Below are 56,114 nucleotides of genomic sequence, written 5' to 3' on the forward strand. Positions count from 1 at the left end.
AACCGATCTCCGGGAACACCAGATAGGTGAACGTCGAGTGATCGACGAGATAGTATTCCGGATCGCCGTCTTCCTGCTTCTTGTAGTATGTTTTGTAGGCCATGGAGGCCGCTTTCACCTGTTCCGGCGAGCCGGTGAGGCCGATCATATTGTCATGAAACAGCGAGGTGAATTCATTGACCACCTCGGGCGTATCGCGCTCCGGGTCAATAGAGATGAAAGCTGTCTGCGCATCGTAGCCGCGCTCATCAAGAATGCGCAGAGCATCCGCGTTGCGCATGTTGTCGAGAGGGCAGACATCGGGACAGAAGGTATAGCCGAAATAGAGGATCGTCGGCTTGGTGAAGACATCCTGATCCGTGACAGTTACGCCATCTTCGCGCACAAGCTCGAAAGGACCGCCAATCGCACCAGCGCCGCCACTGACTGCGGAAGCCCGGCATTGGGCAAAAGCATCGTCTCCGGCAGGGCGGTTGGCATACCAGGCCATGCCACCCAGGGCCCCCGCAAGTACGACTGTCGCCACAAGGGCAATGGATTTCGTCGACATGTTCATCCTCCTGTGCGCAGTGCCTTGATCGCCTTGACGCAACGTGATGTGCATCAGCGAATAGCCTTTTGCATTTGCTCCGTCCCTCAGATCAATTGCAAAAGGCTTGCACAAGGGTCTTAATGCCGCAGAAGGTCAATTACACGCATGTTTGAAACCAAAGACGATCTGATACCTGTCGAAAGACGATCCGACTGGGTGCGCCTTCGCACCCTGGTGGCCGTGCGCTGGATCGCTATTTTTGGTCAGATCGCCAGCATCCTTGTCGCGATCTTTCTGTTTAACCTTCACTTGGAGATCGGCTTTTTCGCCATCGTCATCGGCGCCTCCGTGATCCTCAATATCGTCGCGAGTTTCGTTTACCCGGAAAACACGCGGCTGAGCGAACGCGGCGCGACCTTGATGTTGCTCTTCGACATCACTCAACTGTCCGCCCTGTTGTATTTCTCCGGCGGCCTGACAAACCCGTTTTCTGTGCTGATCCTCGCCCCCGTGTCGATCTCCGCCTCTGCGCTGAGGCCAAAATCCTCGATTTTCAACGGCGCTGTTGCCATCACCTTTGTGACACTTCTGGCCCTCTTTCATGTGCCCCTGCATATGGCCGATGGGGCTGAGCTGATCATTCCCGACATTTTCCTCTTTGGGAATTGGGCCGCCATCGTCATCGGCGTGCTGTTCCTCGGTGTATTTTCCTGGCGCGTGACTTCAGAAATTCACACCATGTCGCAGGCGCTTCTGGCCACTCAGATGGCATTGACCCGCGAACAGAAACTCACCGACATCGGCGGTGTTGTGGCAGCTGCCGCGCATGAATTGGGCACACCGCTCGCGACCATTAAACTTGTGTCCAGCGAGCTGGTCGACGATCTCAAGGACCATGACCTTCTGCGCGAAGATGCTCAGTTGATCAACGAACAGGCGGATCGCTGTCGTGACATCCTTCATTCGATGGGGCAGGCGGGGAAAGACGATTTGCATATGCGTTTTGCGCCCCTGCAAGCCGTGATCGAAGAGGCGGCACAGCCCCACACCAGCCGCGGTAAAACCGTCAATCTCGAAGTGTTGGGATCGGAAGACGGCTCAGAGCAGCCCTATGTCTATCGCCGTCCGGAAATCATTCACGGGATGCGCAACTTGATCCAGAACGCTGTGGATTTTTGCGAAACCACGGTCTGGGTCGACATCCTTTGGAGCAAACGGCGTATCACACTTCGGATCATCGACGATGGGGCTGGCTTTCCGCCCTCAGTGATCGGCCGCATTGGCGATCCCTTCATGCGACACAGGCGTTCGGAGAAAGAGGTCGAAAAGCGGCCCGGCTACAAAGGTATGGGGCTTGGGCTTTTTATCGCAAAAACGCTTTTGGAGCGTACCGGCGCAGAGATGAGTTTTGCGAATGGCTCAGATCGGCACGATATGCATCTGCACGCCGGGCGTCGTTCCGGGGCGATTGTTGAGTTGAGCTGGCGGCGGGACCTCATCGGCGTTCCCGAGGGAGAACAAAACAAGGCCTTGGGAGAAAACACGCCACTCAAAGCGTAAATAGACCGGCTTCTTTAGGGTTTGGACACCTGTTTTAACGGAGCGTTAACTAAAATTTCCCACACTCCGCCCATCGCAAACGCATCGCTTTTTGATGGGAATCACATGTCAGTCGACCTCCTGATCACCTTGGCCATCCTGCTCGCCGGTAGTCTCGGCGTCGCTTTTCTTGTGCTCTACAGCCTCGCCTGGCTGGCCAGTCGCAAGGAAGAGGAAAAGGCGATCGCGCTCGACACGCAGGACAACGGCATCGTCTTTCTCTTCGATGACGAAAACCTCGTGAATGCCACGCCTTCCGCACATAGCGTCATGGCCGCTGCCGTCGATGTAGGATCCGATTGGTCACGGCTTTTGTCCGTCATGATCACCAAATTCCCGACGCTTCAGCATGAGATCGCCGAACTGGCGGAACGCGGCAAAATCATTCTCGAGTCCCGCGACGGGAGTGCCGTGCTTCAGTGTGAATGGCGCAACGGATTGGCGCGGATCACCCTGATCGATCACGAAACGGGGCACAGCCATATCGACATGGATCGTCATTCTCTCATGGCGATGGAACAAGAGCTGGAAACGCTGCGGGCGACCACGGAACACGTGCCCTTCCTCGTCTGGCGCGAGCTTGAAGATGGCACGATCAGCTGGGCCAACAGTGCCTATATTTCTCTCGCAGACAGTCTTTCGGACGACAATGATGTCCCGAGCTGGCCCCCCGCATCGCTTTTCGAGACACATTTGCTGGCCAATGCCGGTGCGAGTGAATCCCGTCGCCTTAACCTGAAAGATAAGGCCGGCGATGCGCATTGGTATGACATTTACCGATTCAAAATCGGTGAGGATTATCTCTATACCGGTAGCAGCGCGGATCGCACCGTGAAAGCCGAGGAAACTCTGCGCGAGTTCACGCAAACGCTGACGAAAACCTTCTCGCATCTGACCATTGGTTTGGCCGTCTTTGACCGCAATCGTCGGCTTGCGCTGTTCAATCCGGCCCTGACGGATCTAACCTCTTTGCCTGCTGAATTCCTGATCACGCGTCCGGCTTTGACCTCCTTTTTGGATCGCCTGCGCGACAGCCAGATGATGCCGGAACCCAAGGATTACAAATCCTGGCGTCAGCAGATGGCCGCCCTGGAAAACGCCGCCGAAGATGGCACCTATGAAGAGGTTTGGACCCTTCCGGGCGGCATGACCTATCGGATTTCCGGACGCCCGCACCCCGATGGTGCCATTGCGTTCCTGTTCGAGGACATCTCCGCAGAAATGTCTCTAACCCGTCGTTTCCGTTCCGAAATCGAAACCGGACAGGCCGTTCTGGACAGTCTCTCAGAAGCCATTGCGGTCTTTTCAAGCGAGGGCATGCTGATCATGGCGAATTCCGCCTACACAAGCCTCTGGCGCCTCGAGCAAATGGAAGGCATTCGCGAAACCAGCATCACCGATGCGACCCGCGTCTGGCATGCGAAATGCGCACCGACTCCGATGTGGGGCGAGCTTCGCGATTTCGTGAGCCGCGCCGGAGAGCGTAGCGAATGGATCAGCCAAACCCGGCTGTGGGACGGTCGTCGTCTGAATTGCCGCTTCGTTCCCCTGCCGTCCGGACAAACCCTCATTGGCTTTTCCCCGGAAGAACGGCCAAGTGCGCTGCGTCCAACCCTTCGTCCGCAGGCGCATGACACGCAGTTTATCGAGTTGTGACGCGGGCGCGTGACGTCTAGCCCTTGTGTCCACTGTAAGGGGGCCTAAAGTCAGACACCACACGTCTGATACAAAGGCCAAACTCCGTGACCACCACACTCGATGCGCGCGACACAAAGATGGATCGCGCTCAACTTCTCAAAACTTTTGTGGCGAATAGCCCTTGGGCCGCATCACAGTCCGTTGCGCTGGCCGGTGATGCCTCCCGCCGTCGCTACCATCGATTGACAGATGCCTCATCCGGTCGCACGGCCATCCTGATGGATGCGCCGCCCGAGGCCGGTGAAGATGTGCGGCCTTTCGTGAAAGTTGACGCGTATTTATCCGGCATCGGCCTGTCCGCACCCGAAATTTATGCCGCTGACGAACAACTGGGTTTTTTGATCCTCGAGGATTTCGGCACGGATTTGTACGATCAAGTTTGTGCGCGGAACCCTGAGCTCGAGGCCAGCCTGTATGATGCCGCAGTAGATGCGCTTGTCACCCTGTGTTCCGCAGAACCGATGCAGGGGCTGGAAGATTATGTTCCCCGCATGACCGATTTGGCGCTGTCTTGTTATCGCTGGTACGCCGAACCCATCCTTGGCCGCGATATGGCGGATGAGAAAGCTCTGGCGCACGACGCACTTCAGCCTTTGGTCGACAGTCTCGGCACAGAGCGTGTTACAATCCTCCGCGACTATCATGCCCAAAATCTTTTGTGGCTCCCCGAAAGGGAAGGGGCCGCTCGCGTCGGTCAGCTTGATTTTCAGGACGCCATGCTGGGCCCAATCGCCTATGATTTGATTTCACTGACCACAGACGCCCGGAGAGATGTTTCCGAGGAAATACGCAATCGCTGCATGGCGCGTTTTTGTGATCAATTGGGCTTGAATCGGGTCGATTTCATGCGTCAGGCGGCGATTTGTTCCGTTCAGCGCAATCTGCGCATTCTGATGGTCTTCGCGCGTATGTCGCTGCACTTTGGTCGTATCAGTTATGTTGACCTGATCCCGCGCGTTTGGGGGCATCTCCAACGTGATTTGGACCACCCCGATCTTCAGGAGCTTGCAACCTTGCTGCGCGCGCATCTCCCGGAACCTGACCTCGCAGCCCTACAAACGCTCAAGGACAAATGCGGTACAATCCCAACTCTGCAATGATCTTTTGTGCCGGTCGCGGCACACGGATGAAGGCTCTGACAGAAACCCGCCCGAAACCCATGATCGAGGTGGGTGGGCGGCCCTTGGTCGATCATGCTCTGGACCAACTCGGTGACATTCCGCACCGTGTCGCCAATCTTCACTATCTTCCCGATCTGCTCGAAAAACATCTCCATTCCGCTGGATTAGAGACTGTTTTCGAGGAAGATCTTTTGGAAACCGGTGGTGGTCTCAAAAACGCGCTCCCGCATTTCGATAGTGATGCGGTGTTCACCATGAACACCGATGCCGTTTGGAAAGGTCCTCTAGCTGCTGAGATTTTGTCCGACGCCTGGCAGCCGGACAAAATGGACGCGCTTTTGTTGATTATCCCAAAATCGCGCACGCATGCGCATCTTGGCACCGGTGATTTCGACCTTGCACCTGACGGCCAGATCCGTCGCGGGCAAAGCTACATCTACACAGGCATGCAAATTTTAAAAACAGCCCCCGTTGCCGCAGTTGAAGACAGGCATTTTTCGCTCAACCGTGTTTGGGAGGATATGTTCGCCCAAGGTCGCATTTTTGGTGTCGAATATAATGGTCATTGGTGCGATGTCGGTCACCCGGAAGGCATTGAGATTGCCGAAACCATGTTGAAGGGCCTCTAATGTTCACATCAGACGAAAGCCCGGCCCTATTTGGTGTCCCATGCGGCGCACATTATCCATCTGCTGTCAAAAACGGCCTACTCACGCGTCTTGAGGGCATGCCGCCCGACATGTTGGCGCGGACCGAAATATTCGTAAACACCTCGCGGATGAAAAAGGAAATTCAAGAGGTTTTCGAAGATGGATCGACCCGATTCCTGCCAAAATTGCGTCTTTTGTCTCATCTTGGGATGGATCACGATTTCATGGATCTCCCTGTCCCGATCAGCGGGTTGAGACGTCGTCTTGAGCTGGCACAGCTCGTGTCACATTTTCTAAAGCAAGAACCCCAATTCGCCACGCGGTCCTCCGTATTCGACCTGTCTGACAGCCTCGCGCTTCTCTTTGCTGAGATGCAGGACGAAGGCGTGAAGCCGGAAGATATTCAAAACCTGAAAGTTCCGGATGCTTCCGGCCATTGGCAGAAATCGCTTCAATTTCTGTCGATCCTTTTCGGGCTTTTCGCAGATGACAGCTCTGTCGAATTGAGCGGCGAGGATCGTCTGCGCCTTGTCATTGAACGCCTTGAGACGACGTGGAAAACATCTCCGCCCGATCATCCAATTCTCGTCGTTGGCTCAACCGGTTCACGCGGTATGACAGCGCGATTTATGTCTCTGGTGGCCAAACTCCCGAAGGGTGCCGTCATCCTTCCTGGCGTCGATTTTGATATGTCTGCCGAGGTTTGGAACCAAATTTACTCGGAAGAGCGCATGGCCGTCGAACATCCACAGGAACGGATGGCGCGGATGGCACATCGATTAGGTGTGAGACCTGATCGCATCCAGAGGTGGGATGGCGACACGCAAGAAAATCAGAGCCAAAATCGGCTTGTTTCGCTGGCTTTGCGTCCGGCGCCGATCACCGATCAATGGATGCAAGAGGGTCCCGCGTTTCAAAATGTCGAAGGCGCCACGCAAGCGCTTACCCTGATCGAAGCCCCGGATATGCGGCTTGAGTCGAATGCAATCGCACTCGTCCTGCGTCGAGCGGTACACGATGGCAAAACCGCCGCGCTCGTCACGCCGGATCGCGATTTGGCCCGACGTGTGACAGCCCTTTTGGCGCGCTGGAATATTGTACCGGACGACAGCGCAGGTATTCCGCTAAACCAAACCCCACCCGGACGGCTTTTGCGTCATGTTGTGGGGCTGATCGGGCGTGTTCTATCCTCAGAAGATTTGCTGGTCCTCTTGAAGCACCCGCTCTGTGCCCGCGGCACCCGAGACGATGCCCCACAAGAGGATGCGCGCGGTTTCCACCTGCTTTGGACCCGCGAGCTTGAGGTACATCTGCGTCGCAAGACGCTCGCCTTCCCGACCCGTGAGAACCTTCTGGAGTGGGCGATCAAATCTGGCGAAGACAAGGACGACAAAGACGCGCGGCTGTCATGGGCCGGCTGGGTCGCAGATCAAAGTGAACACTTTCATCATACTGCCGAAGGGTCGCTCAAAACTCACCTCGATCGCCTGATTCAGCTGAGTTCGAGACTGGTTATGGGGCCAAACTCTACGGATGACAGTGAACTTTGGGCACAACATGCCGGTCGCGAGGCGCGTCGTGTTGTCGAGACCCTGCATCGTGAAGCGGATCATGCAGGCGCCATGACCACCATGGAGTTCGGCGATCTGTTCCGGGCCATTCTGGGTCGCGAAACCGTTCGCGATCCTTCTCCGAAACATCCGCAGGTTATGATTTGGGGGACACTTGAAGCGCGGGCGCTCGGTGCCGATCTGGTGATTTTAGGCGGGCTGAATGAAAGCATTTGGCCCCAAAGCGTCGGGCAGGACCCCTGGTTCAGCCGTGATATGAGACGCCAAGCCGGACTTTTGTCGCCGGAACAAAGCATTGGCCTCTCCGCCCATGATTTTCAACAAGCTGTCGCCGCCCCCGAGGTCATTCTGACCCGCGCCAAACGCGATGCAGAGGCGGAAACCGTAGCCTCACGCTGGCTTATTCGCCTGACCAACCTCATGTCCGGGATGTCCAATGAGGGGCGCACCGCCTTGGAGCACATGCGCGCGCGCGGTTCCGAATGGATTGCACTGGCGGAACATTTGGACAAGCCAGAATTTACCCTGCCATCTGCCAAACGACCAAGCCCGCGTCCGCCCGTTGCGGCACGCCCTCGGCAGCTTTCAGTGACGCGTGTCGAAACCCTGATCCGTGACCCTTACGACATCTATGCGAGTCGGATTTTGCGGTTGAACAAACTCGATCCGCTGAGCCGGGAGCCCGATGTGCGCGAAAGAGGCACAGCGCTCCACGCGATTATGGAAAGCTATCTGTCGCAAATCGGTGAGGAAAGTCACGAAGAGGCGCTGGCCCGCTTTTTGACGGTGGCCGAAGAGGTTTTGGAACGCGAAGTGTCCTGGCCCTCTGCGCGCAGGGTTTGGTTTGGCCGCGTGCGTCGCATTGCCGATGGGCTTGTCACGCGAGAGCGTGAGAGATTGGCCAAGGGCACGCCTGTCGGGATCGAGGCGAAAGGCGCGATGCATGTGCCAGAGGTGGATTTTTCACTGACCTGCAAGGCCGATCGGATTGATCGCAAAGAGGACGACACTTTCGTCATTTACGACTATAAATCCGGCTCTCCGCCGACGGAAAAGCAGACGAAAATCTTCAACATTCAGCTTCATCTCGAAGCGGCGATGATGGAAGAGGGCAAATTTGAAAATGTGCCGATGGGGCGCGTGTCCGAAGTGGCTTATCTCGGATTGAACAACACGCTTTCGGAAACCGTCTTACCACTTGAGCCTGCCGAAATTGATGACGTGAAAGAAAAGCTGGTGCGGTTGATCCGCTCCTATGACGACCCGAACCTTGGGTATTCCGCGCGGCGGATGATGAAAACCGTGCGCTTTGAGACGGATTTCGAACATCTGTCCCGCTACGGGGAATGGTCCGACGCCGACACGCCTGTGCCGGAGGATTTGGAATGACCGAGATGAACGAAGCCACCCGTCGCCAGCTCATGGCGGCGCGCCCCGATATGTCGACTTGGGTGTCGGCCAATGCGGGCTCGGGCAAAACCAAGGTTTTGACGGATCGCGTGGCGCGCCTGTTGCTCGACGGCACACCACCGCAGCACATTCTCTGTCTGACCTACACCAAGGCGGCCGCCGCAGAGATGCAGAACCGGTTGTTCAAGCGGTTGGGTGATTGGGCAATGCTGCCTGATGCGGAACTGATCAAAGAGCTCACGACTCTTTCACCTGAAAAGCAGCTTGATTCCGAGATTTTGCGGCACGCCCGCACCTTGTTCGCTCGTGCGATTGAGACGCCGGGTGGTCTGAAAATTCAGACGATTCACTCGTTTTGTAGCGCACTCTTGCGTCGCTTTCCGCTTGAGGCGGGCGTGTCGCCGCAATTCAAGGAAATGGACGAACGCCAATCGCGGCGGATGGTGTCGGAGATTGTCGAAAACATCGCTCTTGGGCTGCGACGAGAGGTCATTGACGATGTTGCACTTTACGTCAGCGATCTTGATCTGACGGATTTGGCGCTCAGTGTGGTCGCCAAACGCGATCAATTTTTGCACTACCCCGAACAGGCTGACATTTGGCGCTGGTTTTCACTGCCTGAGGGTTATGACGAAGCACGACTCTTGGGAGATGTCTTTCTTGGCGGCGAAAATGAGATGCTTCTTGACTGCGCTGGCCTCATGGAGGGGTCAAGTGCAGCGGATCAGAAAGTCGCCGTATTTTTTCGGAATTGGGCTGAATTAGAGCCTGATTTGAGCTTGGTCGAAAGCCTGTGTGACAAACTTTTGGCCGGTGAAAAAGCCAAGACAAACCCGCTCGGTTCGAAATTCTACGCTCAACACTCAAGCCTGCCGACGCGAAAACTGATCGACGCGCATCCCGGCGCTTTTGACCAGCTAGAGGCCTTCATGAAGCGTGTGGAGGCTGTGCGACCGCATCTCTTTGGTCTCAAAGACGCGCGCAAAACGCTTGCGCTTCATCGCTTTGCGCAAGAAATCCTGCCGCCCTACATGGAGCGCAAAGCGCAGCTTGGCCTGTTGGATTTCGACGACATGATCCGCCGTGCGCGCGACCTTTTGTCAATCTCGAACGTGTCGCAATGGGTGCTGTATCGCCTCGATGGAGGGATCGACCACATCCTTGTGGATGAGGCCCAAGACACCAGCCCCGATCAATGGCGTGTTGTGCAACTTTTGGCGGGGGAGTTCACGGCCGGCGAGGGCGCGCGGGCGAATGTGACACGAACGATCTTTGTCGTTGGCGATCACAAACAGTCGATTTACTCCTTTCAAGGCGCGGCACCCGACGCTTTTGACGAGATGAAAGCGCATTTTGGTGAGCGTTTGAACGCTGTCGGTCAGCCGCTTCAAGACCTCTCGCTGCAATATTCGTTCCGCTCTTCGCCCGCCATTTTGACGGCGACCGACAAGGTCTTTGCGGCGATCAATGGCGAGGGCGTCGGAGGTATCCCGGAGCATATCGCGTTCTTTGACGACATTCCCGGACGCGTGGACCTCTGGTCCCTAGAAGAGCCCGAAGACCTCACGAAAGAAGATAAGGAAGAGCGCGAGAAAGAAGAAAGTCGGTGGGAAGACCCGATCGATGTGATCCACCCGGAGGAACCGAACCCACGTCTGGCGAAACGGATCGCAAATTTCGTGGCCGAACAGCTCAGCTATGGCTCTATTCCTGAAAAAAACAGGGTAGGGCGGCGGATTGAGCCCGGTGACATTTTGATCCTTGTTCAAAGGCGCTCCCCTTTGTTCCGCTTGATCCTCAAAGAGCTGAAATCCCACCCCGCCGCCATTCCTGTCGCCGGGGCGGATCGCATGACGTTGGGCGAAGAAATGGCGGTCAAAGACCTGCGGTCTCTGCTCTCGTTTCTGTCCTTGCAGGACGACGATCTGGCGCTGGCCGAAACGCTCAAATCACCGCTGTTCAACTGGTCGGAACGCGATCTTTATCAGCTCGCTCATGGTCGGACGACGATTACGCTTTGGCGGTCGCTCTATGAGCGTCGCAAGGAGTGGCCGGAGACCTATGCGGTTCTCGAAGATTTGCGGCAAACCTCTGATTTCTTAAGACCTTACGATCTGATCGAACGCGTGTTGATCCGCCATGAAGGGCGGCGCAAATTCATTGCACGCCTTGGCAAAGAGGCCGAAGACGGGCTCGATGCGCTGTTGCATCAGGCCCGCAATTACGAGACCTCAGAGACGCCAAGCCTGACCGGTTTCATCGCCTGGCTCGAATCCCAAACCATCCAGCTCAAACGCGTGCTTGATGAAAATTCGAACCTCGTGCGGGTAATGACGGCGCATGGCTCGAAAGGGTTGGAAGCGCCTATCGTGATCCTGCCCGACACGCTGAAAACTCTGCGCGAAACGCGGGATGAATTCATCACGCCGCGAGAGGGTCAGATCGTTTGGAAAGGCGCCTCGGGTCAAAGGTCCGATCTGACAAAAGAGACCCTAAACCAGCTCAAAATGCGTGATTTGGAGGAAGATCGGCGGCTTTTGTATGTGGCCATGACTCGCGCCGAAAAATGGCTGATTGTCTGCGGAGCGGGCAAGGATACGCCGGGAACGTGGTACGATCTTGTGAAAAACGGGGTGAGTGCGCTTGAGACGGATAGCGTTGAACTCGCCGGATTCATGGGGACGCGCTATGCCATTGGTGACTGGCCAGAGGCGTCAAAGTTGCAGGATTTCGTGCAGGAAAAAGATGGTTTCCTGCCGGATTGGGCTCGAATTCATGCTGAATCCCCCTCCGAGGAAGCAAAGCGCATCTCTCCTTCGGACCTCGGTGGTGCCAAGGCGCTTGCGGGTGAAGACGCCAGTCTCGACAAGGAGGCGGCGATGCGGCGCGGTAGCCAACTTCACAAGCTGATCGAAGTCTTGCCGGAGGTGAGCGATGAGCGTCGCGAAGAGGTGGCGCGCTTTGTTCTTTCCGCGGGCGAGGAAGCCGCTCTTGAAAGTGAAATCCCCAAGCTGATGCACGAGGCGCTTGGCGTTCTCAATCAGACCTATGACTGGGATGTTTTTGGCCCACATTCACTGTCCGAGGTGCCCTATACAGCCACACTCACCACACCTCTCGGCGACCAGATCATTCAGGGCATCATCGACCGCCTGATCATCACACCCGAAAAGGTGCAGATCGTGGATTACAAATCCAACACCGTGATCCCGGAACGTGTCGAGGATATTCCAGAGGGTCTTTTGCGCCAACTCGGCGCCTATGCGCAGGCCTGTCAGGAGATTTACCCGGATCGGGAAATCGAAGTGGCGCTTCTTTGGACAAAGACCGCCACGCTGTGCCCTGTGCCTCTCGATATCGTGATGGCAAGTCTGGCTTGCACCGCCACATCTTGACCCGTCAGGGGCAGAGGCATAGGTTTTTGCTCAAGTACAAAATTCAGGAGAAGCCCAATGGCAACCGTAAAAGTCAGCGATGACACGTTCAGCACCGAAGTTCTCGAATCCGACATCCCCGTGGTTGTCGATTTCTGGGCGGAGTGGTGCGGCCCGTGTAAACAAATCGGCCCGTCCCTCGAAGAACTGTCCGAGGAACTCGACGGCAAGGTCAAAATCGTCAAAGTGAACGTGGATGAGAACCCGAACGCGCCGGCACAATTCGGCGTGCGTTCGATCCCGGCGCTGTTCATGTTCAAAGGCGGCGAAGTCGTTTCCAATAAAATCGGCGCGGCGCCGAAGGCAGCTTTGGCCAACTGGATCAGCGAAGAGGCCTGATCCCGTCTTACAAATTTGGAATTCGGGCGCCCAATGTGGCGCCCTTTTTCATGCCCGTTCGGTCCCCATGGTTGCACCCGGCCCATTGCGCCCTCATATAGATTGCCAAGCGAAAGGACCTCTTATGTCGAAAGAAGAATTTCCCGGCTGGCATGGCACGACAATCATCGGCGTGCGGCGCGGTGGTGAAGTGGTTGTGGCTGGTGACGGTCAGGTGAGCCTTGGCCAAACGGTGATCAAGGGCACGGCCCGCAAGGTGCGGCGGTTGTCGCCGGGCGGGCAGGACGTGGTTTGCGGCTTTGCCGGATCGACTGCGGATGCGTTTACGCTTTTGGAGCGGCTTGAAACCAAATTGGAGGCCACGCCGGGACAGCTCGCACGCGCCTGTGTCGAGTTGGCGAAAGATTGGCGGACCGACAAATACCTGTCGAAACTTGAGGCCATGCTGATCGTGACGGATGGCGACACGCTTTTGGTCGTGACCGGCGCAGGGGACGTTTTGGAGCCCGAGCATGACATCGCGGCCATCGGATCGGGCGGAAATTTCGCACTCGCGGCCGCACGCGGCCTCATGGAAACCGACAAGGACGCGGAAAGCATTGCGCGCGACGCGATGAAGATCGCCTCCGACATCTGTGTCTACACCAATGGCAACCTGACGGTTGAGAAGATTAGCAAATGACTGACCTGACCCCCCGCGAAATTGTCTCCGAACTGGACCGTTTTATCATCGGCCAGAATGACGCCAAACGTGCCGTCGCTGTCGCTTTGCGGAACCGTTGGCGGCGCAAGCAGCTGTCCGATGATCTGCGTGACGAGGTATATCCGAAAAACATCCTGATGATCGGGCCGACCGGCGTGGGCAAGACGGAGATTTCCCGTCGTCTCGCCAAACTCGCCAAAGCGCCCTTCATCAAGGTCGAAGCCACGAAATTCACCGAGGTTGGTTATGTCGGTCGCGATGTGGAACAGATCGTGCGCGATCTCGTCGATGCGTCGATTTCCCAGACCCGCGAGCAGATGCGCGACGATGTGAAAACCAAAGCGCAAGAGGCCGCCGAAGAGCGCGTGATCGAAGCCATCGCTGGCTCGGACGCCCGCGAGCAAACCCGCGAGATGTTCCGCAAAAAACTGCGCTCCGGTGAGCTGGACAATACGGTGATCGAGCTTGATCTTCAGGACAGCGCGATGCCGATGGGTATGTTCGAAGTCCCAGGCCAGCCGCAAATGGGCGGTGCGATGAACCTCGGAGATCTTTTTGGCAAAGCCTTTGGTGGCCGTACGGTTAAAAAGAAACTGACCGTCGCCGAAAGCTATGATGTGCTGATCGGAGAAGAGGCCGACAAGTTGTTGGACGATGAAACCGTGACCCGTGTGGCGCTTGAGTCGGTGCAGGAAAACGGCATCGTGTTCCTCGATGAGATCGACAAAGTCTGCGCCCGGCAAGAGGCCCGTGGCGGCGATGTTTCACGTGAAGGCGTGCAGCGCGATCTCTTGCCGCTGATCGAGGGCACCACGGTGTCCACCAAACATGGTCCGGTGAAAACGGATCACATCCTGTTCATCGCCTCTGGTGCGTTCCATATCGCGAAACCTTCGGATTTGTTGCCGGAATTGCAGGGACGTTTGCCGATCCGTGTGGAGTTGCGCGCATTGGAAGAGGGCGATTTCGTCCGCATTCTGACCGAAACCGACAACGCGCTCACGCTGCAATACAAGGCGCTGATGGAGACCGAAGAGGTCGAGGTGACCTTCTCCGAAGACGGAATCGCAGCGATTGCCAAACTGGCCGCCGATGTGAACGGCTCGGTCGAAAATATCGGCGCGCGGCGGCTTTATACGATCATGGAGCGGGTGTTTGAGGAGCTGTCTTTCGCAGCCCCCGACAAGCCCGGCGAAAAGATCACGGTCGATGCCGCCTATGTTCATGCCCACGTCGATGAGATGGCCAAGGCGGCGGATGTGAGCCGCTATATGTTGTAACTACTTCTTGCGGCGCAGGTAGACGTAATAGGCGCCTGTGCCGCCATGTTTGAGATGGGCCTCAGAGACCTGAAGCACCGCATCGCGCAAGGGCGCCATATGGAGCCAATGCGGGACCTGATGTTTGAGCACACCTTTGCGCACGGGGATGGGACCGTCGTCGTCGCGATGTTTGCCCTTGCCGGTGATCACCAAAACCAGCCGCCGATCCATCGCCCAGGAACTTAGGATAAACCGCGTGAGCGCGGGATGGGCTTGGGCAATCGTCATGCCGTGAAGGTCGATCCGACCTTCGGGCGAGAGATTGCCTTTGCGCATTTTACCGAATTTTTTGCGATCCATCCTGAGCGGTGCTTGCGCCAGCCGGTCCGAAATGGACGGGGCAAGATCATGACCCGTCATACTGGTCGTCGCGTGTTTGCCGATCTCCAGATCGAAATCGAAAGGCTCTCGGACAATCGGTGCGATAGGTTTCGGCAGGTTCGGTTTCTCGGGGCGGGCCAAAGGGGCGGGCGCCTTTGAGATATGCAGAGGTTTTGCCGTTTTCTTCACGGCATTCCAAAGACCCTTATCCTCTTCGCTCAGGGTTTTCTTGCGCCGGCTCACCCTTCCGCCCTTTCCTCATAGGCATAGGCCAGCTGGATCGGCAAAAGCACGATCATACGGCCCGGATCGCGGATTTTCCCGGCCTGATCGCCCGCAAGATCCCCCGTGCCGAAAAAGATGTCGGCACGCTGAGCGCCTTTGATGGCAGAGCCGGTGTCTTGCGCGATCATGAGGCGATGCAGAGGCTCTGCGCCCTCTTTCTCGATCCAAACCGGCGCACCTAAAGGCACGAATTTTGGATCGACCGCGATGGAGCGCATCGTGGTGATGGATCGGTGCATCGCGCCAATCGGGCCTTTTTCGGCAGGCAGGCGCGGCAGTTCGCGGAAGAACACATAGGAGGGGTTGAAGTTCAAAAGCGCCTCACCCTCGACCGGATTGCGGCGCACCCAGTTCTGAATGACCTTGGCCGAGACCTGATGCGCGTCATAGACCCCACGCCGGATCAACTCCTGCCCGATAGAGCGGTAGTTGCGGCCGTTGTGGCCCCCGTAACCGATGCGCATGACGGAACCGTTTTCCAAACGGATGCGACCAGACCCTTGAACCTGAAGGAAAAACAGCTCGACCGGATCATCGACCCAAGCGATCTCAAGTCCACGTCCGGCAAGCGCACCGTCGGAGATATCCTGACGCGCCAGATAGGCTTCGCCAGAGACAACATCGGGCGGCATGCGGTAGATGGGATAACGATAGCGCGCGGTTTGATAGCGGGAACCGCGCAGTTCGGGTTCGAAATAGCCGGTGAACAGCGGCTCGGCACCATCTTCGATCAGGACAGGGCGGAACAGAAGTTCAAAAAAACTCCGTGCTTCATTGGTCGTCTGAGCAAAGGCACAAAGCTGCGGCCATTCGGGGCCGTCGATCAGATCACAGGTGTCACGAAAAACGGAAAGAGCCGCGGCGTGATCATCCGCGGCCCATCCGGGTAAGTCATCGAAAGAGAGGACGCGTGCCATCATGTCATCCGAAGATGCCGCCGGCGCGTTCAAAGCCAGCAAGGCCGCAAGAGCCGCAGGCGCCAGCTGTCTCCACATCAGGCACCAGTCGCGACAAGCTGCCAGTTCGGATCGTCGCTGTTCAGGTGGCGTGCAAAGGTCCAGATGTCTTTCTGACGATTGATCGCTTTGGGATCGCCCTGAACGATCTCGCCCTCGGCATTGCGCACGACGGAGGAGGTTTCGCCGACAAAGCGGATCTTGATCTCGGCTTCGTCGGTGGCGCGATCCAGATCGGCGTCGATGATCTGAAGCTCACGCAGACCCACGAATTGGCTCTCGATGGTCAGACCTTTGGACTGGCGATCCTCAACGACAGAAGAAAAGGCCTCATAGACGTCTTCGGAGAGGAACGGCTGGATGCTTTCAAGCTCGTCATGCTCGAAGGCCATGAGGATCATCTCATAGGCGCCGCGCGCGCCGGAGAGGAATTCGCTCACATTGAAGTTCGGATCGACACGTTTGATCGCCGCGAGATTGTCGGCAGCGCGGGTGCCGGCCTCGACATTGTCGATGATGTCGTGATCGACACCGCCCTCGATCACCTCGAAGTCGCGTTTGACCGTCGTGGCCTCCTCGGCCCCCGGAAAATCTGCGCGCGGCTTTTCAAACCCTTCGCGGGTGCCCAAAACGCTGCGCAGGCGCAGGATCAGGAAAATGGCAATGCCCGCGAGGACAAGAATGGAAAGAAGGGAATTCCCCATCGGCGGTCGATCTCCGTTCAAACGTAGAAATAACTGTGTTCCGACCTTATGTAGGTGACGCACCCCGCCAAGTCTACCTGTGGGGGCAAGAATAGAAAGGACTTCTCATGTGGCTTTTCGCCCTTTTTGTCGCAGTTCCGATCATTGAGATCGCCCTGTTCATTCAGGTTGGCGGTCTGATCGGGCTTTGGCCGACGCTTTTGATCGTCATTGTCACCGCCATTTTGGGCACCGCTTTGGTGCGCCAACAGGGGGCTTTGGCGATGTCACAATTGCGTCAGTCCTTTTCCGAGTTGAATGATCCGTCCGAGCCTTTGGCGCATGGGGCGATGATCCTGTTTTCCGGTGCGCTTTTGCTGACGCCCGGGTTCTTTACCGATGCCATGGGGTTCTTGTTGCTGGTGCCAGCGTTTCGGATGTTTGTGCTCAAGGAATTGCGCAAACGGGTGAAGGTTCAGAGCTTTACCATGGGGCAAGAGAACATGCGTCAGAGCGCTGATCCGTTCCGTGGCACCCCCCGTGATCCCCATATCATCGACGGGGAATGGGAAGAGGTCGATCAAAACAAGCCCAATCAAGGCCCGTCAGGCTGGACTCGCCATTGAGGCAGGCTCGGCAACCTGATACAAAGCCGCGAACTTCATTTTGCAAGGACCGAACCGATGGCCGAAAACGGCGAAACCCCACAAAACGACGCGGCCGCACAGGCCAACCCCGTCAAAATGCAAATCCTGGGTCAGTTCATCCGGGACATGTCATTTGAAAACATTCTCGCACAAAAGGCCCTGAAGGTCGAAGGTCGTCCGGCGATCTCCGTTCAGGTCGCTCTGGACGCGAAAAAACGGGCCGAAGATCACCAGTTTGAAGTTGCGACCAAGGTCAAAGTCGAATCCAAATCCGAAAGCGGTGAGCAGACGCTGTTCATCCTCGAGCTGGATTTCGCCGGTGTGTTCCACATCGAAAACGTGCCGGACGAGCAGATGCATCCGTTCCTGATGATCGAATGCCCGCGGATGCTCTTCCCGTTCCTGCGCCGTGTGGTGCATGACGTGACGCGTGACGGTGGCTTCCCGCCGCTGAACCTCGACAACATCGACTTTGTGCAGCTCTACCGCCAAGACATGGCACGCCGTGCAGAAGCACAGCAAGCTGCCGCTCCGGTCAACTAAGCTCTCGACTTAATTGAACTTATTCCAAATCGCGCCGTCGCCCAAGCCCTCAACGAAAGAGGCATGGGCGGCGGCTTCTTCGTCTGTGATCCGGGGCGGAAGAGGTGCAGGGCGACGCGTCGGTCGCCAGTTTTCGTCAATCTGAGACGAAGCGTCTTTCTTTTGTGATTTCGAAGGCGCAAGCACGAGATCGGGCTGACGCCCGCCGATCAGCTCAAGATAAACCTCCGCCAGAATTTCAGAGTCGAGCAAAGCGCCGTGTAGCGTCCGCGACGAGTTGTCGATGCCAAATCGGCGACACAGCGCATCGAGCGTCGCAGGAGAGCCGGGAAATTTCTTGCGCGCCATCGCCAATGTATCGACTGCGCGATCAAAGGGAATTTCCGGCAGGCCGATCCAGCTCAGCTCAGCATTCAGGAATTTCATATCGAAGCTGGCGTTGTGGATGATCAGTTTCGAATCCGTGCCGATGAAATCGAGAAATGCCTGACCCACCGCTTTGAAAAACGGTTTGTCGGCGAGGATCACTTCGCCATCCTTCGGCGGGCGCGGGGGCTGCAACAGGTCGGGACCGATGCCGTGCACGCCAAAAGCGCCGTCCGGCATGTGGCGATCCGGGTGGATATATTGGTGGTAGGTGTTGCCAGAAGGCATGTGATTCACGAGCTCAATCGCCCCGATTTCCACGAGACGATCGCCGCTGAACGGATCAAATCCGGTGGTTTCGGTATCGAGAACGATTTCACGCATCGGAAAGTTGCCCCTTTAGAGTGGAAAGCACATCATGCACCTGGGCTTTGGCGGCTTCAAGGCTTGTGGTTTCGATCACGAAATCCGCGCGGGCGCGTTTCTCAGAATCCGGGAATTGTTTGCTCAGAATGGCTTCGAAATGGGCTTCGGTCATGCCGGGTCGGGCAAGAACGCGGGCGCGTTGCGTTTCGGGATCAACCGAGACAACCACGATGGCATCTACATGTTGATCGCCGCCGGTTTCGAACAGAAGCGGGATGTCGACGAGAATCATCTCGACCGCACTGTTTTCGATGAAATTCTTACGATCCTGCGCGACCAAGGGGTGCACGATCTTTTCGATCTGTTTCAAAGCGTTGGGATCATTCGAGATGATCTCCTTGAGCCGTGTTTTCGACACGCTGCCGTTCTCAATCGCCTGAGGGAATTGCTCCGCCATGGGCACAACCGCAGCGCCCCCCTGATCGTACAGCCGGGCCACGGCGGCATCGGCATCCCAGACAGGTACGCCTGCGTCCGAGAACATCTTCGCCGTGGTGCTTTTGCCCATGCCGATAGAGCCGGTAAGACCGATAATGAAGGGCTTTGTCATGAGGAGAGGATGAATTGGCGTGTGGCGTCGTCGACTTCGGGGCGCTTGCCAAACCAACGCTCAAACCCCGGCGCGGCTTGGTACAGCAACATGCCAAGACCATCGACGGTTTGACAGCCTTTCTCAGCGGCGCGGTCCAGAAAAGCGGTGCGCAGCGGCGTGTAGACGATGTCAGTGACCACGGCGTCAGAGCTCAGATGATCGAAGGGGATTTTGAGCTCAGGTTGACCCTTCATTCCAAGCGCAGTGGTGTTCACAACCGTGCGCGCACCTTTGAGCATATCCCCCGCGTTCACCCATTCCACAACCGAGATTTTCGTCCCGAATTCGGCCCGAAGCGCGTCAGAACGTGTTCTTGTCCGGTTGGCCAGTCGGATTTCCGGCACACCGACGTCCAAAAGAGAGGCAATCACCGCGCGCGCAGCACCACCGGCACCCAAGACGACTGCGGGGCCGGATTTCGGGTCCCACTCCGCATTGCAGCGCAGGTTCTCCACGAAACCATAGCCATCTGTATTGTCCGCATGAAGTTTTCCATCTGAGCGGAAAATCAACGTGTTCGCCGCTCCGATCAACGCGGCACGATCCGTGACGATGTCGGCCAACCCGAGAACGGCTTCTTTATGGGGGATCGTAACATTCGCGCCGACAAAGCCCATTTTCGGCATCATCTGCAGTACTTCTGCGAGATCCACTTGCTCGATATGCAGAGGCACGTAATGGCCAGGGATCTGATAGCGAGACAGCCAATAGTTATGAAGCTTTGGCGACTGGCTATGAGAAATAGGCATGCCAATCACGCCGGCCACCGGAATTTTGTCACTCATGATGCGATCACTCCCCTTTGTGCAAGATATGCCAAAAGTGGCAGCAGGGGCAAACCCAGCACCGTGAAGTAATCACCATCAATGCGCGAAAAAAGACGCACGCCTTCGGCCTCCAGCATATAGGAGCCGACACAATACTGAACCTGATCCCAATTCCGCGTCAGGTAATCGTCGAGATAGGCGTCAGAAAAATTATTCATCTCAAGGCGAACTTCGCCAACATGGCGCCATTTTGGCTCACCATTTTCATAGATCACGGCGGCAGACAAAAGCTTGTGCCGCTCGCCGCGCATCTCTTTGAGCTGTGCGCGGGCCTCGTCGATGTTTTGCGCTTTGGAGATCAGCTTGCCTTTGAAAGACAGCGTTTGATCACAGCCAATGACCATGGCGCCCGGATGTTTCATGGATACTTTGCGTGCCTTGGCCTCCGCCAGAGCATCGGCGATGTCTCGGGGTGTTGCGCCATCGTTAAGGAGCGCTTCTTTCACCGTTTCTTCATCAATTCGTCCGACAGTAACATCGAAAGAGAGCCCTGCATTTCGAAGCAAGGTCTGCCGGATTTCGGACCCCGAGGCGAGGATAAGCTGTTCCGGGCTGTTCATAGCTCTGTTGAAAACTCCTGTGTGAGTGCGGGTATCAAAGCGGTGTTTTTCGGTCTTTTAGCGCAGCCGGGGATAAACCGATAGTTCCACGCACTCCTCACCTCTCTTTATCACCGTGAGTAAGACATTTTGCCTCTGGATGTAAAAGTAACAATTTCCCGACACCTTCGAAACTCATCCCCTGATGTCGACAGAAATCAAATTTCAACGTTTTGATTTATATGGTAAATTTCATCTTATCCTGAGCTGTGGATAAGAAATATGACGTTTTCAAGAGCTTGGAAAACCCTGTGTAAAACTCAATAATCCAGATTATCCACAGGCCCTACAAAATCATCATCCTTTTCTTTTTCTTTTATTATTTTATTTAGAGAGAAACGAAGGGGCACCTCTTATGGGCGATATTCTCGCAAGCATTTATCCTTGGACAAAGTCTATGCATGTCATTTCCATCATCGCATGGATGGCTGGCCTGTTTTACCTTCCACGTCTTTACGTCCGTCACACCGAAAGCGTGACCCTAGGCACGGAAACCGATCTTCTCTTTCAGGATATGGAAAAAAAGCTCCTGAAAATGATCATGAACCCTGCGATGATTTCCAGCTGGCTCTTTGGCCTCTGTTTGGTTTTCACGCCCGGTATCGTCGATTGGACGGCTGGCTGGTCCTGGATCAAAGCTGTGAATGTGCTTGGAATGACCTGGTTTCACATGTGGTGCGCCGCACGTCGTAAGGATTTCACCACGGGCACAAACACGCGAACCGGCCGTCATTACCGGATGATGAATGAGCTTCCGACGCTGTTTATGATTTTCATCGTGGTGATGATTATCGCCAAGCCATTCTGAGAAAGATTGACTTAACTGACTTCTGTTTCTATCACTCTGCCAAACCCGCGCCGTCCGGCGTAGGGATTCTCCACTGAGACATGACTGAAAGACCCGCGTGATACACCGGTCCAATTGGATTTTTCTATGAGCGACACCACTCTCAATCTGGCTGATTTGAAAGCCAAGAGCCCCAAAGACCTTTTGGCGATGGCCGAAGAGTTGGAGATCGAAAATGCCTCGACCATGCGTAAGGGCGAGATGATGTTCTCGATCCTCAAGGAACGCGCGGAAGATGAGTGGGTTATTTCCGGGGACGGTGTGCTTGAGGTGCTCCAAGACGGTTTCGGCTTTTTGCGCTCTCCTGAGGCGAACTATTTGCCGGGTCCCGATGACATTTACGTCTCCCCCGATGTGATCCGCCAACATGGTTTGCGCACCGGTGACACGGTCGAGGGTGTGATGCATGCGCCGAACGAGAACGAGCGCTATTTTGCCATCACAAAGGTGACGTTGATCAACTTTGAGGAGCCTGAGAAGGCCCGTCACAAGATCAACTTTGACAACCTCACGCCGCTCTATCCGGATGAGCGCCTCAAGATGGAGATCGAAGATCCGACCATCAAGGACCGCTCCGCCCGCATCATCGACCTCGTGTCGCCGATCGGGAAAGGCCAGCGTGCGCTGATCGTGGCGCCGCCGCGCACGGGTAAAACCGTTTTGCTGCAAAACATCGCGCATTCGATCGAAACCAACCACCCTGAGTGCTATCTCATCGTGCTGTTGATCGACGAACGCCCCGAAGAGGTGACGGACATGCAGCGCTCCGTGAAAGGTGAGGTGATTTCCTCGACCTTCGACGAACCTGCAACCCGTCACGTCGCCGTTTCCGAGATGGTGATCGAAAAAGCGAAACGCCTCGTTGAGCATAAGCGTGACGTCGTCATTCTTCTCGACTCGATCACGCGTCTTGGCCGTGCTTTCAACACCGTTGTGCCGTCCTCTGGTAAGGTGCTCACGGGGGGTGTGGACGCCAACGCCCTGCAACGCCCGAAACGCTTCTTCGGTGCGGCCCGGAATATCGAAGAGGGTGGCTCCCTGACCATCATCGCAACCGCCCTGATCGACACCGGGTCGCGGATGGATGAGGTGATCTTTGAAGAATTCAAAGGGACCGGCAACTCCGAGATCGTTCTGGATCGTAAGGTCGCCGATAAACGCGTCTTCCCGGCCATGGACATCCTCAAATCCGGTACGCGGAAAGAAGATCTCCTGGTCGATTCCAAAGATCTTCAGAAAACCTACGTTTTGCGCCGTATCCTGAACCCGATGGGCACGACGGATGCGATTGAGTTCTTGATTTCCAAGCTCAAGCAGACCAAAACCAACAGCGAATTCTTCGACTCGATGAACGCTTAAATTAAAGGATATCAATAGGTTAAACCTATGGATACGATTTACGCCCTCGCATCTGCCCGCGGGAAAGCGGGTGTCGCAGTGGTCCGGATTTCCGGGCCGCTTGCGTTTTGGGCTGTCGAAAAGCTGGCGGGGGATGTGCCAGCTCCACGTCGAACGGCTCTGCGTGTTCTGAAAAATGCGGACGGCGTGATGCTCGACGAAGCTTTGGCGATCTGCTTTGAAAAGGGCGCGTCTTTCACCGGGGAAGAGAGTGCTGAGCTTCAACTTCATGGCTCTGTGGCGATTATCAATGCCGTGCTTCAAACACTCGCCGAGTTGGACGGACTGCGTTTGGCTGAAGCGGGGGAATTCACGCGCCGGGCTTTGGAAAATGAACAGCTCGATCTGGCGCAGGTCGAGGGTCTCGCGGATCTCATTGAGGCGGAGACGGAGGCTCAGCGTCGCCAGGCGTTAAAGGTTTTCTCTGGTGCGCTCGGCGAGAAGGCGGAGCGTTGGCGGGCGGCTTTGCTCCGTGCCGCGGCCTTGATCGAAGCGACGATTGATTTCGCCGACGAAGAGGTTCCGACGGACGTTTCGCCCGAGGTTCTGGAATTGATCGCGCTGACGATGATTGAGCTCGAAGAAGAGATCAAAGGTGCAAAAATGGCGGAGCGTATCCGGGATGGCTTTGAAGTTGCCATTGTTGGCCCACCGAATGCGGGAAAATCGACGCTTTTGAACGCGCTTGCGGGGCGTGAGGCGGCAATTACGTCTGAGTTTGCTGGCACGACGCGTGACATTATCGAAGTTCGTATGGATTTACAGGGCCTGCCTGTGACGCTCCTCGATACGGCTGGCCTTCGGAAAACCAGTGATGTGGTTGAAGCGATCGGCATTGATCGTGCAAGAAGCCGTGCAGCGCATGCTGATTTGCGGGTGATCTTGCTTCCAAATGCTGATGCCGAGCCTGAAATGACTCCAAAATATGGTGATCTTGTTTTGATCGGCAAGGATGATAGCGGTGCTTATCCGCAGTCCGTTTCCGGTAAAACCGGGCAGGGCGTTGATCTTATGGTGGCTCATATCGCGACGACACTTTCAGATCGCGCCTCCGATGCCTCCTCAGCTATTCGTGAACGCCATCGTGTTGCAATTCAGGACGCGCTTGTCTCTATGGAATCAGCGCGAAATGAGGTATTGCTCGGCGGTGAACGTGCTGAGCTTGCGGCCGAAGAGCTGCGTCGCGCGGTCTATGCGCTGAACTGCCTTGTGGGGCGGATTGATGTCGAGAACATTCTTGGAGAGATTTTCTCCAGTTTTTGCATCGGGAAATGAATGAAAACCGAGGAGTGTTTCACGTGAAACATACCGACTTCGATGTCGTCGTCGTGGGTGGCGGCCATGCTGGATGTGACGCTGCGGCTGCTTCTGCTCGGGCAGGGGCTCGGACGGCGCTGATCACTTTGCGGAAAGATGGCATTGGTGTGATGTCCTGTAATCCGGCCATTGGCGGTTTGGGAAAAGGTCACCTGGTGCGCGAGATTGATGCACTTGACGGGGTGATGGGGCGCATCGCGGATAAGGCCGGGATTCAATTTCGGCTTTTGAACCGCCGAAAAGGTCCAGCGGTTCAAGGTCCGCGTGCGCAGGCTGATCGCAAAATTTACCGCACAGAGATGTTGGCGGAGCTGGAGGCGACCGAAAATTTTACGATCATCGAAGCAGAGGTCGCTGATCTTTTGCTGAGCGGCGATGTTGTAAGTGGCGTTGTTTTCGGTGATCAATCTCAGATTAAAGCGGGTGCGGTGGTTTTGACTACCGGTACTTTCTTGAATGGTTTGATCCATATTGGCGAAGAAAAGCGTCCGGGCGGTCGGATCGGTGACAAACCCTCTGTTGCTTTGGCGGAACGTCTGTATGGGCTCGAGCTGCCGATGGGGCGTCTGAAAACCGGCACGCCGCCACGTCTGGATGGCAAGACCATTGCTTGGGACATTCTCGAAGAACAGCCGGGTGATGAAGACCCGGTGGTATTTTCCTTCCTGAACAGCAAACCGTTTGCGCGTCAGGTGTCCTGCGGCATCACACATACGAATGAAAAGACTCACGACATTATTCGCGAAAACCTGTCTCGGTCTGCAATGTACGGTGGCCATATTGAGGGCGTAGGTCCGCGGTATTGTCCGTCTATCGAAGATAAGATTGTCCGTTTTGCGGATAAGTCGTCTCACCAAATCTTCCTGGAGCCGGAAGGGGTGGATGACGACACGGTTTATCCGAACGGCATTTCCACCTCTCTGCCGCTCGAAGTGCAGGAGGCCTATGTGCGTTCTATTCGTGGTCTGGAGGATGTGAAAATTCTCCAGCCGGGGTATGCGATTGAATATGACTATGTAGATCCGCGCGCGCTCCGATTGACTTTGGAGTTGCGCGATGTTCCGGGACTTTTCTTGGCAGGTCAGATCAATGGGACAACCGGCTATGAAGAAGCAGCCGCACAAGGTCTTGTGGCAGGATTGAATGCAGCACGTAAATCTATGGGCAAAGATGGTGCAACATTCGCACGATCTGAAAGCTATATCGGTGTGATGATTGACGACCTTGTGACGCGTGGTGTGAGTGAACCTTACCGTATGTTCACGTCTCGCGCGGAATTCCGTTTGTCTTTGCGGGCAGATAATGCCGATCAACGTTTGACGCCGCTGGGTAAGGATTTGGACTTGGTTCATGAGCCCCGTGCGCAGGCTTTTGAGAAAAAGATGGAAAGCCTCTCAAAAGGCCGGGCTTTGCTTGAGAAGGAAAGTTATACGCCAAAAGAGCTTAGCGCGGTTGGCGTAACTGTAAGTTCAGATGGCTCTCGCCGTACGCCTTATGAAGTTCTGGCATTCCCGAATGTCACGTTTGAAAACATCATTTCGCTAAACCCTGAAATCGCAGGAATTTCGCGTGAGATACAGGAGCAATTGTCTCGCGATGCGCTCTATGCAAATTACATCGAACGCCAACAGCGCGATGTTGATGCAATGAAACGGGATGAGCTTCAGGTTATTCCGGATGATTTCGATTATTCGGTGCTCAGTGGACTTTCGAACGAATTGCGTAGCAAACTGACTTTGGCTCGACCGCAAACTATTTCTCAAGCGGGCAGGGTGGAAGGCATGACGCCAGCCGCTGTCACCTTGATCCTTGCACGGTTGCGTCAATCGCAAAGAGAGAAAGCATCCTGATGACTTCACTGAAGTTTGCTGATTTCGATGTTTCACGTGAAACATTCGAGCGGTTGGAAACCTATCTGGCTTTGCTTCAAAAATGGAATCCCGCAATCAATCTTGTGGCAAAATCGACGATTGAGCGCGCATGGGAACGCCACTTTGTGGATTCAGCACAAGTGTTTCGAATTGCGCCAACGCCGCTAAACCATTGGTGCGATTTAGGAAGTGGTGGTGGCTTTCCTGGGCTAATTTGCGCGACTTTGGCTAAGGAGTTTTCTCCTGAGTTGACGTTCACAATGGTGGAATCCGATCAACGCAAAGCTACGTTTTTGAGAACTGTTGTTCGAGAGCTGGATCTCAATGCAACAGTCAAATCAGAACGCATTGAAATGCTTGAGCCGATGAAGGCAAATCTTATTTCAGCGCGGGCTTTAGCGTCACTTCCGAAGCTTTTGGAATATGCTGAACGCCATTTGGCGCCGGGCGGACATGGGGTGTTCTTAAAGGGGGTTTCTTTTCGTGAAGAACTCGCCGAATCCCTTGAAAGCTGGCGCTTCAGCCACGAAGAATATGCGAGCGTAACGGATGCAGAATCCGTGATTCTGCTGATCGGAGATATAGAACGTGTCTGACCTTTCCCGTCCCATGGGCCCGAAAATCATTGCCGTTGCAAACCAGAAAGGCGGGGTTGGAAAAACGACGACAGCGATCAATCTCGCCGCGGCTCTAGTGAAAAATGGCTGTCGTGTGCTTGTTGTCGACCTTGATCCTCAAGGCAATGCCTCCACTGGCTTGGGCATTGAGTCGGAAAATCGCGGCTATACGACTTATGATCTCATTCTCGGCGAGGTCGATTTACATGAGGTGATTCAAACGACTGAGTTTGAAAACCTTTGGATCTCTCCCGCGACAATCGATCTCAGCTCTGCGGATATTGAGATGGTCACGAATGAAAAGCGCAGTTTCCTGCTGCATGATGCTTTGCGGCAGCATGCGATTGATGATTTCGCTTTCGATTTTATCCTGATCGACTGTCCGCCATCTTTGAGTTTGCTGACGGTGAACGCAATGGTGGCGGCCGAATCCGTTTTGGTGCCATTGCAGAGCGAGTTCTTTGCTTTGGAAGGACTTTCCCAGCTCATGCTAACCGTGCGCGAAGTTCGCCAAACGGCAAATTCTAAACTGCGTATCGAAGGTGTTGTGTTGACCATGTATGATCAACGCAACAACTTGTCCCGTCAGGTCGAGCTGGATGCGCGTGACAACCTTGGGGATTTGGTGTTTGAAACCGTAATTCCGCGCAATGTGCGTATCAGTGAAGCGCCGTCTTTCGCTTTGCCCGTTTTGGATTATGATCCGATGTCGAAAGGCAGCTTAGCCTATCAGGCGCTGGCGAAAGAAGTGATTGCGAAAAAAGGACGATAAAAATGGCAAATCCGAGCAAACCTAAAAACCGAGGTCTTGGGCGTGGCCTTTCTGCTTTGATGGCGGATGTGGCACAGGATACGCCTAACGAACAATCTTCTCAGAATGAGCCGCGTCGGGCCGATATGTTGGTGCCGATTGAGAGAATCGTACCAAATCCTGATCAGCCGCGACGGACGTTTAATCAGTCAGCACTCGATGAACTGGCCGATTCCATCCGTGAAAAAGGCGTTATTCAGCCTTTGATCGTGCGCGAAAGTTCTCGCAAAGCAGGCGAATATGAAATCGTGGCGGGTGAGCGTCGTTGGCGCGCATCTCAGATTGCGCGTTTGCATGAGCTTCCGGTTTTGGTGCGGGAATATTCCGATACTGAGGTGCTCGAAGTCGCCATTATCGAGAACATTCAACGCTCTGATCTTAACGCGATCGAAGAGGCGGCTGGCTATCAGCAATTGATGGAGCGATTTGGGCATACGCAAGAAAAGCTGTCCGATGCTTTGGGGAAAAGTCGAAGCCATATCGCCAACCTGATCCGACTTTTGAACCTCCCGAGCGATGTTCAGGCGTTTGTGGTGTCAGGCCAGTTGTCGGCTGGCCATGCGCGGGCTTTGATCACAGCTGAAGATCCCTCAGACTTGGCGAAACAAGTCATTGAGGGCGGCCTTTCAGTGCGGGAAACGGAGCGCTTGGCGAAGGCTGAAAAGACACCAAGTCAGCCCAAAACTGCGAAATCCTATAAATCTCCGGACAAAGATGCGGATACGCGGGCGCTTGAGTCCGATCTTTCCGCAGCAATCCGGATGAAGGTGCATATTGATCATAAGGATGGCACTGAGAAAGGTGTGCTTTCGGTGTCCTATGATTCTTTGGATGAGTTGGATGCTCTCTGTGGCATCCTATCCCGCGGCGCTTAAAAATCCGGGATCAGATCGCGAATGATCGCGTTCAGAACTGGCCGACCTTTCTGGGTGACAGAAAGGCGGCCATTTTTGATTCTGACGAAGTCATCTTCAATCAAGTATTTGTTTTCAATAGTAAAGTCTTGGCCCAAGAGGGTTGAAATCCGCGCAATATCGATGCCTTCGGTGATCCGGAGCCCCATCATCAGATATTCGATGGCTTGATCGTATCCACTTACAGTTTCACGTGGATTTTCGCCGTGACCGTTTTGAGAAACGGATGTCAGCCATTGAGTTGGGGCGAGGGGCATATCGATGGCGTATTTCTGACCACTCAAGGTAAGTCGTCCATGTGCGCCAGGACCAATTCCCGCATAATCGCCATAACGCCAATAAATGAGATTATGGCGGCTCTCAGAGCCATTTTGGGCGTGATTAGAGACTTCATAAGCAGGCATTCCAGCCTTTTCACACTCTTCTTGCGTGACGAAATACATGTCCGCCGCGCTGTCGTCAGAGGGCAGGCCACGTAAAAGTCCGCGATCATAGCGATCACCGAAGGCGGTGCCTTGTTCGATGGTCAGCTGATAGAGTGACAGGTGATCGACGGCCATGGAGAGAGCTTCGCGCAATTCCGTCCGCCAAGCGTCTGGCGTTTGTCCTTGTCGCGCATAAATCAGATCAAAACTCACACGATCAAAGGTATTTCGGGCAATATCGAAAGCTTTTCGCGCCTCTGACACAGAATGCAGGCGCCCGAGGCGTTTCAAATCCTCGTCATGAAGCGACTGAATGCCCATGGAGACACGATTGACGCCAGCGTCGCGATAGCCCTGAAAACGACCGGCTTCGACAGAGGTCGGGTTGGCTTCGAGTGTGATCTCGACATCATTCGCAAGTGTCCAACAGTCTCGAACCTTGCTCAAAATGGCATTTACGAGCTCTGGATCCATCAAAGACGGTGTGCCGCCTCCAAAGAATACGGTGTTCAACACGCGGCCAGATGTTTCCCGTGAAACACGCTCGATCTCGGACAGATAAGCGCGCTCCCATGCGGATTGATCAATCGTCGCGGCCACATGGGAGTTAAAATCACAATAGGGGCATTTCGCCTGGCAAAACGGCCAATGGATGTAGAGGCCAAAGCCCCCGTTTTGCCAGTCTTCCATGATTATCCCTTGAACGCCGTGATTTCGATTTCGATCAGCATCTCGGGTTTGATGAGATCGGCAACGACCATGGTGGCCGCAGGGCGAATATCGGCGAGGAATTCGCCCAAAGCCGGGACAACTTCATCCACCAAAGCGGCGTCGGTGATCGTGTATTGCACACGCACCGCGTCTTTCAGTGAAAACCCTTCGCCTTCCAGCACGCCGGAAATGGTTTTGAAGCAATTGCGCGCCTGATCGGCGATGCTCTCCGGCATGGTCATCGTGCTGTAATCGTAGCCGGTGGTGCCGGACACGAAACACCAGTCGCCTTGTACGACGGCGCGGGAATAGCCCATGACTTTTTCGAAATTAGAGCCGGAGGAGATCAGTTTGCGGGTACTCATTTAGCGAGATCCTTAAAGGGTCCGGAGACCAGTTGACGAAACGCATCGGCGCGATGGCTCATGGCCTGTTTGCGCGCTGGATCGATTTCTCCGAAGGTTTGTGTTTCACCTTCGGGGACGAACATCGGGTCATACCCAAAGCCGCGCTCGCCACGCGCGGGCCAGACGAGGTGACCTTTGACTTTGCCTTCGAAAACCTCGTCATGGCCATCAGGCCAGGCGAGGCAGAGCGTGCAACAGAACTGCGCGGTGCGGGGGTCGGCTGTATTCACCTCTTCGAGACGGTCCCAGACCTTTTGCATTGCCATCGGGAAATCGCGGCCATTGGGGGTTTCTGCCCAATCGGCGGAATAGACGCCCGGCGCGCCGTCAAGACCGTCAACTGCGAGGCCACTGTCATCGGAGAGGGCCGGGAGCCCGCTGGATTTGGCCGCAAAATGCGCCTTGATCCGGGCATTTCCGACAAAGGTGTCTTCGGTCTCGTCCGGTTCTTCGAACCCGAGATCACCGGCGGAGATCACCTCGATCCCGAAGGGTTCCAAAAGCTCCGCGATTTCGCGAAGCTTGCCTTTGTTGTGGGAGGCGAGAACCAGCTTTTTACCGTCGAATGCGCGCATCACGCCACCGCAGCGTTTTGAGCCGAAACCAGCTCAGAAACGCCTTTTTCGGCAAGATCGAGCAATTCGTTCATCTGCGCGCGCGAATAGGTGGCGCCCTCGGCACTCATTTGGGTTTCGATCAGCTGACCGTTGGCAAGCATGATGAAATTGCCGTCCACGCCAGCCTCGGAATCTTCCGGGTAATCGAGATCGAGCACAGGTTGACCGGCATAGATGCCACAGGACACAGCCGCCACATTCGAGATCAGCGGATCGGAAGTGAGCGCGCCGGATTTCAAAAGCTTGTTCACCGCCAAACGCAGGGCAACCCACCCCCCGGTGATTGACGCACAACGTGTACCGCCATCGGCCTGAATGACATCACAGTCGACGGTGATCTGACGTTCGCCAAGGGCCACGCGATCCACGCCCGCGCGCAGGGAACGCCCGATCAGACGTTGAATTTCAACGGTACGCCCACCTTGCTTGCCCTGGGTCGCCTCACGACGCATCCGCGAGGAGGTCGAGCGCGGCAGCATGCCGTATTCGGCGGTCACCCAGCCCTGGCCCGAATTGCGCATAAAGGGCGGCACGCGCTCTTCGATCGTGGCGGTGCAGAGAACATGCGTGTCGCCGCAACGGATCAGACACGAGCCCTCGGCATGTTTCGTCACGCCGGTCTCGATTGAAATCGGCCGCATTTCGTCTAAATTTCTACCTGAGGGTCGCATGCTATATCCTTCCGCATCTGTTGCGGCAGACATACCGAACAGGTGCTCAGACGTGCAAGCCTCATTGACCCTCGGTCTCGATGTCTTTTAATGGCAAAGGGTTTCGGAAGACGCAGGAAGAATGACGGATCGTGTAAATCTCATCGCTGAAATGAATGACCGGTCGCGCGAAGTGTTTCGCCGCGTGGTCGAGGGCTATCTTGAAAGCGGCGGACCTGTGGGGTCGCGCACTCTGACGCGGACGATGAGCGAAAAAGTCTCCGCCGCAACCGTGCGCAACGTGATGCAGGACCTCGAATATCTCGGGCTTTTGGACAGTCCGCATGTGTCCGCGGGGCGGGTGCCGACACAGCTTGGGCTGCGTTTGTTTGTGGACGGGTTGTTGGAGGTCGGCACGGTCACCGATGATGTGCGCGAAAAGATGGAATTGACCATCCGCAACGAACATCACGATGTGAACGGGGCCTTGGACCGTGTCGGGTCGGCTCTGTCGGGTTTGACACAAGGCGCCAGTCTTGTGTTGGCGCCTAAACACGAAGCGCCTGTTAAACATGTGGAAATCGTCAATCTCGCACCGGACCGTGCGCTGGTCGTGTTGGTCTTTGCCGACGGTCATGTCGAAAACCGCATCTTCACGCCGCCGATGGGGCAAACGCCGTCCTCGCTGCGGGAGGCGACGAATTTCCTGAATTCTCTAGTTGAGGGCAAAACGCTCTCTGAGCTGCGGACGACGGTGGAACGCGAGATCAAAACACGGCGGCAGGAGCTTGATAGCCTCGCTGCCGATCTGATCGAAAACGGTTCGGCGTTTTGGGAAGGTGAGGGGTCGCATTACGAGCGCTTGATCGTGCGCGGGCGTGCCAATCTTTTGGGGGAAAGCGCTGAGGCCGAAGAGCTTGATCGCATCAGAAGCCTGTTCGACGATCTCGAAAAGAAACGCGACATTGCGGAATTTCTCGAACTGACCGAAGATGGCGAAGGCGTGCGCATTTTCATTGGCTCAGAGAACAAACTTTTCTCACTTTCGGGTTCCTCTTTGGTGGTTTCTCCATATATGAACGCTGAACGAAAAATTATCGGTGCCGTGGGTGTCATCGGGCCGACTCGCCTCAACTATGGGCGGATCGTGCCGATTGTCGATTACACGGCCCAACTTGTCGGACGGATTGTGTCCGGCAAGGCTTGAAAAGGTGAAACATGACGGATCCGAAGAAAGATATGTCTGAAGAGATCAAACGCCCGACTGAAGAAGAGATCATCGACATCACCTCTGATGAGGCACTTGAAGATCCGGAAACTGGCGATCTGTCCGAGGAGCTCGAACAGCTCCGCGCAGAACGCGATGAATTCCGGGATCGTTTCATGCGTGCGGTGGCCGATGCGGAAAACTCCCGCAAGCGTGCGGATCGTGATCGTCGCGAGGCGGAAAACTATGGTGGGTCCAAACTGGCCCGCGATATGTTGCCGGTCTTCGACAACATGAAACGCGCGATTGATGCGATTGCCGAAGATCAACGCGAAACGCAGGCCGCCCTGATCGAAGGGATCGAGCTGACCATGCGTGAGCTTTTGAACACCTTCTCGAAACACGGCATTCAGATCGTGAACCCGGAAGTGGGCGAGACCTTCGATCCGCAAATTCACGAAGCCATGTTCGAGGCCCCCGTGCCTGGCACCAAAGCCGGTGACATTATCCAAGTTATGAACGTGGGTTTCATGATCCACGACCGCCTGCTGCGCCCGGCACAGGTTGGGGTGTCGTCGACGCCCGCGTAAAAAGGTTTTCCCGGAAACTGAGCTTTGCTAAAGCCCTCGTATCTTGCGAGGGCTTTTTCTATGCGTGTTATCCGTCTTTTGTTGCTTTTGATCCTGATGCCCTTCTCTGTCGTGGCTCAGGATTATCCAGAGTATCGTGATATCTATGTCAATGATTTCGCTGATATTCTCTCGAATGAGGTCGCGGATGACATCCATGATCGCCTCATGGAATTACGAGAAGAGACGGGGATCGAGTTCACGGTCGTCACGATCTATGAAATGCGTCGTTACGGTCATACGGGCGCGATTGAACCCTTTGCGACGGGGCTTTTCAACGAATGGGGTGTTGGCAACGCTGAGCGGAACGATGGGGTGATGATGCTTGTCTCTCTGTGGGATCGCAAAGTGCGCCTGGAGGTTGGTTCTGGCTACGGCACGCGTATGAATGACCCGATGCAAAAGGTGATCGACGATGACATCCTGCCGTATTTTCGCGACGACGCCTATGAGGAGGGCATTTCAAACGGTGTCAATCATACGATCCTGGCTGTGACAGGGTCTTGGCCGGGTGAATACGATGCGAGTCCATGGGTGAGGGCGACCAATATGATTGGCCGCATGGTCAATTCCGTCGTGCAGGGGCTCGGCAATTGGATTTTTGCCATTCTGGCGGCTCTTTTGCCGTTTCCCTATCGGGCCTATCGCCGTTGGAAACGCAATCACCCTCGTATTTGTCCCAATGACGGTCATCAAATGACGCGTCTGGATGAGGCCTGGGAGGACAACCACCTCCAGAAAGGACAGATCACCGAAGAGGATTTGAAATCCGTCGATTACGATGTCTGGGAATGTCAGACCTGTCAGCACATCACCATCGAAGGCTATCGTGCGTGGTTTTCGTCCTACTCCGTTTGCCGAAATTGCGGGTATCGCACCGTTGAGGGCGACACCACCATTCTCGAACATGCGACCACATCGTCAACGGGCCGCAAGCGCATCGATTACCATTGTCACAATTGCGGCGATGCCTATTCCGTTGAACGCACCATCCCGCGCAAAAGCTCAAGCTCCTCTTCTTCGGGGAGCAGCTCGTTTGGCGGCGGTTCGTCAAGCGGCGGCGGGGCAAGCGGAAGCTGGTGACGCGTGGCGCCTAGTCCAGCTTCGCTTTCAAATCATAGAGCACTTGAAGCGCCTCACGCGGGCTCAGATCATCCGGCAAAATCCCCTCAAGAGCCTTTTCAACGGCACTCTCTTTTTGCGCCACGGGTTTTGGCGCGGGCGGCATCGCGGCGAAGAGCGGAAGATCATCAATGATCGCTTTGGGATTGGCGGCATTCTCGGACTGACCTTTTTCCAAAGCCTCCAAAACGGATTTCGCGCGCTCGACCACGGCATCTGGCAGGCCCGCAAGTCGGGCGACTTGCACACCGTAGGACCGATCCGCTTTGCCCTTGATCACCTCATGAAGGAAAATCACTTCGCCTTCCCATTCCTTGACCGACACGGTGGCGTTTTCTGCGCCTGACAGTTTGTCGGAAAGACTGGTCATTTCGTGATAGTGCGTCGCAAACAACGCGCGGCATTTGTTGACATCATGCAGATGCTCAAGCGTCGCCCAAGCGATCGACAAGCCGTCATAGGTCGCCGTGCCGCGCCCGATTTCATCCAAAATCACGAGGGCTCGGTCGTCGGCCTGATTGAGGATCGCGGCGGTTTCAACCATTTCCACCATGAAGGTCGAACGCCCGCGTGCCAGATCGTCAGAGGCACCGACGCGGGAGAAAAGTTGGGACACAATGCCGATATGTGCGGAGTCGGCGGGCACATAGGAGCCAGCCTGAGCAATCAGGGCAATCAACGCGTTTTGGCGCAGGAATGTCGACTTACCGGCCATGTTCGGCCCGGTCAAAAGCCAGATCGCGGCGCCCTCATGTCCGTCAGACAGGTCACAGTTGTTGGCGACGAATTTGTCCCCGCCTTGCTTGCGCAAGGCACGTTCCACAACGGGATGACGACCGCCGGAAATCAAGAATTCTCGACCCAAATCCACCTGAGGACGGGTCCAACCTTCGCTCACAGAGAGATCGGCAAGCGCTGTGATCAGGTCCAGTTCGGCCAGCGCGCCAGAGGCATCGTTGATTGCAGGGGCCTGTTCCAAAATCGCCATGCGTAGTGTCTCATAGAGGCGTTTTTCGATCTCAAGCGCGCGCCCACCGGCGTTGTGGATTTTTGTCTCCAGCTCGGAAAGTTCCAGCGTTGTGAACCGCACCTGATTGGCGGTCGTTTGACGGTGAATGAAGGTTTCCGACAAGGAATGCATTTTTTCGGCGTGCGTCGAGGTGGTTTCGATGAAGTAGCCGAGGACATTGTTGTGTTTGACCTTGAGCGACTGGACGCCGGTCATCTCTGCATATTTCATCTGTAGGGAGGCAATCACACCGCGCCCTTCGTCGCGCAGAGTGCGAGATTCATCGAGCTCTTCGTGATACCCGGCGGCGATAAATCCGCCGTCCCGCGCGAGCAGGGGTGGTTCCGCAACCAGAGCCGCATCGAGCAAGTCAATCAGTTCGGCTTGACCTGTCAGAAATGCCATTTTCTGCTGGATTAGGGTCGAAACTGGCGCATTTTCAAGTAGATCATAGATGTTTTCCGCCTGTGACAGACCATTGCGAATGGCCGCCAGGTCGCGCGGACCTCCACGTTCAAGCCCGAGACGTGACAGCGAGCGTTCCATGTCCGGAACCTTCCGCAGCGCGTCGCGCAGCGCTTGGGCGGTTTGGGTATTTTCAATCGCAAAAGAGATCGCATCGAGCCGTGCGGAGATCGTAGAGACGTCACGCGATGGGCTCGAAAGCCGGCGCTCAAGAAGACGCCCACCTGCGGCCGTCACTGTGCGGTCCATCGTGGCAATCAACGATCCTTCGCGACCGCCAGACAGGGCATGCGAAATCTCAAGATTGCGGCGGGTCGAGGCGTCGATCTGCATCGCACCGCGCAAGGACTCACGAATGGGGCGTCGCACGAGTGGCAATTTACCCTTTTGCGTGATGTCGAGATAATCGACGATCGCGCCCATGGCGGCCACTTCGGGCAGGGTGAACTGGCCGAAGGCCTCGAGAGACGAGACGCCGAAGAGGGACGTCAGTCGCGTTTGCGCCGACGTGCTGTCAAAAGACGCGCGCGACAATTCGGTGATGCGATCAGAGAAATCAGGCACAAACTCGGCCCAATTCGCTTCATTCACCTCAGATACGACGATCTCCGAGGGGTTGAGGCGCGCAAGCTCCGGCCCCAGACCCACAAGCGGGCAGGGCATCACATGAAAGGCGCCGGTCGAGATGTCGATCCAGGCCAGCGCACTCTCTTCGCGAATTTCCGCATAGGCGGCGAGGTAGTTGTGACGTCGCGCATCCAAGAGCGTGTCTTCGGTCAACGTGCCCGGCGTCACCAGACGCACGACGTCACGTTTGACCACGGCCTTGGAGCCACGCTTTTTCGCCTCACTCGGGTCTTCGAGCTGTTCGCAAACGGCGACTTTGAAGCCCTTGCGAATGAGGTTGAGCAAATAGGTCTCGGCGGCATGAACCGGCACACCGCACATCGGAATGTCATCGCCCGCATGTTTGCCGCGTTTCGTCAGCGCGATGTCGAGCGCCTCTGAAGCGGCAATCGCATCGTCAAAGAACATCTCGTAGAAATCGCCCATGCGATAAAACAAAAGCGCATCGCGATGACGCGCTTTGATTTCGAGATATTGCGCCATCATCGGCGTTGCGGCGGGCGTTTCGGTGGCCAAGATGCAGTTCCCTGTCTGATTTCGCCCCAACTTAACGACCCAATATGTGGCGTAAAGGGCCAGATCGCGTTCTTTTTGTTGAGACCGAGGCAGGGTGTGGGTAAGTAGTCCGAACTGATGGCGAGGAGGCCACCCGAATGTCCAAAATCAAACAAACGCGCGAAGAAGCGCTCGCATTTCACATGGACCCGCGTCCCGGCAAGTTCGATGTCGCACCGAGTGTGCCGATGACGACACAGCGGGACCTGTCGCTGGCCTATTCCCCGGGCGTAGCTGTACCTTGCGAAGAAATCGCGAAAGCGCCGGAAACGGCCTATGACTACACGAACAAGGGCAACCTCGTTGCGGTGATCTCGAACGGGACAGCGGTTTTGGGCCTTGGCAATCTCGGCGCTTTGGCGTCCAAGCCGGTGATGGAGGGCAAGGCGGTTCTGTTCAAACGCTTTGCCGACGTGAACTCCATCGACATCGAGCTGGACACCGAGGATCCCGAAGAGATCATTCGTGCTGTGCGCCTCATGGGGCCGAGCTTTGGCGGGATCAACCTTGAGGACATCAAAGCGCCTGAGTGTTTCATCATTGAGCAACGTCTCAAGGAAGAGATGGACATCCCTGTTTTCCACGATGACCAACACGGCACGGCGGTGATCTGTGCGGCCGGCTTGATCAACGCGCTGCACATCTCCGGCAAGAAAATCGAAGATTGTAAGATTGTCCTGAACGGGGCTGGTGCCGCCGGGATCGCTTGTCTTGAACTGGTCAAGGCCATGGGCGCGAAGCATGACAATTGCATCATGTGCGACACCAAAGGCGTGATTTATCAGGGCCGTACCGAAGGTATGAACCAGTGGAAATCGGCTCACGCGGCGGTCACCGATGCGCGCACCTTGGGCGAAGCGATGGTGGATGCTGATGTGTTCCTTGGTGTGTCGGCCAAAGGCGCCGTGACCCAGGATATGGTCAAAAGCATGGCGCCCAATGCCGTGATTTTCGCCATGGCGAACCCCGATCCGGAGATTACACCTGAAGACGCGCATGAGGTGCGTGATGACGTGATCGTCGCGACCGGGCGCTCGGATTATCCGAACCAGGTGAACAACGTCTTGGGCTTTCCCTACCTGTTCCGCGGGGCGCTCGACATCCATGCCCGTGCCATCAACGATGAGATGAAAATCGCCTGCGCCGAAGCTCTGGCGGCTCTGGCGCGCGAAGATGTGCCGGATGAGGTGGCCTTGGCCTACGGCCGCAAACTGACCTTTGGCCGCGATTACATCATTCCGACGCCGTTTGATCCGCGTTTGATTTACACGATCCCGCCCGCTGTCGCGCAGGTCGGCATGGATACGGGCGTGGCTCGACGTCCGATCATCGACATGGAAGGCTACGCGCAGGACCTTCAGGCCCGGATGGACCCGACGGCGCAAATCCTTCAGGGACTTTATGCGCGCGCGCGTCAGGCGCAGGCGACGATGGTCTTTGCTGAGGGCGACGATCCGCGTGTTCTGCGCGCGGCTGTGGCCTATCACCGGGGCGGTTTCGGACGTGCTCTGGTCGTCGGTCGGACCGAAGACGTGCGGGCCAAACTGCAAGAAGAGGGTCTTGGCGAAGCAATGTCCGAGATCGAAATCGTCAATGCCGCCAACACGCAGCACCTCTCTGAGTATAAGGATTTCCTTTATAAACGTCTGCAACGTACAGGTTTTGACCAAAAGGACATTCACCGTCTGGCCGCCCGTGACCGTCATGCGTTTTCCGCTTTGATGCTGGCGCATGGCCATGCCGACGGTCTCGTCACCGGAGCGACGCGCAAATCCGCGCATGTGCTTGATCGGATCAATTCGGTATTCGATGCGAAGGCGGAAGATGGCGCCGTGGGCGTCACTGCCGTTTTGCACAAAGGCCGGATCATTTTCATTGCCGACACTCTCGTGCATGAATGGCCGGAAGAGGAAGATCTCGCTGACATCGCCACCGCCGCCGCCGCCGTGGCGCGCAAGATGGGGATCGAACCGCGGGTGGCTTTCGTCTCCTTCTCGACCTTCGGTTATCCGGTCTCTGAACGGGCCAACAAAATGCACATCGCGCCGCAGGTGCTCGACAAGCGCGGCGTCGATTTCGAATATGATGGCGAGATGACCGTCGATGTGGCGCTGAACCCCGATGTCATGTCGGCCTATCCGTTCTGTCGCCTGTCTGGGCCTGCGAATATCCTCGTGGTGCCGGCGCGCCACTCCGCGTCGATTTCGGTGAAACTGATGCAGGAAATGGCCGGTGCGACCGTCATTGGTCCGATCTTGACCGGTGTCGACAAGCCGATTCAGATTTGTTCAACGGTTTCGACTGTAAACGATATTCTGAACATGGCCGTGCTTGCCGCGTGTAAGGTGGGTCAAACGACGTAAAAAGTGGGAGGCGTGTTATGGCGATCTTTAATCTCGGTTCGGTGAATATCGACCATTTCTACATGCTTCCGCATTTTCCCGAACCCGGAGAAACCCTTTCTGCGACGGGCCATAAGCTTGGCCTGGGTGGAAAGGGTATGAACCAATCGGTCGCGGCCGCGAAGGCCGGGGCTGAGGTGTTTCATATCGGGGCTATTGGCCAAAGCGACACCTGGGTTCGTAAGCGGATCGAAGGCTATGGCGTGAACTGCAAATACCTGCGCGAGGTCACCGAGGCGACGGGGCACGCCGTGATCTATGTCGATCCCGAGGGCGAGAACATGATCGTGCTCGATCCGGGCGCGAATGTGAAACAAGACAGCGAATTTGTTGTCGAGGCGATTGATCAGGCAAAGGCCTCAGATACGCTTTTGCTGCAAAACGAAACCAACCTGCAACCCCAAGCTGCGACTTTTGCTTTGGTCAAAGGCATGCGGGTGATCTATTCGGCGGCACCGTTTTCGATCAAAGCCGTGAAAGAACTCATCCCCGACGTCTCCATGCTGGTGATGAATTCGGTCGAAGCCTCTCAGCTCTGCACCGAAATGGGCGTGTCTTTGGAGCAAATCCCCGCGCCACAAGTCATGGTGACCTTGGGCAGCCAAGGCGCCATGTGGCGCTCGAATGAAACGGGTGAGGTGATCGAGGTGACATCGCCGAAAGTCACGCCGGTCGACACCACGGCGGCAGGGGACACCTACATCGGCTATGTCGCCGCCGGGCTCGATCTTGGCATGCCGATCAAGGCCGCGATGGAATGGGCGGTTCAGGCGGCGGCGTTGAAGGTGACGCGCGCCGGAACGGCGGACGCGATCCCCTCGGCTGATGAGGTGAAAAGCTTTCGCGCGGCCTAAATCAATTCGAAGACCTAAATAAAAAGGGCGCCCAAGTGGACGCCCTTTTATCATCTCGAGATTGGTAAATCGTTATTTCTTCAAACGACGGTTCCGTGCGGCCAGAAGTTTCAGGCGCAGCGCGTTGAGCTGGATAAAGCCCGCGGCGTCTTTCTGGTCGTAAGCGCCTGCATCGTCTTCGAAAGTCACATGCGCTTCGGAATAAAGCGAGGCTTCGGACGACCGGGCCACGGTGAAGGCAGAGCCTTTGTAGAGTTTCAGGCGCACATTGCCGGAGACATGTTCTTGCGATTTGTCGATGGCGGCCTGAAGCATTTCACGCTCCGGCGAGAACCAGAAGCCGTTATAGATCAGCTCGGCGTAACGCGGCATCAGGCTGTCTTTCAGGTGACCTGCGCCGGAATCGAGTGTGATTTGTTCGATGCCACGGTGTGCTTCCAACAGGATCGTACCGCCCGGGGTCTCATAGATGCCGCGCGATTTCATACCGACGAAACGGTTCTCGACGAAATCGAGACGGCCGATGCCGTGCTTGCGACCGTATTCGTTCAGTTCGGTCAGGATCGTCGCCGGGCTCATCGCCACGCCGTTGATCGCTACCGCATCGCCTTTTTCAAAGGTGATCTCGATGAACTCGGGTTCGTTCGGCGCATCTTCGGGGTGAACCGTGCGCTGGTAGACGTAATCGGGCGCTTCTTGTGCCGGGTCCTCAAGCACTTTGCCCTCGGACGAGGTGTGCAGAAGGTTCGCGTCGACGGAGAATGGCGCTTCGCCACGTTTGTCTTTCGCGATCGGGATTTGGTTCTGCTCGGCGAAGTCCAAAAGTTTGGTGCGCGAGGACAGATCCCATTCCCGCCAGGGTGCGATCACTTTGATGTCGGGGTTGAGCGCGTAGGCAGAAAGCTCGAACCGCACCTGATCGTTGCCCTTGCCGGTCGCGCCGTGAGCGACGGCATCGGCACCGGTGGCTTCTGCGATCTCGACAAGACGTTTGGAGATCAGCGGACGCGCGATGGAAGTGCCCAGAAGGTAAAGGCCTTCGTAAACGGCATTGGCGCGGAACATCGGGAAGACGAAATCACGCACGAACTCTTCGCGCACGTCTTCGATGTAGATGTTTTCCGGTTTGATGCCGAGCATCTCAGCCTTTTTTCGCGCCGGGTCCAGTTCCTCACCTTGGCCGAGATCGGCGGTAAAGGTCACAACCTCACAGCCATATTCGGTCTGGAGCCATTTCAGGATGATCGAGGTATCGAGGCCGCCGGAGTAGGCGAGAACCACTTTTTTGGGCGCTGACATGAGACTTTCCTTTTGCGGATATCGCACGGGCGATTATCGGGTTTTCGTCCTGAGGGCAAGGTTTGAGCGGGGTTTCGCGCCAAGAATGCTTTAGCTCAGAGGGGAAAACCACTAAGACCGTCGGGTAAGTTGATCGAAAAGGGTTATCATGACGGGCTTTATCCTCTTTCAGAACGCCGTGTTGCGTGTTCTGCGCCACCTCGACGAAGCATTGGCTGTATCTGGTCTAATCTGGATCGGAATTTTGATCCTGCAGATTTTGGTCTTTGGGTCGGTGGATATGGAAGGCCTCGCGGCGGGCGATCCGGAGGCGGTCTCCGGCAATGGCCTGATGTTGCTCTTCGCTGCGAATATCGTGATGGCGGTCGGCTCGTGTTGGATCGCAGTCGAGTGGCACCGCTATGCGCTTGAGGGCAAACGCCCGACCTCGGCTTTCCCGTCCTGGAGTGGTGGGCGCATTTTTAGCTACCTTATCCTGTCCATCGTGATGGGCCTGTTGGTTGGCTTGTTGATCGTTCTTTGGGGAGGGGTTTTTCTGTCCTTGTTTGGCGGAATTTTGCCCCAGTCTGTTGGTGCCCTGTTCCTTATCGTGCTTGTCGGCTTGCCGGCAGCCTTTGTGTTTTTTCGGATTTCGCCCATGTTGCCGGGGGTTGCCATTGGGAACAAGGTACCCATGGGTGAAGCATGGCGGGCCACGAAGCCTCACTCCGGCCCGATTTTGCAGGCCGCGATCCTGTCGGTTGCCGTGTTGATGGTCGTTCAAGTCATCGCCCCGGTGTTTGGCAGCGGTATCATTGGCCTGCTGTACGAATTGGCGGCGGGTTGGATTTTGCTGATGATCAACGTCAGCCTGTTGTCCTCGATCTATGAGTTGGCGATGAAGGGGCATTTGAATGACTGACCCGGACAATTTCGCGCAAAAGGCCCGTGAAGCGGAGACCTTGGTGCGGCGCCTTTTCGAGCCAACCCCCTGTCTGCGCAACGATCACCTGTCGCAAGCCTTTGATTGCGATGTCTGGCTCAAGCGCGAAGATTTGACGCCGGTGCGCTCTTACAAGCTGCGCGGGGCGTGGAACGCGATGATCAAGGCGCGTGAAAAAGACCCGAACATTGGGCTTTTCGTCTGTGCCTCCGCCGGAAACCATGCCCAGGGCGTGGCCTTTGCCTGTCGTCAGTTCGGTGTGCGCGGCGTCATCTTCATGCCGGTCACCACGCCACAGCAAAAGATCGATAAGACCAAAGTCTTCGGCGGTGACATGGTCGAAATTCGCCTTGTTGGGGACTATTTCGACAACACGCTTGAAGCCGCGAAAACCTACTGCGCAAGTGAGGACGGCCATTTTCTTGCGCCTTTCGACGATCTCGATGTGATCGAGGGGCAGGCCACGGTTGCGGTCGAATTCATGTCCCAAATGGTGCCTGATGTTGTTGTTCTTCCCGTCGGAGGCGGCGGTCTTTCCGCAGGCGTCGTGTCCTATCTCAAAGCGACGGCACCACAGGCCGAGGTCTATTTTGTCGAACCGATGGGGGGGCGTTCACTCAAAGCGGCGGTTGCTGAGGGGCATCCTGTCACTTTGTCGGATGTCGATAGCTTCGTAGACGGTGCCGCCGTCGCGCGGATCGGGGAACTGCCCTTCGAGAGTCTGAAGAATATTTCACCCGATCACATTCTGGCCTGCCCGGAAGATCGCATTTGCTCCACGATGCTGGAGATGCTGAACGTCGAAGGTATCGTTTTGGAACCCGCTGGCGCACTCTCGGTTGATGCGCTTCAGGACATTCGCGAGCAGATTCGGGGCAAACGGGTCGTTTGTGTGACCTCTGGCGGGAACTTCGATTTCGAACGTTTGCCGGAGGTGAAGGAGCGGGCCCAGAGATTCCGCAATCTCAAGAAATACTTCATCCTGCGTATGCCGCAGCGGCCCGGCGCTTTGCGCGAGTTTCTCGATATGCTCGGAACCAATGACGACATCGCGCGCTTTGAATATCTCAAGAAATCAGCGCGAAATTTTGGCTCGGTCTTGATTGGGATTGAGACGGATAATCCGGATAATTTCGCGCATTTGTTTGAGAAAATGGATGCCGCAGGTTTGGTTTATCGGGATATCACAAATGATCAGGCGCTTGCGGAATTTGTTCTCTGAAAAATTTACGCTGCGGATTTGCTTAAGAACTCCGCGCGTGACTCTGCGTAGCTGTTGAATATTTTCGGCAGGTCGACCCCATCCGTTTGCCCCTGTCTTGCCGCAGCTTCCCCCTCGTAACAAAGGGACGAAAACGCAGCAAACCCGAGGTTCAGGGAGCTGCCCTTTAGAAAATGCAAATCCTGCTCCAGCCGGGATGCATCCGGCTGGGCTTGCATGCGTGCGATTGCCTCGTCGACCTCTTCGAGGAACAGCTCGACCACCTCCTGGAAGTCTTCTGCACCCACTTCGTCACGCAATTCTTCGACTCGATTCCAGTCAATCATATGGCTCTCCATTTCACGGTAAATAGAACCCCAAGAAGATTACCGATCGGTAAGGATGTGATCTGATTTCCGGAAAATTTTACATTTAAGGCGGCATTAAACCGATCGGGTCATGCTCAGACATCGAAATGATTATGAGGACGTCGATTTTGGCCATCGCTCAAGAAAAACACGCATATCTTCAGGCCGTTCCTGAACGCGGCGTGGTGAATAATGTGCTGGTCGTTGATGATTCGCGGGCGCAGAGGCGTATTCTTTCGTCCTATCTTGGGCGATGGGGCTACATGGTGTTTGAGGCGGCATCCGGCGAAGAGGCGCTGGAAGTTTGCCAATCTGAAGCCATTGATCTGGTCGTGTCGGATTGGATGATGCCTGGCATGAGTGGTTTGGAATTCTGTCAGGAATTTCGGCAGCTTGAACGTGAACACTACGGCTATTTTATTCTTTTGACGTCTAAATCCGACAAGACGGAGGTGGCTCAGGGGCTTGATATCGGCGCGGATGATTTTTTGACGAAACCAGTCGCGGGAGATGAGTTGCTGGCACGTATTCGTGCTGGCGAGCGTATTTTGCGCATGGAGCGGGAGCTGACGGAAAAGAACCGGCTCGTGAGTTCGACCCTGACGGAAATTTCTGCGCTTTATGATTCTCTCGACCGTGATCTGGTCGAGGCACGAAAGCTCCAGCAATCCCTTGTGCGCGAACGGTTTCGTGATTTTTCCTCCGCCCAAGTGTCACTTCTGTTGCGACCGAGCGGGCATGTAGGGGGGGATTTGGTTGGCTTTTTTCCGATCAACGATCAGCAATTTGGAATTTTTTCCATTGATGTATCGGGCCACGGCATTGCCTCCGCGCTTATGACGGCGCGGCTCGCGGCCTATCTGTCGGGGTCAACCGCAGAGCAAAATCTGGCCATCCAAGTCGGTGAAGACGGCGCCCATGTGCCGCGGAACCCGTCTGAGGTGGCGGCCAATTTGAACCGATTGATGTTGGAGGAAATGGAGACGGATCTCTATTTCACCATGATTTTGGGTCATTTTAATCGCATGACGGGCGACTTTGTGATGACCCAATGCGGTCATCCAAATCCCATTCGTCAATCACCTGATGGTGTCGCCACGTTCTTTGGGACGGGCGGACTTCCCGTTGGCTTGCTGCCGTTTGCGGAATTCGAGGATGTCCACATCAAGCTGGCGCCAGGCGAACGCATTCTGGTGTTTTCGGATGGTGTGACGGAATGCCCGGACGGTGGAGATGGCATGTTGGGCGAAGAGGGGCTGATCGAGATGTGTCACCAGATCTCCAAAGAAACCGGCAATGCATTTTTTGATACCTTCCTATGGGACTTGAATAATTTCAACAATGACAGGGATTTCCCGGACGATATCTCGGCGATCCTTTTGGAGTATCCCGGTCAGAATAAGGTCTGAAGAAAGGCTCTGTCTCCGGGGTTTCCAAGGCTGATCATAGCCTGATCCAAACTTGCCCAATGAACGGAATGATCATTCTCTGGTGGCTCGGCCAGTTTCCGCACCGGAAACGCCCGGTAGATATGACAGATTTTTTCCGCCCAGAGATCGTATTCGGGCATAAAAACAAATCGGCGGAAAGCTCCAAGGAAGCGCGGCTGCGCAATGCGCCAGCCTGTTTCCTCAAAGACTTCACGATGCAGGGCGTGGACTGGGCTTTCACCGGGATCGATGCCGCCACCGGGGAGTTGAAATTCATGGTGAATGCCGGCCTGATAGGTCAGAAGCACCTGATCGTTTCGCGGAAGAATGGCATAAGCACCGGGACGGGCACGATATGGCTTCCCTGAAATCCTGGGTTCTCCATATCTGCGCATGTGCCTGACCTTTCTTCAATGGTTGTTCCGCCTATATGAACAGGATATGCCAGCGCCGAATGTCAGGGAACGCAAAAATGCTCGGATCAAAAATCGCTTGGGATGACACAGTTCTCCCGTTTCAGTTGGACGCCTCCGATATACGCGGCCGGGTGGTGCGCCTCGATGGTGTGCTGGATAAAATTCTATCGCAACACGACTATCCGAATGAGATCGAGGCCTTGGTTGCCGAAATGGCTTTGCTGACGGCGATGATCGGCCAAACCATCAAGTTGCGTTGGAAGCTGTCTCTGCAGGTGCGTGGGGATGGTCCCGCACGTTTGATTGCCACCGACTACTATGCGCCAGCGTCTGAAGGTGAGCCGGGTCGTGTCCGTGCTTATGCATCCTATGATGCGTCGCGTCTTGTGCCGCGCGTCGATCCGTTTTCGCAAATCGGCAAAGGTTATTTCGCCATTTTGATCGATCAGGGCCAGGGTAATGTGCCCTATCAAGGCATCACTCCGATCTCTGGCGGCTCTCTGTCGGCCTGTGCAGAGACCTATTTTGCCCAGTCCGAACAGCTTCCAAGCCGGTTTGTCACGAGTTTCGGAAAATCCCAAACGCCGGGTTCCGAAGAGGGCTGGCGTGCCGGAGGCGTAATGCTGCAAAAAATGCCGAAAGCCTCGCCTTTTGTCGCGCAATCAGAAGAGGGGGATGACAGCGGCCTGTTGCGCGCCTCCGACATCTTGGATGAGGAGGATTTCGAGGATTGGAACCGTGCCAATATCTTGCTCGATACCGTCGAAGAGATGGAATTGGTCGGCCCGCGTGTGCAACCCACCGAATTGCTTGTGCGCCTGTTCCATGAAGACAAGCCACGCGTTTTCGATCCGCAGCCGGTCGCATTCGGCTGTCAATGTTCCGAAGAACGTGTGCGCGAAAGCCTCTCGATCTATTCTGCCAAAGACATTGCGCATATGACGACTGAAGAAGGTCTTGTGACGGCGGACTGTCAGTTTTGTGGGGCGCATTATGTGCTTGATCCCAAAACGCTGGGGTTCGAGGCGGAGGATAAACAGGATGGTGACGGAGATTGATCGAAACGGCCTTGCGGCGCTCTTGCGAAAATCCGGCGAGACTTCGTCGGATTTTGACCTGAACAAGGCGCTGCGTCCGACAGTTACGAGCCCCCTGCGCGCTGCCGGGGTGCTGGTGCCGATCAAGGAAACCGCAGACGGCTTGCGTCTCATCCTGACAAAACGCTCTTCGGCGCTCAAACACCACCCGGGGCAAATTGCATTTCCGGGTGGTCGGGTCGATCCCGAAGATCACGATCATGTCGCAGCCGCGCTGCGCGAGGCCTATGAAGAAATCGGTCTTCCTCCCTCAAATGTGGATGTTCTCGGCGAATTGCCCACACATCAAACCGTGACACAGTTTGAAATGTTTCCAGTTTTAGGCTGGATTAGAGACGATTTTACGCCAGTTCCTGAAGCGGGTGAGGTGTCTGAGGTTTTCGATGTGCCGCTCTCGCATGTGCTGAATCCGGATAATTTTTCAATTCAGTCGCGTCGTTGGCGTGGACAGCTGCGTTCGTTCTATACAGTGCCTTACGGACCCTATTACATCTGGGGCGCAACGGCGCGCATCTTGCGGGTCTTGGCGGAGCGGGTAAACCAATGAGAGTGACCTCCTCTTGGATCACGTCACCCGCAGCAACGCGCCTCATGTCGATGTTCTCAGATGCGGGGGAAGAGGCATTTTTCGTCGGTGGATGTGTGCGCAACAGTCTGATGAATGTGCCTGTGAGTGATCTTGACGTGTCGACCTCCGTACGGCCGGAGCGTGTGATGGAATTGGCAAAATCCTGTGGGTTCAATGCCATTCCCACCGGGATCGAACATGGCACCGTGACCGTGGTTGTCGATGGTGAACCCTTTGAAATCACGACGTTTCGCAAAGATGTCGAAACCGATGGCCGTCGCGCGGTTGTGGTGTTTTCCGATAGGCTTGAGGATGATGCGCATCGTCGCGATTTCACCATGAATGCGCTCTATGCGCGGGCGGATGGCACCATTGTCGATCCTCTTGTCGGGCTGCCGGATCTGTTGGCACGGCGGGTGCGCTTTATCGACGATGCCAACCAGCGCATCCGCGAAGACTACCTCAGAATTCTGCGGTTTTTCCGGTTTCATGCTTGGTATGGCGATGATGACGCGGGGATGAACCCGGAGGGGCTTGCAGCCTGTGCGCAGAATATCGAAGGCCTTTCAAGCCTATCAAAAGAAAGGGTGGGCGCCGAGCTGATCAAGCTTTTGTCTGCCTCTGAGCCAGACCGTGCGGTGGCTGCGATGGATCATGCGGGGGTGCTCAATGCGCTGCTTCCGGGGGCTTCCACAAAGGCCTTCTTCCTTTTGACTTCCTTCGAGCACAGCGTTGATCCGATTGTCCGTCTGGCCGCGCTGGGCCGATTTGATGTGGCGAAGATTTTGCGCCTCTCCAAGCAACAAAGCCGGCAATATGATACGCTCAGGACCTATGCAGAAGGGGTCGAGACGATCCGCGAGATTGCGTATCGCGAGGGCAAAAAGATGGCCTGGGATGTGGCGGCTTTGCGGGCAGCATTTTTTGAACAGCCACTGGATGCATCTCTGTCCGCAGAGATTGAAAAGGCCGCCAAGGCAAAATTCCCTGTCTCAGCGCAGGATCTCATGGCCGATTTTTCAGGGCCTGCGCTGGGCACTATGTTGCGAGATTTGGAACGGGCGTGGATCGAAAGCGGATTTCGTCTCACGTATGGGGACCTCATGAAAAAAGCGGGGCGTGATGGATCAGTTTGAAATCGTGCGTTTGGGGCATAAGGGCGACGGCATCACCGCCGACGGGATTTTCGTCCCCAATACTTTGCCCGGTGAGGTGGTCGAAGGCCTCGAAGAGCAGGGCAGGGTCCCCGGCGCTCGGATTGTGACCCCATCGGAGGAGCGCGTGCGCCCGGCATGTAGTCATGCAAAGTCTTGTGGCGGCTGTTCATTGCAGCATGCCTCTGAGGATTTCGTGGCGCAATGGAAGTCGGATTTCGTGAAATCAGCCCTTGAAAATCAAGGTATTTCCGCTGAGTTAGGCTCTATTTTGACCTCTCCGGGACGCAGCCGACGGCGGGCGGTTTTCCATGGGCGACGCACGAAAAAGGGAACGATGGTGGGGTTGCACGCCCGAGCATCGGACAGTTTGGTCGAAGTGCCGGATTGTATCCTGATGGTGCCTGAGATCATGCAAGCCTACGGAGCCCTGAACAGGCTGGTCGAACTGGGTGGATCTCGGCGTGGGGAAATGGATATCACGCTGATTTCTTCGGACAGTGGGCTCGATATTGCGGTGGAGAACGGCAAGCCGCTCGATCTGGACATGCGTATCGAATTGGGCGGTTTTGTGCGGGATTTGTCTCTGTCCCGGCTGTCCTGGAATGGCGAAGATCTCGCCGGGGAGGCTCTGCCCTACCTGTCCTTTGGCAAAGCGCGCGTGGTGCCGCCTGCGGGCGCGTTCCTTCAGGCGACAGCGGAAGGTGAGGCGGCTCTCGTGACCTTGATGCGCAAGGCGGTCGAAGGCGCAGATCGCGTGATTGACCTGTTTTCCGGATGCGGGACGTTTTCTTTGCCCATCGCGGAGCATGCGGAGGTGCATGCTGTCGAGGGTGTCTCCGATATGTTGGAGGCTTTGAGCAAAGGCTGGCGTCAGGCGCAGGGGCTAAAGGCGGTGACGGTGGAGACCCGTGACTTGTTTCGACAACCGGTCCGCGATGATGAGCTGAACGCCTATGATGCCGCCATCATCGATCCGCCGCGGCCCGGTGCCTTGGCGCAATGTGATGAGATCGCGAAAAGTCGTCTCAAAACGGTTGGATTCGTGTCCTGTAACCCGATCACATTTGCGCGGGATGCGAAGGTTTTGATCGAAGCGGGCTTTGAAATCGACTGGATTGTGCCCGTGGATCAATTCCGCTGGTCGCCGCATGTGGAAATTGCGGCCTGTTTTAAGCGCCGTTGACACGAGAAAATATTGTCCTGACTCACCGATCAGGTGTATTTCTGTAAAAAAACAAATCGGGCAGAGATCATGGATCGTCGGGTATTCATCACAACGGCTGCGGCCGCATTAACTTTTTCCTCGGGGGCTTTCGCACGCACGCTGAGGCCCTATCGAGGGCCGGAAATCACGCGCATCGTGATTTATAAAGAGCGTCGCAAGCTCTACCTCTTGCATCATGAAGACGTGGTCAAATCGTTCAAGATCGGGCTGGGCGGAAACCCCATCGGTCCGAAGCGGTTCGAAGGTGACGGTAAGACGCCGGAAGGCAGCTATGTTATCGACCGCCGCAATCCGAATTCATCCTACCACTTGTCTCTGGGGATTTCCTACCCGAACGATCAGGATCGCGCCTACGCGGCCTCCCTCGGTCGACGTCCGGGTGGGGATATTTTCATCCACGGGCGTGCGGGCGAGAACCGAGGCAAGGGTAAGGATTGGACCGCAGGCTGTATTGCGGTCCGGGATCGTCAGATCGAGAAAATTTACACCATGGTGCAGGACGGCACCCAAGTGGATATTTTCCCGTAAAATATTGATTTGATACCGTTATTGGTTCGAAGCGATGGTTGTGGTTTGGGCGCCGATCAAGAGCGTCCACCACAATTTCCCACTGTCTTCCTGATACCACGAAAAGCCGATGTCGGTCGCTTTCGGGTCGAGAATGATGTCACGCGTATCGCTTTGTTCCATCCATGCCGACAGGGTTTCAAGCTCGGTCTCGTAGGTCTCGGAAATATTCTCGCCCAGCATCATGCCACGGTAGCCAGATCGCATGACGCGGTCGAGCGGCGAGGAGCCGTCAGAGCCGAAATGCCAGGGACGGTTTTGCACATGCATGTCGCGCGAATGGGTGGCGGCGGCGGCATTGAGATTTGCGTTCAACGTCACAGGCGACGCACCGGCCGCAGAGCGAAGCGCGTTGATCGAATCGAGCATCCGATATTGGATCGTGCCCTCATCTCTCGCGCTGATGCGATATACGCGGGGCAAAGGCTTTCCATCCGGACCAAGCCGTTCTGTCGGCGTGTCACATGCCGTCAATCCGATAAGGGCCACAATGAGGATAGCGATAATCCGGGACATGCCAGATACTCCATGACTGTTCTCCAGATGGATTAAACGCTTTGCCCGGAAGGATCAAATCATGTTCGCGGGTTTTTGCTGTGATCGATAGTTTGATTTGCGACTGAGACAAACGCGCCATATAAGACAGCGTAATCCCCATATCATGAATGGTCTCGTCCTATGAGTAAGACATCCGTTTCCAAGGTTTCCCGCCGTGCCTTTGTGGCCGGATCAACCGCGCTCATAGCGCAGCCGGTTCTGGCGCAAACGCAGGGGACCACCGAGATCGAAGGTGATATTTCGACCATGGTGCGTCGGAATATCTCGAGCTTTCGCTCGCTCGATTGGCGTCCCTATTTCAGCTCCCTGACAAATGGTGCGATTCTCGTCGATACGACCTCGCGCGCGCTGCATTATTGGAGTGCGGATCAGAGCATTTATAAGTTGTACCCGACCTCAGTGCCTCTGACAGAAGATCTGACGCGCCGTGGCCGCACGTCCATCATCCGTAAAGTCGAAGGGCCAAGCTGGTCTCCGACGCCCGCGATGAAGGTGCGCAATCCGGAGTGGCCGGATTTTGTCGGTCCGGGTCCAAATAACCCGCTTGGCACCCATGCGCTCTACCTGTCCTGGCAGTATTACCGCATCCACGGCACGCATGACACGCGCAAGATCGGCCGTCGGTCTTCGAATGGCTGCATCGGTCTCTACAATGAACATATTGCAGAGTTGTTTGATCTTGCTAATGTTGGTACACAAGTGTTGCTAATTTGACGACAAGCCCCAAGAAAATAGTCACCTCCCTGCGGAGTGATTGATTTTCCTACAGTTTGAGTTCTATAGCTTCTGTTGTGTAACAAACCTGCCCTCTTTCGTGGGGTTTAAGGAGGATTGACTATGAAAAAACTCGCTGCTGCTGCCGTTTTCGCTATGGCTGGCACCGCTTCTTTCGCTGGTGGCTACTCTGAGCCGGTTATCGAAGCTCCGGTTGTTGTTGAAGAAACTTCTTCTTCTTCCGCTGGTGGCTACGTTGTGCCGCTTCTGATCCTGGCACTGGTTGCTGCTGCTGTTGCTGCTGACTAATCGTCTGCACTGCAGTTAAAATTTAAAAGGGCGGCTCGTTTGAGTCGCCCTTTTCATTTGTCTTGTCGTTCGGGAGGCGGGGGGCGTTAAACCCATCCCGCCAGATTTTTACGGATTTGGCCCAAGAGCGCTTCGATATGAAGCGGATCATCATTCAGGCAGGGAATGTAGAGAAACTCCTCGCCGCCTGCGTGCTCAAAGCTTTCCTTGATCTCTTCGTTGATCTCTTCGAGCGTCTCGATGCAATCGGCGGAAAAGGCGGGCGCACAGACTGCGATTCTCTTGTTGCCCTTCTCTGCCTGACGCGCGACCTCTTCGACCGTGTAGGGCTGAAGCCATTCCTCGGGGCCGAATTTCGACTGAAACGTCGTCATGATCTGCGTGTCATCCCAGCCAAGTCGCTCTTTCAAGAGACGTGTCGTTTTTTGACATTGGCAATGATAGGGATCGCCGCCCTCTTTGAGGTAGCGTTCGGGCAGCCCGTGGTAAGAGCAAATCAGGATGTCCGGTTTTTTCTCAGTCGCCGCGTAGGCGCGCTCGACCGATTGGGCGAGGGCGTCGATATAGGTCGGATCGTCGAAATAGGGCGCCACTGTGCGACTTGCCGGTTGCCAGTTTTCCTCCATCAGGGCGCGGAAGAACTGATCGTTCGCCGTCGCCGTCGTGGCACCGGCGTATTGCGGATAGAGCGGGAAAAACAGGATTTTCGAACAGCCCTCTGAGACCAGTTTTTCCACCTTCGATTTCGTCGACGGATTGCCGTAACGCATACAGAAATCGACCATGACACGATCCCCGAACTCGGCTTTCAGCCCGGCTTCGATAGCGGCCACCTGTTGTTTGGTGATGGTCATCAAAGGGCTTTCATCCGCCTCGGTGTTCCAGATCGACCGATAGGCGGCGCCGGATTTCGACGGGCGAAAGGTCAAAACGATGCCTTGCAGGATCGGCTGCCATTTCCATTTCGGATAGTCGATCACCCGTTTGTCGGACAAAAATTCGTTCAGATAGCGCCGCATGGACCAGTAGTCGGTGTTGTCCGGCGTCCCGAGATTGGCGATCAAGACACCGATTTTCTCGGTCGGAACTTTCGGGTGATCTTTCGGAGCGTGAAACGGACAGGTGGCATCCGGAGCAGTCATGTTCAGCCGGGTGGGCTTCATTTGTCCCATGGGATTTCCTTTTTCTTTAGGCTTAGGATGGTGTAAGATCGGGGCAAGTCAACTGTCAGGCAGTTTGAATTCTTCGGTTTGGAGCGCGGCTGCCAGACTCATCTTTGCTGAGCCGGGCATGAGAGGTTTCGGCTGGCTGGCATCGGGCGCCCATCCGGTCAGAAACACCAGATCGAAGGTGGCGACCAGTCGGTCGTCTTCGGCAAAGTGATCTTTGTAAAGCTGTTCGGCGTGATCGAACATCGCCTTGCCAGCATTGGATTTTTTGCGAGCTGTGAGCGCGTTGCCTTCCCCCATGGCACGCAGATCGGCGGCCATGCGGGCCAGCGACGGGTAGCTCACTTTGCGCACGCTTTTGTCCGCGACCGGCAGGGCAAATGAGGCGCGTTGTAGCAGGGCGCCAAGATCGCGCAGCTCACCCATCGGCAAAACGCGCGGCGACAGCCCGCCCGTGATCATGCTTTCCGCCTGCCCAAGACAGGCGCGCAATTCGTTTAGGGTCTGATCCCCAAGGAAAGCGGCGATCATCAATCCATCGGGTTTCAGGGCGCGGTTGCATTGAATGAGTTGCCCGACCGGATCATTGGCCCAATGCAGGCTCATGGCGTGGATCACCAGATCATGCGTGTTTTCCTTTAGTGTCAGCACATCATCATCCGGGACGATTGTCGCGTCGGGGAACCACTTGGCCCAAATTTCGGGAAAACCGGTGACGATGGCGGGGGACGTAAACGATTTGTTAACCATGTCGAGCCGATCTTCGATCTCGAAACGGGCCTCGTCGTGCAAAAAGAAATCCCCGGCCTTCCGCAAGGCGCGGCGGCGATTTCGGGCCAACTGGTCTCGATCGACCAAAGGGGCAGGCTGCGACATGGGGTGTCCTGACAATGTCTTTGCGTTCAAAGCGCAATGTAGAAAGGTGAGCGGGAAATGCAAAGGCTGGCAAAGCTGATCTACCCGGCACAATGCCTCACCTGCGACGAAATGATCGAGGTGACGCGGGGTTTGTGCCCGACATGTTGGTCGAACACGCCGTTTATCGTCGATCATCCCTGCGAGGCCTGCGGTCGTCCGTTGATCGGCGATGCGCAGGAGGGCGATCTCTGTGACGATTGCTGCGCGCACCCCAGAGCTTGGGATCGGGGTCGGGCCGCGATGCTCTATGCGGGCAACGGACGCTCCATCGTGCTCAGGTTCAAACATGGCGACCGCACGGATTTAGCCTATTCCGCGGGCCAATGGCTTGCCAATGCGGCGGCGCCCCTGATCACGCCCGATACGGTGGTTGCCCCTGTCCCTCTGCATTGGGTTCGTATCCTCAGGCGGCGGTACAATCAGGCGGCTTTGCTCGCCGCGCGTGTCGCGAAATTGCATGATCGGCCCTATATCCCGGACCTTTTGAAGCGCTCCAGCGCGACGCGCACTTTGGATGGCATGACCGCAGAACAAAGGCGCGACACAGTGGCGGGTGCCATTCGGATCACCGTAAAACGAGCGGACAACATCAAAGGCAAACGGGTTTTGCTCATTGATGATGTGATGACGACGGGGGCAACGTTGACTCAATGCGCGGAGGTCTGTCTTGCCGCAGGTGCAAAAGGTGTGGACGTCGCGGTTCTGGCACGCGTGGACAGGGACACCTAAATCCTTATAGTCGCGGCTAACAAAAGGATTTTCCCATGCAACCTGTCACGCTCTATACGACCCCCATCTGCCCCTATTGCATCGCGGCCAAGCGCCTGCTCGATTCGAAAGGTGTCACTTACACCGATATCGACGTCATGCGCGATCCGTCAAAGCGTCAGGAGATGATGCACAAGGCGAATGGGGGCCACACCGTGCCGCAGATTTTCATCGGCGATACGCATGTCGGGGGCTGCGATGAGTTGCACGCTTTGGAGCGCGCGGGGAAACTCGATCCTCTTTTGGCGGGTTGAGGCATGATCAGAGTCGGTCTTGTCACCCTGAATTCTAGCGACGATCCCCTCGCGAACCTGCCCGTCACCTTGGACTATGTGAGTGCAGCAGCGGAGGCGGGGGCTGAGATCGTGATGACACCTGAGGTCACGAATTGTGTGTCCTCATCGCGCGCACATCAGTTGGAGGTTCTCCATCATGAGGCCGAGGATCCGACGCTGAAAGCGTTGCGTGATCTGGCGCGTTTGCGCGGGATTTGGGTCTTGATCGGCTCGCTGGGGCTCAAGACCGATGACCCGGACGGGCGTTTTGCGAACCGGTCTTTTCTGATTGGCCCGGAGGGAGAGATCAAAGCCCGCTACGACAAGATTCACATGTTCGATGTGGATGTCAGCGAGACGGAGCGCTATCGTGAATCCGATGGCTATCGTCCGGGTGAAAAGGCCGTTGTCGCCGCGACGCCTATGGGCAAGATCGGCATGACGATCTGCTACGATCTGCGTTTTCCGCATCTTCATCGGACGCTCGCCAAGGCCGGTGCCGAGATTATCACCCAACCCGCCGCCTTTACCGCCGTCACCGGCGAGGCGCATTGGCATAGCCTGTTGCGCGCGCGGGCAATTGAAACCGGCTGCTACATCTTGGCGCCTGCGCAGACCGGGCATCATAAGGAAAAGCGCGATGTGAACCGTCGGACTTATGGTCATTCTCTGGCCGTGTCGCCTTGGGGCGAAGTGATCTTTGATGGTGGGGTTGAGCCGGGTTGGGGTCTTGTCGAGATTGGTTTGGACGAGGTCACCAAGGCCCGCAAGCGCATTCCTGCGCTCATGCATGATCGCGACTTCGAGGTCTCACATGTCTGAGACTCCAAACCACGATGCCCTCTCTGTGGCGCTGTTTTCCGAAATTTTCATGGCCGATCAGTTGGCGCGGAACCGGCTGACCAAGGCTTTGCCAAAGGGCATGGAGATCAGCCATTTTTCCGTGCTCAATCATCTGGCGCGCGCGAATGACGAACGCTCCCCGGCGCAGCTGGCGCGTTCTTTTCATGTCACACGCGGCGCGATGACCAACACGCTGAACAAATTGGAATGGGCAGGCCATGTGCATATTCG

The 56,114-nt window shown here is 55.9% G+C and carries 56 protein-coding genes (2 of these 56 running past the window's edge); 37 read left to right on the plus strand and 19 right to left on the minus strand.

The annotated features are described in order from the left end of the window. A protein-coding gene (locus tag ACN0X0_RS07100; RefSeq protein ID WP_417278583.1) for an SCO family protein crosses the window boundary here: on the minus strand, window positions 1–550 show its 5' portion. 80 nt of this gene lie to the left of the window's left edge; 550 of the gene's 630 nt are visible here — the first part of the coding sequence; the start codon lies at window positions 548–550; its stop codon lies off the left edge, out of view. A 147-nt stretch (window positions 551–697) separates the two neighbouring features. Here ACN0X0_RS07100 and regB point away from each other — a divergent pair, with 147 nt between their 5' ends. From regB to hslU, 9 genes are all read left to right on the plus strand, one after another. Beyond that, window positions 698–2,092 (plus strand): sensor histidine kinase RegB, encoded by a 1,395-nt coding sequence (regB, locus tag ACN0X0_RS07105; protein WP_417278584.1) that lies wholly within the window; start codon window positions 698–700, stop codon window positions 2,090–2,092. A 105-nt stretch (window positions 2,093–2,197) separates the two neighbouring features. After that, window positions 2,198–3,787: a PAS-domain containing protein gene (locus tag ACN0X0_RS07110; protein WP_417278585.1), complete on the plus strand. Its 1,590-nt coding sequence runs from the start codon at window positions 2,198–2,200 to the stop codon at window positions 3,785–3,787. A gap of 86 nt (window positions 3,788–3,873) precedes the next feature. Next, window positions 3,874–4,929 (plus strand): aminoglycoside phosphotransferase family protein, encoded by a 1,056-nt coding sequence (locus ACN0X0_RS07115; RefSeq protein ID WP_417278586.1) that lies wholly within the window; start codon window positions 3,874–3,876, stop codon window positions 4,927–4,929. Continuing rightward, the gene (locus tag ACN0X0_RS07120) at window positions 4,902–5,579 is read left to right on the plus strand and encodes a nucleotidyltransferase family protein (protein ID WP_417278587.1); all 678 of its coding nucleotides are present in this window, start codon (window positions 4,902–4,904) and stop codon (window positions 5,577–5,579) included. The genes ACN0X0_RS07115 and ACN0X0_RS07120 overlap by 28 nt, the downstream gene beginning before the upstream one ends. Next, window positions 5,579–8,560, plus strand: a complete 2,982-nt coding sequence (gene addB, locus ACN0X0_RS07125) for a double-strand break repair protein AddB (protein ID WP_417278588.1) — start codon at window positions 5,579–5,581, stop codon at window positions 8,558–8,560. Before ACN0X0_RS07120 ends, addB begins: the two co-directional genes overlap by 1 nt. After that, a complete protein-coding gene (gene addA / locus ACN0X0_RS07130) occupies window positions 8,557–11,976 on the plus strand; it encodes a double-strand break repair helicase AddA (RefSeq protein WP_417278589.1) in 3,420 nt (1,139 codons plus the stop codon). Before addB ends, addA begins: the two co-directional genes overlap by 4 nt. Window positions 11,977–12,033: 57 nt before the next feature. Next, window positions 12,034–12,354 (plus strand): thioredoxin, encoded by a 321-nt coding sequence (gene trxA, locus ACN0X0_RS07135; RefSeq protein ID WP_226551641.1) that lies wholly within the window; start codon window positions 12,034–12,036, stop codon window positions 12,352–12,354. A gap of 124 nt (window positions 12,355–12,478) precedes the next feature. Further along, complete coding sequence (gene hslV, locus ACN0X0_RS07140) at window positions 12,479–13,036, plus strand: ATP-dependent protease subunit HslV (RefSeq protein WP_219783310.1); 558 nt, start codon at window positions 12,479–12,481, stop codon at window positions 13,034–13,036. Continuing rightward, window positions 13,033–14,337 (plus strand): ATP-dependent protease ATPase subunit HslU, encoded by a 1,305-nt coding sequence (gene hslU / locus ACN0X0_RS07145; protein WP_417278590.1) that lies wholly within the window; start codon window positions 13,033–13,035, stop codon window positions 14,335–14,337. Before hslV ends, hslU begins: the two co-directional genes overlap by 4 nt. Here hslU and ACN0X0_RS07150 read toward each other — a convergent pair whose 3' ends face one another. Genes ACN0X0_RS07150 through ACN0X0_RS07160 form a run of 3 tightly spaced genes read right to left on the minus strand, consistent with a single transcriptional unit; the run spans window position 14,338 to window position 16,645 of the window. Continuing rightward, complete coding sequence (locus tag ACN0X0_RS07150; RefSeq protein ID WP_417278591.1) at window positions 14,338–14,943, minus strand: Smr/MutS family protein; 606 nt, start codon at window positions 14,941–14,943, stop codon at window positions 14,338–14,340. Then, window positions 14,940–15,980: a murein transglycosylase A gene (locus tag ACN0X0_RS07155; RefSeq protein WP_417278592.1), complete on the minus strand. Its 1,041-nt coding sequence runs from the start codon at window positions 15,978–15,980 to the stop codon at window positions 14,940–14,942. The genes ACN0X0_RS07150 and ACN0X0_RS07155 overlap by 4 nt, the downstream gene beginning before the upstream one ends. Beyond that, complete coding sequence (locus ACN0X0_RS07160) at window positions 15,980–16,645, minus strand: Tim44/TimA family putative adaptor protein (RefSeq protein ID WP_417278593.1); 666 nt, start codon at window positions 16,643–16,645, stop codon at window positions 15,980–15,982. Before ACN0X0_RS07160 ends, ACN0X0_RS07155 begins: the two co-directional genes overlap by 1 nt. Before the next feature lie 107 nt (window positions 16,646–16,752). Here ACN0X0_RS07160 and ACN0X0_RS07165 point away from each other — a divergent pair, with 107 nt between their 5' ends. Both ACN0X0_RS07165 and secB read left to right on the plus strand, forming a co-directional pair. Continuing rightward, window positions 16,753–17,250, plus strand: coding sequence for an FxsA family protein (locus ACN0X0_RS07165; RefSeq protein WP_417278594.1), 498 nt, complete (start codon window positions 16,753–16,755; stop codon window positions 17,248–17,250). A 57-nt stretch (window positions 17,251–17,307) separates the two neighbouring features. Next, window positions 17,308–17,814: a protein-export chaperone SecB gene (gene secB / locus ACN0X0_RS07170; protein ID WP_417262432.1), complete on the plus strand. Its 507-nt coding sequence runs from the start codon at window positions 17,308–17,310 to the stop codon at window positions 17,812–17,814. A 9-nt stretch (window positions 17,815–17,823) separates the two neighbouring features. Here secB and dnaQ read toward each other — a convergent pair whose 3' ends face one another. From dnaQ to ACN0X0_RS07190, 4 genes are read right to left on the minus strand one after another with little or no spacing between them, the layout of a single operon-like run. Beyond that, the gene (gene dnaQ, locus ACN0X0_RS07175; RefSeq protein WP_417262431.1) at window positions 17,824–18,564 is read right to left on the minus strand and encodes a DNA polymerase III subunit epsilon; all 741 of its coding nucleotides are present in this window, start codon (window positions 18,562–18,564) and stop codon (window positions 17,824–17,826) included. Further along, window positions 18,557–19,156 carry a dephospho-CoA kinase gene (coaE, locus tag ACN0X0_RS07180; RefSeq protein ID WP_417278595.1) on the minus strand — a complete coding sequence of 200 codons (600 nt, stop codon included), beginning with the start codon at window positions 19,154–19,156 and terminating at the stop codon, window positions 18,557–18,559. Before coaE ends, dnaQ begins: the two co-directional genes overlap by 8 nt. After that, window positions 19,153–19,983 carry a shikimate dehydrogenase gene (locus tag ACN0X0_RS07185; RefSeq protein ID WP_417278596.1) on the minus strand — a complete coding sequence of 277 codons (831 nt, stop codon included), beginning with the start codon at window positions 19,981–19,983 and terminating at the stop codon, window positions 19,153–19,155. The genes coaE and ACN0X0_RS07185 overlap by 4 nt, the downstream gene beginning before the upstream one ends. Beyond that, window positions 19,980–20,585, minus strand: coding sequence for a Maf family protein (locus tag ACN0X0_RS07190; protein ID WP_417278597.1), 606 nt, complete (start codon window positions 20,583–20,585; stop codon window positions 19,980–19,982). Before ACN0X0_RS07190 ends, ACN0X0_RS07185 begins: the two co-directional genes overlap by 4 nt. 394 nt (window positions 20,586–20,979) lie before the next feature. Here ACN0X0_RS07190 and hemJ point away from each other — a divergent pair, with 394 nt between their 5' ends. The 7 genes from hemJ to ACN0X0_RS07225 all read left to right on the plus strand — a co-directional run bounded on the left by hemJ (window position 20,980) and on the right by ACN0X0_RS07225 (window position 28,360). After that, complete coding sequence (hemJ, locus tag ACN0X0_RS07195; protein WP_417278598.1) at window positions 20,980–21,432, plus strand: protoporphyrinogen oxidase HemJ; 453 nt, start codon at window positions 20,980–20,982, stop codon at window positions 21,430–21,432. A 126-nt stretch (window positions 21,433–21,558) separates the two neighbouring features. Continuing rightward, a complete protein-coding gene (gene rho, locus ACN0X0_RS07200; RefSeq protein WP_226551665.1) occupies window positions 21,559–22,830 on the plus strand; it encodes a transcription termination factor Rho in 1,272 nt (423 codons plus the stop codon). Window positions 22,831–22,857: 27 nt separating this feature from the next. After that, a complete protein-coding gene (gene mnmE, locus ACN0X0_RS07205) occupies window positions 22,858–24,144 on the plus strand; it encodes a tRNA uridine-5-carboxymethylaminomethyl(34) synthesis GTPase MnmE (protein WP_417278599.1) in 1,287 nt (428 codons plus the stop codon). A gap of 23 nt (window positions 24,145–24,167) precedes the next feature. Beyond that, window positions 24,168–26,036, plus strand: a complete 1,869-nt coding sequence (gene mnmG / locus ACN0X0_RS07210; RefSeq protein WP_417278600.1) for a tRNA uridine-5-carboxymethylaminomethyl(34) synthesis enzyme MnmG — start codon at window positions 24,168–24,170, stop codon at window positions 26,034–26,036. After that, window positions 26,036–26,653 (plus strand): 16S rRNA (guanine(527)-N(7))-methyltransferase RsmG, encoded by a 618-nt coding sequence (rsmG, locus tag ACN0X0_RS07215; RefSeq protein ID WP_417278601.1) that lies wholly within the window; start codon window positions 26,036–26,038, stop codon window positions 26,651–26,653. The genes mnmG and rsmG overlap by 1 nt, the downstream gene beginning before the upstream one ends. Continuing rightward, window positions 26,646–27,446, plus strand: coding sequence for a ParA family protein (locus tag ACN0X0_RS07220; protein WP_417278602.1), 801 nt, complete (start codon window positions 26,646–26,648; stop codon window positions 27,444–27,446). Before rsmG ends, ACN0X0_RS07220 begins: the two co-directional genes overlap by 8 nt. A 2-nt stretch (window positions 27,447–27,448) precedes the next feature. Continuing rightward, window positions 27,449–28,360 carry a ParB/RepB/Spo0J family partition protein gene (locus ACN0X0_RS07225; protein ID WP_417278603.1) on the plus strand — a complete coding sequence of 304 codons (912 nt, stop codon included), beginning with the start codon at window positions 27,449–27,451 and terminating at the stop codon, window positions 28,358–28,360. On the opposite strand, the gene hemW is transcribed toward ACN0X0_RS07225, so the two are convergent. Genes hemW through rph form a run of 4 tightly spaced genes read right to left on the minus strand, consistent with a single transcriptional unit; the run spans window position 28,357 to window position 31,230 of the window. Further along, entirely contained in the window at window positions 28,357–29,514 is a 1,158-nt protein-coding gene (gene hemW, locus ACN0X0_RS07230; RefSeq protein ID WP_417278604.1) for a radical SAM family heme chaperone HemW, read from the minus strand. The genes ACN0X0_RS07225 and hemW overlap by 4 nt on opposite strands. A gap of 2 nt (window positions 29,515–29,516) precedes the next feature. Beyond that, window positions 29,517–29,900: a RidA family protein gene (locus tag ACN0X0_RS07235; RefSeq protein ID WP_417278605.1), complete on the minus strand. Its 384-nt coding sequence runs from the start codon at window positions 29,898–29,900 to the stop codon at window positions 29,517–29,519. Next, on the minus strand, window positions 29,897–30,517 hold the full coding sequence (gene rdgB / locus ACN0X0_RS07240) for an RdgB/HAM1 family non-canonical purine NTP pyrophosphatase (RefSeq protein WP_417278606.1): 621 nt from the start codon (window positions 30,515–30,517) through the stop codon (window positions 29,897–29,899). Before rdgB ends, ACN0X0_RS07235 begins: the two co-directional genes overlap by 4 nt. After that, window positions 30,517–31,230 carry a ribonuclease PH gene (gene rph, locus ACN0X0_RS07245; protein WP_417278607.1) on the minus strand — a complete coding sequence of 238 codons (714 nt, stop codon included), beginning with the start codon at window positions 31,228–31,230 and terminating at the stop codon, window positions 30,517–30,519. The genes rdgB and rph overlap by 1 nt, the downstream gene beginning before the upstream one ends. Window positions 31,231–31,351: 121 nt before the next feature. Here rph and hrcA point away from each other — a divergent pair, with 121 nt between their 5' ends. Genes hrcA through ACN0X0_RS07260 form a run of 3 tightly spaced genes read left to right on the plus strand, consistent with a single transcriptional unit; the run spans window position 31,352 to window position 34,128 of the window. Continuing rightward, the gene (gene hrcA, locus ACN0X0_RS07250; RefSeq protein ID WP_167601177.1) at window positions 31,352–32,416 is read left to right on the plus strand and encodes a heat-inducible transcriptional repressor HrcA; all 1,065 of its coding nucleotides are present in this window, start codon (window positions 31,352–31,354) and stop codon (window positions 32,414–32,416) included. Window positions 32,417–32,427: 11 nt separating this feature from the next. Beyond that, complete coding sequence (locus ACN0X0_RS07255; protein ID WP_226551697.1) at window positions 32,428–33,006, plus strand: nucleotide exchange factor GrpE; 579 nt, start codon at window positions 32,428–32,430, stop codon at window positions 33,004–33,006. Window positions 33,007–33,066: 60 nt separating this feature from the next. Then, entirely contained in the window at window positions 33,067–34,128 is a 1,062-nt protein-coding gene (locus ACN0X0_RS07260) for a TPM domain-containing protein (protein ID WP_417278608.1), read from the plus strand. A 10-nt stretch (window positions 34,129–34,138) separates the two neighbouring features. On the opposite strand, the gene mutS is transcribed toward ACN0X0_RS07260, so the two are convergent. Then, on the minus strand, window positions 34,139–36,754 hold the full coding sequence (gene mutS / locus ACN0X0_RS07265) for a DNA mismatch repair protein MutS (RefSeq protein WP_417278761.1): 2,616 nt from the start codon (window positions 36,752–36,754) through the stop codon (window positions 34,139–34,141). 167 nt (window positions 36,755–36,921) lie between these two features. Between mutS and ACN0X0_RS07270 the strand changes: the two genes are divergently transcribed. Further along, window positions 36,922–39,186 (plus strand): NADP-dependent malic enzyme, encoded by a 2,265-nt coding sequence (locus ACN0X0_RS07270; protein ID WP_417262416.1) that lies wholly within the window; start codon window positions 36,922–36,924, stop codon window positions 39,184–39,186. 17 nt (window positions 39,187–39,203) lie between these two features. Continuing rightward, window positions 39,204–40,079: a ribokinase gene (locus ACN0X0_RS07275; RefSeq protein ID WP_417278609.1), complete on the plus strand. Its 876-nt coding sequence runs from the start codon at window positions 39,204–39,206 to the stop codon at window positions 40,077–40,079. A 72-nt stretch (window positions 40,080–40,151) separates the two neighbouring features. Here the strand turns inward: ACN0X0_RS07275 and ACN0X0_RS07280 are convergent, their stop codons facing one another. After that, window positions 40,152–41,378: an argininosuccinate synthase gene (locus ACN0X0_RS07280; RefSeq protein ID WP_226551705.1), complete on the minus strand. Its 1,227-nt coding sequence runs from the start codon at window positions 41,376–41,378 to the stop codon at window positions 40,152–40,154. Window positions 41,379–41,526: 148 nt separating this feature from the next. Here ACN0X0_RS07280 and ACN0X0_RS07285 point away from each other — a divergent pair, with 148 nt between their 5' ends. Continuing rightward, window positions 41,527–42,279: a hypothetical protein gene (locus ACN0X0_RS07285; RefSeq protein ID WP_417262414.1), complete on the plus strand. Its 753-nt coding sequence runs from the start codon at window positions 41,527–41,529 to the stop codon at window positions 42,277–42,279. Beyond that, on the plus strand, window positions 42,272–43,522 hold the full coding sequence (gene ilvA, locus ACN0X0_RS07290; protein ID WP_417278610.1) for a threonine ammonia-lyase IlvA: 1,251 nt from the start codon (window positions 42,272–42,274) through the stop codon (window positions 43,520–43,522). Before ACN0X0_RS07285 ends, ilvA begins: the two co-directional genes overlap by 8 nt. A gap of 5 nt (window positions 43,523–43,527) precedes the next feature. Here the strand turns inward: ilvA and ACN0X0_RS07295 are convergent, their stop codons facing one another. Continuing rightward, window positions 43,528–43,848: an Hpt domain-containing protein gene (locus ACN0X0_RS07295; protein WP_417278611.1), complete on the minus strand. Its 321-nt coding sequence runs from the start codon at window positions 43,846–43,848 to the stop codon at window positions 43,528–43,530. 149 nt (window positions 43,849–43,997) lie between these two features. On the opposite strand from ACN0X0_RS07295, the gene ACN0X0_RS07300 reads away from it, so the two are divergent. Further along, the gene (locus ACN0X0_RS07300; RefSeq protein ID WP_417278612.1) at window positions 43,998–45,278 is read left to right on the plus strand and encodes a PP2C family protein-serine/threonine phosphatase; all 1,281 of its coding nucleotides are present in this window, start codon (window positions 43,998–44,000) and stop codon (window positions 45,276–45,278) included. On the opposite strand, the gene ACN0X0_RS07305 is transcribed toward ACN0X0_RS07300, so the two are convergent. Further along, complete coding sequence (locus ACN0X0_RS07305; RefSeq protein ID WP_417278613.1) at window positions 45,263–45,694, minus strand: NUDIX hydrolase; 432 nt, start codon at window positions 45,692–45,694, stop codon at window positions 45,263–45,265. The genes ACN0X0_RS07300 and ACN0X0_RS07305 overlap by 16 nt on opposite strands. A gap of 77 nt (window positions 45,695–45,771) precedes the next feature. Here ACN0X0_RS07305 and ACN0X0_RS07310 point away from each other — a divergent pair, with 77 nt between their 5' ends. The 5 genes from ACN0X0_RS07310 to ACN0X0_RS07330 all read left to right on the plus strand — a co-directional run bounded on the left by ACN0X0_RS07310 (window position 45,772) and on the right by ACN0X0_RS07330 (window position 50,290). Continuing rightward, entirely contained in the window at window positions 45,772–46,773 is a 1,002-nt protein-coding gene (locus tag ACN0X0_RS07310) for an Hsp33 family molecular chaperone HslO (RefSeq protein WP_226551731.1), read from the plus strand. Further along, window positions 46,757–47,359 carry a CoA pyrophosphatase gene (locus tag ACN0X0_RS07315; RefSeq protein WP_417278614.1) on the plus strand — a complete coding sequence of 201 codons (603 nt, stop codon included), beginning with the start codon at window positions 46,757–46,759 and terminating at the stop codon, window positions 47,357–47,359. Before ACN0X0_RS07310 ends, ACN0X0_RS07315 begins: the two co-directional genes overlap by 17 nt. 44 nt (window positions 47,360–47,403) lie before the next feature. Continuing rightward, window positions 47,404–48,516 (plus strand): CCA tRNA nucleotidyltransferase, encoded by a 1,113-nt coding sequence (locus ACN0X0_RS07320; protein WP_417278615.1) that lies wholly within the window; start codon window positions 47,404–47,406, stop codon window positions 48,514–48,516. Beyond that, on the plus strand, window positions 48,503–49,720 hold the full coding sequence (locus ACN0X0_RS07325; protein WP_417278616.1) for a class I SAM-dependent RNA methyltransferase: 1,218 nt from the start codon (window positions 48,503–48,505) through the stop codon (window positions 49,718–49,720). The genes ACN0X0_RS07320 and ACN0X0_RS07325 overlap by 14 nt, the downstream gene beginning before the upstream one ends. A 69-nt stretch (window positions 49,721–49,789) precedes the next feature. Next, complete coding sequence (locus ACN0X0_RS07330; protein ID WP_417278617.1) at window positions 49,790–50,290, plus strand: L,D-transpeptidase family protein; 501 nt, start codon at window positions 49,790–49,792, stop codon at window positions 50,288–50,290. A gap of 18 nt (window positions 50,291–50,308) precedes the next feature. Here the strand turns inward: ACN0X0_RS07330 and ACN0X0_RS07335 are convergent, their stop codons facing one another. Beyond that, complete coding sequence (locus tag ACN0X0_RS07335) at window positions 50,309–50,845, minus strand: CAP domain-containing protein (protein WP_226551740.1); 537 nt, start codon at window positions 50,843–50,845, stop codon at window positions 50,309–50,311. A 162-nt stretch (window positions 50,846–51,007) separates the two neighbouring features. Between ACN0X0_RS07335 and ACN0X0_RS07340 the strand changes: the two genes are divergently transcribed. Together ACN0X0_RS07340 and ACN0X0_RS07345 are read left to right on the plus strand one after the other, a co-directional pair. Next, window positions 51,008–51,601, plus strand: coding sequence for a L,D-transpeptidase (locus tag ACN0X0_RS07340; protein ID WP_417262404.1), 594 nt, complete (start codon window positions 51,008–51,010; stop codon window positions 51,599–51,601). Window positions 51,602–51,724: 123 nt separating this feature from the next. Then, window positions 51,725–51,910: a hypothetical protein gene (locus ACN0X0_RS07345; RefSeq protein ID WP_417262403.1), complete on the plus strand. Its 186-nt coding sequence runs from the start codon at window positions 51,725–51,727 to the stop codon at window positions 51,908–51,910. An 86-nt stretch (window positions 51,911–51,996) separates the two neighbouring features. On the opposite strand, the gene hemH is transcribed toward ACN0X0_RS07345, so the two are convergent. Further along, a complete protein-coding gene (hemH, locus tag ACN0X0_RS07350; protein WP_417278618.1) occupies window positions 51,997–53,082 on the minus strand; it encodes a ferrochelatase in 1,086 nt (361 codons plus the stop codon). Between the two features lie 48 nt (window positions 53,083–53,130). Further along, entirely contained in the window at window positions 53,131–53,955 is an 825-nt protein-coding gene (locus ACN0X0_RS07355; RefSeq protein ID WP_417278619.1) for a methyltransferase domain-containing protein, read from the minus strand. 57 nt (window positions 53,956–54,012) lie between these two features. Between ACN0X0_RS07355 and ACN0X0_RS07360 the strand changes: the two genes are divergently transcribed. The 4 genes in view from ACN0X0_RS07360 to ACN0X0_RS07375 are tightly spaced (at most 35 nt apart) and all read left to right on the plus strand, a layout consistent with a single transcriptional unit that may run on beyond the window. After that, window positions 54,013–54,726: a ComF family protein gene (locus ACN0X0_RS07360; protein WP_417278620.1), complete on the plus strand. Its 714-nt coding sequence runs from the start codon at window positions 54,013–54,015 to the stop codon at window positions 54,724–54,726. 35 nt (window positions 54,727–54,761) lie between these two features. After that, the gene (grxC, locus tag ACN0X0_RS07365) at window positions 54,762–55,019 is read left to right on the plus strand and encodes a glutaredoxin 3 (RefSeq protein ID WP_417278621.1); all 258 of its coding nucleotides are present in this window, start codon (window positions 54,762–54,764) and stop codon (window positions 55,017–55,019) included. 3 nt (window positions 55,020–55,022) lie between these two features. Beyond that, complete coding sequence (locus ACN0X0_RS07370; RefSeq protein ID WP_417278622.1) at window positions 55,023–55,862, plus strand: carbon-nitrogen hydrolase family protein; 840 nt, start codon at window positions 55,023–55,025, stop codon at window positions 55,860–55,862. Continuing rightward, on the plus strand, window positions 55,855–56,114 hold the 5' portion of the coding sequence (locus ACN0X0_RS07375) for a MarR family winged helix-turn-helix transcriptional regulator (RefSeq protein WP_417262397.1). The gene runs 190 nt beyond the window's last position; 260 of the gene's 450 nt are visible here — the first part of the coding sequence; it begins with the start codon at window positions 55,855–55,857; its stop codon lies off the right edge, out of view. The genes ACN0X0_RS07370 and ACN0X0_RS07375 overlap by 8 nt, the downstream gene beginning before the upstream one ends.

The sequence above is a fragment of the Celeribacter sp. genome, assembly GCF_048270365.1.
Taxonomy (GTDB): Bacteria; Pseudomonadota; Alphaproteobacteria; order Rhodobacterales; family Rhodobacteraceae; genus Celeribacter.

Coding starts and splice junctions, on each gene's coding strand:
- regB (WP_417278584.1), top strand. CDS start 698: ATGTTTGAAACCAAAGACGATCTGATACCTGTCGAAAGACGATCCGAC.
- ACN0X0_RS07110 (WP_417278585.1), top strand. CDS start 2,198: ATGTCAGTCGACCTCCTGATCACCTTGGCCATCCTGCTCGCCGGTAGT.
- ACN0X0_RS07120 (WP_417278587.1), top strand. CDS start 4,902: ATGCGGTACAATCCCAACTCTGCAATGATCTTTTGTGCCGGTCGCGGC.
- addB (WP_417278588.1), top strand. CDS start 5,579: ATGTTCACATCAGACGAAAGCCCGGCCCTATTTGGTGTCCCATGCGGC.
- addA (WP_417278589.1), top strand. CDS start 8,557: ATGACCGAGATGAACGAAGCCACCCGTCGCCAGCTCATGGCGGCGCGC.
- trxA (WP_226551641.1), top strand. CDS start 12,034: ATGGCAACCGTAAAAGTCAGCGATGACACGTTCAGCACCGAAGTTCTC.
- hslV (WP_219783310.1), top strand. CDS start 12,479: ATGTCGAAAGAAGAATTTCCCGGCTGGCATGGCACGACAATCATCGGC.
- hslU (WP_417278590.1), top strand. CDS start 13,033: ATGACTGACCTGACCCCCCGCGAAATTGTCTCCGAACTGGACCGTTTT.
- ACN0X0_RS07155 (WP_417278592.1), bottom strand. CDS start 15,980: ATGTGGAGACAGCTGGCGCCTGCGGCTCTTGCGGCCTTGCTGGCTTTG.
- ACN0X0_RS07160 (WP_417278593.1), bottom strand. CDS start 16,645: ATGGGGAATTCCCTTCTTTCCATTCTTGTCCTCGCGGGCATTGCCATT.
- ACN0X0_RS07165 (WP_417278594.1), top strand. CDS start 16,753: ATGTGGCTTTTCGCCCTTTTTGTCGCAGTTCCGATCATTGAGATCGCC.
- secB (WP_417262432.1), top strand. CDS start 17,308: ATGGCCGAAAACGGCGAAACCCCACAAAACGACGCGGCCGCACAGGCC.
- dnaQ (WP_417262431.1), bottom strand. CDS start 18,564: ATGCGTGAAATCGTTCTCGATACCGAAACCACCGGATTTGATCCGTTC.
- coaE (WP_417278595.1), bottom strand. CDS start 19,156: ATGACAAAGCCCTTCATTATCGGTCTTACCGGCTCTATCGGCATGGGC.
- ACN0X0_RS07185 (WP_417278596.1), bottom strand. CDS start 19,983: ATGAGTGACAAAATTCCGGTGGCCGGCGTGATTGGCATGCCTATTTCT.
- ACN0X0_RS07190 (WP_417278597.1), bottom strand. CDS start 20,585: ATGAACAGCCCGGAACAGCTTATCCTCGCCTCGGGGTCCGAAATCCGG.
- hemJ (WP_417278598.1), top strand. CDS start 20,980: ATGGGCGATATTCTCGCAAGCATTTATCCTTGGACAAAGTCTATGCAT.
- rho (WP_226551665.1), top strand. CDS start 21,559: ATGAGCGACACCACTCTCAATCTGGCTGATTTGAAAGCCAAGAGCCCC.
- mnmE (WP_417278599.1), top strand. CDS start 22,858: ATGGATACGATTTACGCCCTCGCATCTGCCCGCGGGAAAGCGGGTGTC.
- rsmG (WP_417278601.1), top strand. CDS start 26,036: ATGACTTCACTGAAGTTTGCTGATTTCGATGTTTCACGTGAAACATTC.
- ACN0X0_RS07225 (WP_417278603.1), top strand. CDS start 27,449: ATGGCAAATCCGAGCAAACCTAAAAACCGAGGTCTTGGGCGTGGCCTT.
- hemW (WP_417278604.1), bottom strand. CDS start 29,514: ATGGAAGACTGGCAAAACGGGGGCTTTGGCCTCTACATCCATTGGCCG.
- ACN0X0_RS07235 (WP_417278605.1), bottom strand. CDS start 29,900: ATGAGTACCCGCAAACTGATCTCCTCCGGCTCTAATTTCGAAAAAGTC.
- rdgB (WP_417278606.1), bottom strand. CDS start 30,517: ATGCGCGCATTCGACGGTAAAAAGCTGGTTCTCGCCTCCCACAACAAA.
- rph (WP_417278607.1), bottom strand. CDS start 31,230: ATGCGACCCTCAGGTAGAAATTTAGACGAAATGCGGCCGATTTCAATC.
- hrcA (WP_167601177.1), top strand. CDS start 31,352: ATGACGGATCGTGTAAATCTCATCGCTGAAATGAATGACCGGTCGCGC.
- ACN0X0_RS07255 (WP_226551697.1), top strand. CDS start 32,428: ATGACGGATCCGAAGAAAGATATGTCTGAAGAGATCAAACGCCCGACT.
- ACN0X0_RS07260 (WP_417278608.1), top strand. CDS start 33,067: ATGCGTGTTATCCGTCTTTTGTTGCTTTTGATCCTGATGCCCTTCTCT.
- mutS (WP_417278761.1), bottom strand. CDS start 36,754: ATGATGGCGCAATATCTCGAAATCAAAGCGCGTCATCGCGATGCGCTT.
- ACN0X0_RS07270 (WP_417262416.1), top strand. CDS start 36,922: ATGTCCAAAATCAAACAAACGCGCGAAGAAGCGCTCGCATTTCACATG.
- ACN0X0_RS07275 (WP_417278609.1), top strand. CDS start 39,204: ATGGCGATCTTTAATCTCGGTTCGGTGAATATCGACCATTTCTACATG.
- ACN0X0_RS07280 (WP_226551705.1), bottom strand. CDS start 41,378: ATGTCAGCGCCCAAAAAAGTGGTTCTCGCCTACTCCGGCGGCCTCGAT.
- ACN0X0_RS07285 (WP_417262414.1), top strand. CDS start 41,527: ATGACGGGCTTTATCCTCTTTCAGAACGCCGTGTTGCGTGTTCTGCGC.
- ilvA (WP_417278610.1), top strand. CDS start 42,272: ATGACTGACCCGGACAATTTCGCGCAAAAGGCCCGTGAAGCGGAGACC.
- ACN0X0_RS07295 (WP_417278611.1), bottom strand. CDS start 43,848: ATGATTGACTGGAATCGAGTCGAAGAATTGCGTGACGAAGTGGGTGCA.
- ACN0X0_RS07305 (WP_417278613.1), bottom strand. CDS start 45,694: ATGCGCAGATATGGAGAACCCAGGATTTCAGGGAAGCCATATCGTGCC.
- ACN0X0_RS07310 (WP_226551731.1), top strand. CDS start 45,772: ATGCTCGGATCAAAAATCGCTTGGGATGACACAGTTCTCCCGTTTCAG.
- ACN0X0_RS07315 (WP_417278614.1), top strand. CDS start 46,757: ATGGTGACGGAGATTGATCGAAACGGCCTTGCGGCGCTCTTGCGAAAA.
- ACN0X0_RS07320 (WP_417278615.1), top strand. CDS start 47,404: ATGTCGATGTTCTCAGATGCGGGGGAAGAGGCATTTTTCGTCGGTGGA.
- ACN0X0_RS07325 (WP_417278616.1), top strand. CDS start 48,503: ATGGATCAGTTTGAAATCGTGCGTTTGGGGCATAAGGGCGACGGCATC.
- ACN0X0_RS07330 (WP_417278617.1), top strand. CDS start 49,790: ATGGATCGTCGGGTATTCATCACAACGGCTGCGGCCGCATTAACTTTT.
- ACN0X0_RS07335 (WP_226551740.1), bottom strand. CDS start 50,845: ATGTCCCGGATTATCGCTATCCTCATTGTGGCCCTTATCGGATTGACG.
- ACN0X0_RS07340 (WP_417262404.1), top strand. CDS start 51,008: ATGAGTAAGACATCCGTTTCCAAGGTTTCCCGCCGTGCCTTTGTGGCC.
- ACN0X0_RS07345 (WP_417262403.1), top strand. CDS start 51,725: ATGAAAAAACTCGCTGCTGCTGCCGTTTTCGCTATGGCTGGCACCGCT.
- hemH (WP_417278618.1), bottom strand. CDS start 53,082: ATGGGACAAATGAAGCCCACCCGGCTGAACATGACTGCTCCGGATGCC.
- ACN0X0_RS07355 (WP_417278619.1), bottom strand. CDS start 53,955: ATGTCGCAGCCTGCCCCTTTGGTCGATCGAGACCAGTTGGCCCGAAAT.
- ACN0X0_RS07360 (WP_417278620.1), top strand. CDS start 54,013: ATGCAAAGGCTGGCAAAGCTGATCTACCCGGCACAATGCCTCACCTGC.
- grxC (WP_417278621.1), top strand. CDS start 54,762: ATGCAACCTGTCACGCTCTATACGACCCCCATCTGCCCCTATTGCATC.
- ACN0X0_RS07370 (WP_417278622.1), top strand. CDS start 55,023: ATGATCAGAGTCGGTCTTGTCACCCTGAATTCTAGCGACGATCCCCTC.